A 55,208-nucleotide genomic window follows, 5' to 3' on the forward strand; every position below is an offset into this window, starting at 1 on the left:
CCGTCGCCCACGGCGTAGTGCCCGGCCGGGGTCAGGGCGACCAGGGCGCGTACGGCCGCCGGATGACGGGATCGCATGACGGCTGTGCGCCCGTCGAAGCTGCTGACGGTGTCGTGCTGGGCGTAGAGCAGAAGTCCGGACCCGTCGGGCCGGGACGTACCGCGCACCATGGCCGCTGCTCGTTCGAGCCGGGGCAGCGGTATGTCGATCTGCTGGAAGGCCGCGGTGTTGAACGCGGCGAGGTAGCCGTCGCTCCACGCGGCGAGCAGCACCTGGCCCCGGTCCCGCGGCCGGTAGAGCGTGAGCGAACTGACCCAGGTGCCGGGACGCCGGAGCACCGGCCCGATGGTGCGGCCGCGCAGCGCGTCCAGGACCGAGACGGTGCCGTCGGTGGCGCCGGTGGCGAGGAGGCCCTCGTGCAGCGTGACCAGGTGCTCGATGGCGCCGTCGTGTACGGCGATCGGTGGCGCGGCGGCGGAACCGTCGGGCCGCAGGATGCGGACGACACCGTGGTCGTCCCCCGTGACCAGCAGGGGCTGGGCCCGCGCGCGCCGCCCCGCCTGCACCGTGGCCAGGGAGGTGACGGCGGCCTCGGTCACGGCCCACACGTTGTCCGGACTCGCGCAGTCGCTCCAGAGCGGGGTCACCGGCGACCCGGCGAGCACCGCGTCCCCGGGGGCCGGAGTGGACAGCGGCTGGTGGCGTGCCGTGGCCGCGTGGTGGGCCAGGTGCAGGCTGGTCAGCCGGGACAGCGGAGTGAGCCCCCGGGAGAAGGGCTCCAGCTTGGCCCAGGCCCGCAGCCACTGCTGACGGTCCGACGGGTCGTTCCCGCCCGCCAGCAGCCGGCCGAGACCGGAGCTGGTTTCCCACGGCAGCAGGGACGGAGGCACGTGCGCGTCGTCCAGCACCCGCCCCTGGGCGGCATGTTGCGCCAGATGACGGCGTAGATAGGGGTGCGGCGGGATGCCGGGGTCGTCAGGCACCAGCTCGGCCAGGGCCGCTGCCAGTCGGCGGTGGATCTCGGTATGCCGGTCGCTGCCCGGTCGCGGGGTCATTCGGACTCCTCCGGGGCGAGGGTGTCCGCGCCCGGATCGGGGGTGTCCGCGTCGAGGTCGAGCAGGTCGGCGTCGAGGTCGCAGAGCACCTCGGCCACCGCTTCGTGGGCCGGCCGGTAGACCCGCCGTTCATCCTCGTGATCGTGCGCGAGATAGCCGTTCAGGCGGCTCTTCAGCAGCTTTCCGATCATGTCGTCCCAGTCGGGTAACTGACGGCCCAGGAACACCCGGCCCATCCGTGGCCAGATGTTCGACCAGGGGATTCCCGCCCCCGCGGCGAAGGCCGAAGCCCGGAGGAGGGCCAGCGCCACGTCGGACGGAAGGCCGTCCCCCGCCACCAGCGCCAGATCACGTCGCAGAAGCCCCTCCACCCCCCGCCGAAGCATCGCGATCCACTCCGGCCGGTGCGCGACCGCCGCCGGGTCCTCGGCGGCACGCAACTGCTCCCCGGCGAGACGGGCCAGGATGAAGGACGGCCACACCTCGGGCGCCACCAGATCCGCCGCTTCCTCGGCCGTGTCGCGATGCCCGCCCTCGCAGATGAGCGCGTGCAGATACTGCGCGATGTCCTTCTCGCTCCCCTCGCCATCCGTCCGCAGCTGCGCGGCGGTGGGGAACGCAGCCTGCAGGGCCTCGCTGAGTCCCTGTTCCGCGTCGGGCAGCTCCACGGGGGAGTCGCTGAGCGGCCGGCTGGAGCGCACGCCGATGAGCAGGCGCAGACCCGCAGGCATGGCGGGGGGAAGCGGGCCGTCGTTCTGCCGGGGGGCGGGCACCTGCCCTATCTGCGGGGAGCAGAACTCACTGAGCGGGGCCAGCACATCGTCGATGACGCGGGGGAGTTCGGCCGCCTCGTCGAGACCGTCGATGACCAGGGTGACCGGCTCGCCACGACCGCGGAGGGTCTCGACGATCTGCTGTGTGCAGGTGACGACGGGATCCTCGGTCGAGGCCGGCCGGCCGGGTTCGACCCCGAGAGCCCGCAGGATGTCGCGGGCCAGATCCGCCGGGCCCCGGTGACGCGCCAGGATCGCCCCGGTGAGGGCGCCGGGAGCGGGCACCGTGCCGGCAGCGGCCAGATCGACCGCGGTCTTGAAGACGGGCTCCTCCTGGAACGACGGATCGCTCAGCACCACCGCCCGCGCCAGCACGGCCGACTTGCCACTGCCGGCGGTCCCGGTGATCAGCAGCACTCCCCGGGCGCGTGTGGGGCTCAGGAACTCGGTGACACTGCGGTTGATGTCATCACGGCCGCGGAAGTACCACCCCGGATCGCTGTCCTGCGTACGGCCGGTCGCCCGGTCGAGCCAGTAGTCGTCCACCGGAGTGCCGGCCTGCCGCAGCCCCGCCCCGGCCAGGTCATGGCCGTAGCGGTAACCCGGGTTGGGGATGCAGGGCGTCGGGGTGAGGATGCCGCTGCCGTCGACCACCCGGTGCAGTCGGTGCTGTCTGATCGCGGTCTCCGTGCCCAGCTCGCGCTCGAACTCGGCCATGAGTTCGGCGACCGTGAGGTAGGGAGTGGTGATGCCCGCGGTGGTCCGCAGCCGCTGCAGGGCACCGCGCAGCAGCGTGGGGAACCGCCGTACCTGCACCGGCTTGTCGTGCCCGCACGTCACCAGGACATCGAGACTGCACTGCGTACGCCGCTGCCCGCGGATGTCCTCCAGCACCTCGTCGAGCTCGCTGCGGATCTTTCCCGCGTAGCAGGTATTGACGATCACGAGGACGTTGCGGACGTGCGAGTCGAGGGCGGCGGTGATGAGTTCGGTGGTGCGCACCGAGGTGTTGAGGTGGCGTCCCTTGACGGAGGCGGGCAGCTTCAGGAAGTGGGTTCGCGCGCCGGAGACGCCGTGTCCGGTGATGAACATGACGAGGGCCTGGCCCTCCATCTCCCTCACCCTGTGCTCACGCAGGAAGTCCTCGACGTCCTCGCGTCGCCGCAGATCCGGGGGCGGAACCTGACGGAAGGGGGGCTCGGCGCCGTGTCCGGACCACCACTCCGTCACGACTTCCAGCTGCTCGTCGATCCCCTCGGTGAAGCTGTCGTCGCCGTCGCCGTAGTCACGCACCGCCAGGGTCAGCAGAGTCCGCTGAGATCCGGTATCCGCCTCGATGTCCTGCGTTTGTGTGAACGCCTCCGCCCTGTTCTGCATCTCCTTAGTGTTTCAGTCATGACTGAGCAGCCGCAGACGAATCCGCCGGGCCGCGTCCCCGGCGGCCGTCCCCGTACGACTCCGGGACTGACCCCCGCCGTCACGCACGACGCCGTCGTCCTCGTACCGGGAATCATGGGGAGCGAGCTGTACGACACGAGCACCGGCAAAGTCCTCTGGGGCCTGGCACATCCCACGTGGCTGGCCAAGGCCTGGCTGACCAAGGGCGGGCTCGCGCCCCTGCACCTCACAGCCGAGGAGCAGGCCGGGGAGTACGGCCGGATCAAGGCGCGCAGGCTTCTGCAGATTCCGGCGTGGAGCCCGGTCCTGCGAGGCATCGAGCCGTACCACAAGATGACCGGGGCCATCGAGAACGCCGTCGCCCATCCCGCTGCCGTCATGCCGTTCCCGTACGACTGGCGGCTGCCGGTCGAGGTCAACGCGCGACGGCTCGCGAGTGAAGCCCGTGAGCACCTGGAACGGTGGCGACAGCACCCGGCCCACGCGGCGGCACGCCTGCAGGCGGTGGACGAGCGCGAAGCCCGTCTCGTCTTCGTCGCCCACTCGATGGGCGGCCTCGTCACCTACGCGGCCCTCACCCTCGGCTTCGACGGTGATCTCGAAGCGGACACCCGCGGCGTCATGACCCTTGGCACGCCCTTCCACGGGTCGGTCGTCGCGGCGAACATCCTGAACACGGCCCAGGGCGCCCCACTGCCGCTGCCGCACAGCCGGCTCGCCTCCCTCGCCTCCGCGATGCCCGGCGTCCACGACCTCCTGCCCGGCTTCCTCTGCGTCGAGGAGGGCCTCGACGTCCGCCGCCTCACGCCCTCCGACGTCGGCGCGCTGGGCGGTGACAAGGACCTGGCCAGAAGCTCGCAGGAGTTCTTCGACGCGCTCCGGTCGAAGCCGTTCCCGCACCACCGCCCGGTCGTCGGCATCCGTCAGGAGACCGTGCAGTCGATGCGGCTGGAGAACGGCACGGTCATCGCCTCCGAGTACTGCTTCCGGACCCACACGGACGGCGAGCTGATGCGCGACCCGGACGGGGCCCCGCGCCGCTTCCAGGTCGGTGGCGACGGAACGGTCCACCGCGAATCGGCGTCCCTGACACGTCGTACGGTGCCCCTGGCCCTGCAACACGGTGCGCTGGCCAGCGGCAGAGCGGCGCGGCAGGCCGTGGTCGACTTCCTCCTGGAGGACGACCACTTGGGCCCCGACCAGGCAGATGACGGCCTCGGCCTGACGGTCCCGGACTACGTGGTGCCGAACGCCGAATGGACGGTGCGCATCACCGGCACGGACGACCCGTCGGGGGTCGACTGCACCGTGACCGCGGTCGACGGCGGCTTCCAGCGGGAGGCCCCCCTCTACGCCGGTGACGACGATGCCCTCGGAGCGGATCTGGAGGTCCCCGACGCGGGGCTCTACCGGGTCACGGTGGAGGCGGACTACCTCCCGTCGCCGCTCACCCAGCTCGTGTTCGCGGGCCCGGGAGGCACTACGCCGTTGGACGACTGATTCGGTCCGCGTGGGGCTCCCGCGGGCCGCGCAGTGGCATCGTCCGGCTGAAGACGAGATTGGTGGTCGTGCTCCCGAACTCGGCCAGCTCGTCGACTATTTCCTCCAGGTGGGCCATCGAGGTGGCCGCCACCTTGAGGACGTAGCAGTCGTCACCGGTGGTACGCAGACACTCCAGGATCTCCGGCCGTGCCCGGAGCATCCGGTGCAACGGCTCGTGCCGGCTCCCCGGGTACTTCAGCCGGACGACCGCCAGAGCCACATATCCGGCCCGCTCCAGATCCACCTCGGCCCGGTACCCCGTGACGACCCCGACCGCCTCCAGCCGCCGCACCCGCTCCGTCGTCGCCGACGCGCTCAGGTTCACCCGCCGGGCCAGCTCCGTGAACGCGATCCTGCCGTCGCGCTGGAGCTCGTCGAGGATCGCCCAGTCCGTCGCGTCAAGATTCTCGGCCATCCGGTCAGATTACCGGGAGTTCCACGGGTGAACTGCGCCTGGACCGGCAGGAATCCCTTCTGCCGACCGGTCCGGTCTGGCTAGGCTCGGCCCTGTGAAGATCGGCGTGAACGTCCTCAATTTCGGACCCGGAACCGACCCCGGAGTCCTGCACGACTGGGCCCGGACCGTGGAAGGTCTCGGCTTCGACCTGCTGATGGTCTCCGACCACATCGCCGTCACGCCCGACGTCGCCGAGCAGTATCCGGCGCCCTTCTACGAGCCCTTCACCACCCTGTCCTGGCTTGCCGGTCTCACCACCCGCATCCGGCTCGGTACGACGGTCCTCATCGCCCCCTACCGGCACCCGCTGCTCACCGCCCGGATGGCGGCCAACCTGAACGCACTCAGCGGCGGGCGGCTGGTCCTCGGCGTGGGCGTGGGCTGGGCACGGCAGGAGTTCGCCGCCCTGGGCATCCCCTTCGAGCAGCGGGGACGACTGACCGACGCCGCCCTGAAGGACATGCGGGACGCCTGGGCCGACACGGCCGCGTACGGGAACGGGAAGATCCCGGTGTGGGTCGGCGGCAACAGCGATGCGGGCCTACGCCGGGCCGTGCGGCTCGGTGACGCCTGGCACCCGCTGCGGTGCACGATGCCCTGGCTGCGGGAAGCCGCGGACCGGCTGAAGTCGGCCGCGTACGAACAGAACCTTCCGGTGCCCGCCTTCGCTCCCCGGATCGTGCTCCGGCCCACCGCGACCCAGGTCGACGGCCCGCAACGCCTCGCCGGTGAGGGGACGATCGACCAGATCATGGACGACCTCGACCAACTACGGCTGCTGGGCACCGACACGGTCGTCCTCGACCCGTACAACGGCGACCCCCAAGAGACCAGCCACCCACAGCCGGCCCGGCAGGCACTCGCCACGGTGGCCGCGCACTTCTACCCACCCCGCACCACGACGGAGCAGCCATGACCACGCCCGACGACGACACCCTCCTCAGGCGCGCCATCACCCTCGCGGCCGAGGCGCGCGAAAGCGGCAACCCGCCGTTCGGCTCGCTGCTGGCGGCCACGGACGGGACGGTCCTCGCGGAGGACCGGAACACGACGCTCACCGACCGGGACATCACCGCGCACCCGGAACTGAAGCTCGCCCGGTGGGCCGCGAGGGAGCTGGACGCGGCCACGGCGGCGGCCACCACGATGTACACCAGCTGCGAGCCGTGTTCCATGTGCGAGGCGGTCATCCAGCAGGCGGGGCTGCGCCGCGTGGTGTACGCCCTCTCCGGCGAACAGCTCCTGGACATCAGGCCGGGCAGCAGCCGCCCGCCCGTGCCGCAGGAGGGACCGGCGCTGCTGGAGGAGGTGCGGGCGGTGATGGAGCCGTACTACGCCTGACCCCCGCTCGTCGGGTGGGTCAGTGCGCCTTGACGGCCTCGACGAACGGTGTCCAGGCGGCCGCGTTCACGACGAGCACGGGGCCGTGGGGGCGCTTGGAGTCGCGGACGGGGACGAGGCCGGGGTGGCCGTCGGCGACTTCGAGGCAGTCGCCGCCATTGGCATTGCTGTAACTACTCCTCCGCCAGTTTGCGCCGTGCAAGATGCTTGGGGAGCGCACCATTTCGATAGTCCTCTGTCGCTGCTTCGAGCACTGCCAGGGATGAGTCCGGCGACTCGGCGGCGGCCCTGAGCAGATCGTAGGACCTCCGATACTGCTTGACGATCCCCGGATCGTCGATCGTGTTTCCGTGGTACTGCCCTTCGGTGTAGAAGAGCGGAGGCGCATCCGCGTAGTCCAGCAGCATGGCGTTGTTGTACATGAGGGCGTGAGCCCCAGTGTTCCACGGAACGATCTGTAGAATGATCCGTCCGCTTCTGGTGAGAGCGGCCACATGTTCAAGCTGTTCAGCCATCTGCGGCGGCGGCAGGACCGGCTGCCAGAGCAGGGTCTCGGGGATGACGATCCAGTACTCCGGATTGCCCTGGTCCAGGAGACGTTGGGCCCGTTGCAGCCTGGATCGGACCATTACGTCCGTCTCTTCGGTAAGGCCCGGCACGCGTTCGGCCCGGAACAGCTCGCGAATGTATGCCTCCGTTTGCACCAGGCCGGGGATGACGGTGGGCGACCACTGTCCGATCGTCACTGCCTGATTCTCCGTCTCCAGTACGCGCTCGAAGTACTGGGCATGGCCCTTGCGGCGCGCTTCTCGTACGTCTTCACAACGCCGTTGGAAGAACCCGTCCGTCCCCAGCACCAGGTCCACATGCCGCGCCAACTCCACCGGCATGCGCCGATGCCCGTGCTCGATCTCGCTCAGGTACGTGATGCCGAAGAAGCTGCCCTCGACCAGCTTCTCCAGGGTCAGGCCCGCTTCCTCTCTCTTGAAGCGCAGCTCCTTCCCGTAGAACTGCGGGACTCCCGCCGATCCGTCGATCTCCTTGCGTGTGGCCACTCTGCCGACCGCCTTTCGCGCTGTGCTCTGTGGAGCGGGAATCCCTTTCACGGTAGGGCTCCGTACGGCAGCGTGTGAGGCGTTCGTCACAGTCAGCAACGAAAGGTGTACGGGCCCCTCATGGACGACTCGCAGCACGTCACGTACGACATCGGCGCGGAGATCGACGCCCTGCGCGCCGCGCTCACCGCGCACGGCATCACCCTCCCCTCGCTCGGCGTCGACCCCCTGACCCTCGCCGCGCGCACGACCAGGCCACCGCTGATCGCGCTCGGCAACTGCAACGCGGCCACCGCGCGGCAGCTGGCCGAGGCGCTGCGGCCGGCGGTCGACGGATGACCGTGCTGCCACTCGCGGTCGACCTGCTTGCCGTGCCGAAGGCCGTACCGGAGGTGAGGCGGATACTGCGGGCGCGGTTCGCGGGCGTGGATGTGAGCGATCTGACGCTCTGCGTAAGCGAGTTGCTGACCAACGCGATCACGCATCTCGGGGAGGGTGTGCCGGTCACGCTCCGGGTCAGTGGCACGCACGCCGGCAGGGTCCGTATCGAGCTGAGTGATCCGGCGTCCGGTGTCTGGCCGATGCTCCGGTCCGCCGGTATCGGCGACGAGTCCGGGCGGGGGCTGCTGCTCGTGGATGCGCTGGCGCTGCGGTGGGGCGTGGAGCAGGGGCTGTACGCAAAGACCGTGTGGTGCGAGTTGCGATCGCCGGTGTGCGGGTCGGTGTAGATGGCAGGGATATTGCCGACGGCCGTCGCAGAGGCTCGGATGGTCGCGGCCTCCGTGCTCGACGCCGAGGGACTGTGGGCAGAGCCGCTGGGCGACGTGCAACTCCACTTCATGATCCGCGACATGGCGTTCGCTGCCGAGCGACAGAGATGACTGCAAGGATCACCAGGCTGCTGGTGTCAGCCCCTGTGAGGCGCCCGGTATGGCGCCATCTGGTGGAAAGCAACCGCCGAAAGCCGAAGTCAGGAGCACCGATGCGTCGTCACCATCACTCTGCCCAGCCCGATCCCGCCCGACCTGAGTCGGCTGCTACCCTCCGGGCGGATTGAGCCGCACCATCCAGAGTGCGCGCGTCAGGGGGGAACATGTTCGGCGTCATGGCGGGGCTGATCGTTGCGCTGGTCTTCGCGATAGGTGGCACTCGGGTCGCCCTCAATATTCGAGGTGCCGCCACCTCGATGGCACGGCGCCGCGAAGAGAACGTTGACTTGCAACGGCAAGCCCAGGGAATGCTCGGCGCCGCACCTGTCATCTGGCCTGTGGCGCTCTTTCGTAGCGTAGGTGCGGCCGTCGGGCTGGTCGGCCTGGCGGGGGTGCTGTTGGCGGTGATGTTCCTCGTCCCGGCCATCGCCTGAGCTCGCACGAACGCACGCCACCGGGTCAACAACTCGCGAACGCCCGCCTCTACCGGCCTCATGGGTGAGCCGGTTCTTCATGGCGCCACAGTTCAGGAGCCGAACGCGATCCCCCTGAGGGCCATCGGACAGGCCCTGGCGGCCCTGGTGTGGAGCCCCGGCAGCCACTGTTGAGAGGGATGGTCAGCGCAGCTTGAGTTGTTCGCGGAGTCGCTTCACGTGTGCCTGGATGTCGCGCTGAATGCTGGGGGCCTCGGCGGATGTCGGATGGGTTTCGAGGCGCTGGACGGGCTGGCGGCAGGGTGCGCACAGGCCATCGCGGAAGGCTTCGGCCTTGCCGGGGGCACCGCAGTCGGTGCACTCGACCATCAGGCGGGGTGCGGGAGTGCCCGGCGGTGCGGGAGTTGCGGCGGCGTGCCGGCGGGGCGGGAGCTTGGTGATGAGGCGCTTCCTGACGAAGCCGAGCGGTGAGTCGACGGCTGCGGGCAGTCCGGCGGTGAGGGTGTGGACGAGGTAGTCGGCGTCCACACCGCGTGCGAACCATTCGGCGGCCAGCTCCTCCAGCGCCCGGCAGTCGTCCTCGGAGAGCCCCAGCCGCTGGTCGGCTGGGCCCAGTCGGGTCAGGGCGAGGTAGGCGAGTGACGAGTCTCCCGAGGCGGCGCCCTGCGACTGCCCGGTGCGCTGGGGCGGCAACACCGGGGCTGGGGAGCGTTGTTCGGGTGCGTGGTCTTCGGGTGCGGCGGGGGCTGCGGGTGCGGCCGGGACCCATGGAGGGGGCGGCGTGGCCGATGCGACCACCGGTTGCGGCAGACGGCGGCTCGCCTCGGTGGTGAGGAAGGTGTTCCACCATTCGTTGTCCCGGGCCGTACGCGACCAGAATGTGCGGGTGACCCAGCGGAGGGTGTCGCCGTCCCCGACCGCGCACCGCGCCTGGCGCAGGTGACCGGCCACGCCCAGGGCCCGCAGCGCGCTGCCGACGGCCATCTGCCCGTACAGGGGCTGGCATTTGGAGAGCGACTTGATGTTCATGGCCGCGCCCTCGGGGAGCGTGTCGACGTATCCGGCGATGCACCGCTCCCGCTCCGGCAGAAGCGCGAAGTCGTCGGTGCGGGGCGGGCGCTGGTCCGGGACGGAACGCTTGCCGTAGCCGGGGCTGGCCTTCGGGCACGGAGCCGGGGCTGCGGGCGTCGGCAGGGCAGGACTAAAGTTCTGGGTAGCCACGAGATCGACTTTCTGGGTTGCGATCTTGGGTGAGACCCCGGCCGGTGCTATCAACACCGCGTCGGGGTCGTTACGTTGGGGCACCGTAAGCAGCCGCGACGCCGTGCCGCAAGTCGGTCACAAATGGTCAAACTTGCTCGCCGTTACGGGTCAGGGAGGTGGGGAGGTGTTCCCCAACCTCCTTCTTTTACCTACCGGTTGTCAGACATCGCTCGAATCTCGGAACTCGGACCTCGACGCTCGAATCCCGAGGCTCAAGACTCGGGCCGAGCCCTCATCACGTACCCACGAAAGAGTGAACAGGGCCTTCCGAGCCCCGAGCCCCGAGCCCCGAGCCTCGAGAGTCCGGTCGTCGGTGGCACCGTCGACGACCTGTGGTCGAAGGTGCCCCGCACAGGTCGTACGCCGCCCCCGAGGCGTACTGCGAATTGAATTCGACCTTGGAAGGTGTGGCATGGGTGAGAGTAGTAGTGGATTTAGTTCGGAATTTGCAATGGTTTCGTTGAGTTTTGATGAATCCGAGGAAGGAGAGCCCGAGTCGTACTCCCTTGAAGTCCCGAAGGGGCCCATTGGGGGTCTCTATAGGTGCCTCGATCTTCTGGAGAGTGTGACCATTGGGACGTGCGGAAAGTTTATTAAGTTCGGCGCGACTGGGCTTTTTGGGAGTGTCTTTTTGGATCCGATAACTGGCCAGGTAGTGGAATCTGTACGCGGGATGGAGGGCGTGAGGGTGGTCAATACCACCCTTGAGTGTTTCAGTCTGTGCGTTCGCGGTGTGATGCAGATGTATCCATTTACTGTCAGTGGATGTCATGGTTGGGAGGCTGCGGCGAGCGAGGTGGAAGTTCTCGTACGTCGAATTGATCCTGAGGCTTACGAAGTTCCTGATAATCTTTGGTACGAACTTAATGGTCCGTCATGTCGGAAGAGTGGTCGTGAGGAGATTCCGTTGTAATTTCAAGAGGCAGCACACTGTCACCGAACTCTGGTGGAGGTGAAACCGTGCGCAACTCGCTCCGTGGGCACGTAACAGTGCTTATGGGATGCGAGGCAGGCCAAACGGATTCCACTGCCACAAGGAGGCGTGGGGCTGGAATTCTTTTGCCAATGCGTGGGATATCGATGATTCGATGTGGCGAGTCCTCTTGGGAGTGAAGTCATGAGAGTGGAAGTTATTCAAGTTCTGGCGCCGTCACATGAATTCGTGCGTTTCGAGTGCGATTCGGGCACTGCTTCCGGACGCTGGATGGGGTTGGGTCCGGCCGAGCTGGGGCAATTTGATGTCGAGATCGAAGTTCCAGAAGAAGTTGCGGAGTGGACGGCTGTCCCCTCGGGTGATACCTCCATCTCGGGGGGTGTCGGGAGGGGGCATGCGGCCAACATGGTGTGTCGAGTTCTCGGATTTGATGAGGGTGATGACTCAGTTGTAGGAGTCAGGGTGGGATTGGATATTATCCTGATCGAAATTTTGAATCGAAGGTCGGAAATCCCTTTGGGGGGTCTCATTTCCTTCCGGACCCCTGAAATTCAAATTTACCCGTATGATCTCTAGGGATAATTTCGGAATGGGGTCTGGAGTTGCCTCAAGCGGAAGATGCTGCAGGCCCTGCCGAACGTTGCGGGATGAAGCAGCCCCGGATTCCCCGAACCGAAGGGGGCGCCGCCGCAGCTCCTCATCCCGCTCCTGCCACGCCTGACACGCGCTCTCGACGCCGACCTGGCAACCGAGTTCACGGCCCACCGTCGCAAGGCCTCAGCGGCTCCCCGCAGCCCGCAGTCGGCAGCCCTGGAATCCGCTCTCTACCGCGGCGGCAACGGCGGCCGCCTCAGATCCGGGGCCGTGTCGTAAGTAGGCGCCGTCGCCGGCGGGTGCGCCGCCAGCAGGTCCAGGGCAACGCGCACCGCGTCGTCCAGGACCGCGTGCCGTCCCTCCGCCCAGTCCAGGGGGGTGCGTAGCGCCTCCAGGTCTGGTTCGACGCCGTGGTTCTCGACCGACCAGCCGTATGTGTCGAACCACGCGGCGTTCATCGGGACCGTGATCACCGTGCCGTCGCCCAGGCGGTGGCGGCCTGTCATGCCGACGACCCCGCCCCATGTCCGCTGGCCCACTACCGGGCCCAGCTTCAGCAGGCGGAACGCGGCGGTGATCATGTCGCCGTCGGAGGACGTCGCCTCGTCGGCCAGGGCGACGACCGGGCCCCGGGGGGCGTTGGAGGCGTACGAGACGGGCTGGGCGTCCCGGGTGAGGTCCCAGCCGAGGATCGTGCGGGTGAGCTTTTCGACGACCAGTTCGCTGATGTGGCCGCCCGCGTTGCCGCGTACGTCGACGATCAGGGCCGGGCGGGAGACCTCCAGGCGCAGGTCGCGGTTGAACTGGGCCCAGCCCGAGCCGCCCATGTCGGGGATGTGCAGGTAGCCGCAGCGGCCGCCGCTCAGGTCCCGTACGACCTGGCGGCGTTTGGCCACCCAGTCCTGGTAGCGCAGCGGCCGTTCGTCGACCAGCGGGACGATCGCGACTCGGCGGGAGCGGCCCTCGCCCTCGGCGGGGCGGAAGGTCAGCTCGACCGTGGTGCCGCCCGCTGCGGAGAGCAGGGGGTAGGGGCCGGCGACCGGGTCGACCGGGCGGCCGTCGACGTGGGTGAGGACCGCGCCCTCGCGGATGCCCGTACCGGCCAGCGGGGAGCGGGCCTTGGAGTCCGAGGAGTCGCCGGGCAGGATGCGCAGCAGGGTCCAGTCGCCGTCCCGGCACACGAAGTTGACGCCGAGCAGGCCGATCGCCCGCTGGTAGTGCGGCGGGCCCTCGTTGCGGCGGGCGGGGGAGACGTAGGCGTGGGACGTGCCCAGTTCGCCCAGGACCTCGCGGAGGAGGTCGGCGAACTCGTCGGGTGTGGCGACCCGTTCGACCAGGGGGCGGTACTGGTCGAGGATGGCCGGCCAGTCGATGCCGCACATGTCCGGTTCCCAGAAGTAGGAGCGGATGAGGCGGCCCGCCTCGGCATACGCCCCTCGCCACTCCGCCGGGGGGTCCGCCTCGTGCAGGATGCGGCGCAGGTCGATGTAGACCGTGGAGTCGTTGTCGCCCGGCTCGGTGGCGGGGACGGCGCGCAGTTCGCCGTCGTCCATGACGACGAGGCGGGAGGCGTCGCCGCTGACGGCGAACCAGTCGAGGTGGTCGACGAGTTCGGTCTTCTTCGCCTTGGCGATGTTGAAGTACTCCAGGGTCGGGCGGCCCGACATGTCCGCCGGGTTGGCGAACGTCTCGCCCAGCGCGCCGGAGATCGGCCAGCGCAGCCAGACCAGTCCGCCGCCGCTGACCGGGTACAGCGCCGAGTACTTGGAGGCGGAGACCGGGAACGGCGTGACCCGGCTCTCCAGGCCCTCGAACTCGACGGTGACCGTGGAGCCCTCGGCCGCCTCCGCCTCGTCGGAGTCCCCCGGGTCGAGGCCGCCGGCGGCCGGCCGGCCGTCGGGGGAGAGGGCGAAGGGGGAGGGCGTCGCCGAGGAGAGCGGGACGAGGTACGGGCGGCAGCCGAGGGGGAAGGAGAGGTCGCCGGTGTGCACGTCGTAGACGGGGTCGAAGCCGCGCCAGGAGAGGAAGGCGAGATAGCGGCCGTCGCCCGTGAAGACCGGGTTCTCGTCCTCGAAGCGGCCGTTGGTGACGTCGACGATCGTGGGGGCGCCGGGGCCCTGGATGCGGGCCAGCTTGATCTTGCGCAGCGAGCGGCCGATGCCGGGGTGCGACCAGGTCAGCCAGGCGCCGTCCGGGGAGAACGCCAGATCGCGGACCGGGCCGTTGACGGAGCGGATCAGTTCGACGGGCTCGCCGGTGGACGTCTCCTCGCCGGTGTCCGGAGCGTCGGTGTCCAGGGCGCCGGTGTCCAGGAGGAGCAGCCGGCCGTCGTGGGAGGCGATGGCGAGCCGTTCGCCGTCCGGGTCGGCGATCAGCTCCTGGACCCGGCCGACCCGGCCTGAGGCCAGCCGGCGCGGGGCGCGGTCGCCGCTGGCGCGCGGCAGGGAGGCGATCTCGATGGCGTCCTCGCCCTCCGCGTCGGTGACGTACGCGACCTGGCCGCCGCTGCCGAGCATCTCCGGCAGCCGGACGCGGACGCCTGGGGTGTCGGCGATGGTGCGGGCGGGGCCGTCGCGGTGGGTGAGCCAGTACAGGCTGCCGCGTACCGCGACGGCGCTGGCCCGGCCGGTCTCGTCCACGGAGAGGGAGTCGATGTTGCTGGCGGCCGACACCTGGTAGGTCCGGCGTCCGGCGCGCGGGCCGCCGAGCCGTACCTCCAGCTTGCGGGGCACGGCGTCGGGTGACTCCAGGTCGTCGACCAGCCACACCTCGCCCGCGCACTGGTAGACGACCCGCCGTCCGTCGCTGGAGGCGTGCCGGGCGTAGAACGCGTCGTGGTCCGTGTGCCGGCGCAGGTCGGTGCCGTCGGGGCGGCAGGAGTAGAGGTTGCCGACGCCCTCGTGGTCGGAGAGGAACGCGATGCGGCCGCCGACGAACATCGGTGAGTCGAGGTGCCCGCCGATGTCCGGGAGCAGCCGCTCGCCGTGCAGCCACAGCCGCCCGGTCGCGCCGCCCCGGTACCGCTTCCAGGCCGCCGGTTCGTGCGGCGGCTTTCCGGTGAGCAGCAGGGTGCGGCGCTCGCCGTCGATGTCGGCGACGGCGATGTCGGAGACCGGGCCCCAGGGCAGCCGGCCGCCGGGGCTGCCGTCCGTGGGCACGCTGTAGGCCCAGGAGAAGTACGAGAACGGCTGCCGGTGCGAGGACACGGCGAGGATCTGCGGGCAGTCCCCGTCCCCGGGGCCGGGGGTCCAGCCGCAGACCCGGGCGTCGGTCGACCCCCAGTAGGTGAGCCGGCGGGCCGGGCCGCCGGTGACGGGCGCCAGATGGATCTCCGGGTCGAGGGTGCGCCACGTCGTGTAGGCGATCCGGGTCCCGTCGGGGGAGAAGCGTGGATGGCTGACTCTGGTGCGGTCGACGGTCACGCGCCAGGCGCGTCCGGGCACCTCGCCCTCGGGGACGAGGGGGGCCACCCAGAGATCGTCCTCCGCCGCGAAGCAGAGCAGATCGTCGTGGAGGTGCGGGAACCGGAGATACGAGACGTCGTCACTCACCCCCCAATGCTTTCCGCGTGAGGGGGGCGCGGCAACTTGTGGTGCGGAACACAAGCGAAACGATTTCGTTTCGCTGGGTGCGCGGGGTACCGTCGATGTGTACGAAACAGTTTCGTTCGATTGACTGACGTACGAATGCGCATCACCCGAGCTCAGGGAACAGGAGGTCGACCATGGCACGCACACGGCTCACGCCCGAGCGTGAGAGCGAGCTGTACGCCGCCGTGCTCGACCTGCTCCGCGAGGTCGGCTACGACGCCCTCACGATGGACGCCGTCGCCGCGCGCACCCGTTCCAGCAAGGCCACCCTCTACCGCCAGTGGGGGAGCAAGCCCGAGCTCGTCGTCAGGGCCATGCGGCACAACAAGCCCGTTTCCCTCAGCGATGTCGACACCGGCTCGCTGCGCGGTGACTTCCACGCCGTCCTGGGCCGTAGTGACGACTGTCAGATGGAGAAGGACTCCGCGCTGATGCGGGGCCTGAGCCATGCCGTTCACGAGAACCCCGATCTCCTGCAGGCCCTGCGCGAGCTGCTGATCGAACCGGAGATGACCGGTCTCGACCTGCTGCTGCGCCGAGCCGTGGACCGGGGGGAAGTACGTCCGGACAATCCGGCGCTGAAGTACCTGCCCCACATGCTGATCGGCGCGTTCGCCGCTCGGCAGCTGGTCGAGGACCGCCCGGTGGATCAGGCGTTCCTTCTCGACTACGTCGACTCCGTGATCCTCCCCGCTCTCGGAGTCTGACCGCCGTCCCCACGGCACACCCGCACGGCCCCCTCCCCAAGCCCCACCTGACACGCCGCTCTCGTCGTCGGGGTGGTTCCTCACGCCCATTTCCACTCAACGACCTGACCGGGAGTACGCCTCCGTGGCCACATTCCTCTACAAGCTCGGACGGCTCGCCTTCCGGCGCCGCCGCTATGTCGCCCTGATCTGGGTGGCACTGCTGGCACTCGCCGGATTCGGCGCGGCCACCGCGTCCACCGCCACCTCCAGCTCCTTCTCGATCCCGGGTACGGAGGCCCAGAAGGCCTTCGACCTGCTGGAACAGAGGTTCCCCGCCGCCAGCGCCGACGGCGCGACCGCGCGCATCGTCTTCAAGGCCCCCGAGGGCGAGAAGATGACGGACCCGGCCAACAAGGCCGAGGTCAACAAGATCACCGCCGGGCTGAAGTCCGGCTCGGACCAGATCGCCTCGGTCGTCGACCCGTACGCCGGAAAGGCCGTCTCCAAGGACGGCTCGACCGCGTACATCTCGGTGACGTACGAGGTCAACTCGATGGAGCTGACCGACGCCACCCGGGAGGCCCTGGAGGACTCGGGTGAGGCGGCGCAGAAGAGCGGGATGACCGTGGAGATCGGCGGTGACGCGCTCCAGGTGATGCCGGAGACCGGTGCCACCGAGGTCGTCGGCATCGCGCTGGCCGCGGTGGTGCTCGTCATCACCTTCGGCTCGCTCATCGCGGCGGGGCTGCCGCTGCTCACCGCCCTGATCGGGGTCGGCATCGGCGTCTCGTCGATCACCGCGCTGGCCAATGTGCTGGACCTGGGTTCCACCACCTCCACCCTCGCGATGATGATCGGCCTCGCGGTCGGCATCGACTACGCGCTCTTCATCGTCTCCCGCTACCGTGCCGAACTGGCCGAGGGCCGGGAGCGCGAGGAAGCGGCAGGCCGTGCGGTCGGCACCGCGGGTTCCGCGGTCGTCTTCGCCGGGCTCACCGTGGTCATCGCCCTGGTCGGCCTCGCCGTCGTCAACATCCCGATGCTGTCGAAGATGGGCTTCGCCGCTGCCGGTACCGTCGCGATCGCCGTCCTCATCGCCCTCACCCTCGTCCCGGCCATGCTGGGCTTCGTGGGCAAGCGGGTCATGGGACGCAAGGCGCGCAAGGCCGCCGAGGCGGAGAACAAGCCCGACGCCAAGCCGAACATGGGCACCCGCTGGGCGCGGTTCGTGCTGCGCAAGCCGGTGTGGGTGCTGCTGGTCGGTGTGATCGGCCTGGGCACGATCGCCGTACCGGCCGCGTCGCTGGAGATGGGCCTGCCGGACGACGGCTCCCAGCCCACCAGCACCACTCAGCGCCGCGCCTACGACCTGCTCTCCGAGGGCTTCGGCCCCGGCTTCAACGGCTCGCTGCTGGTCGTCGTCGACACGGCGGACAGCTCCGACGGCAAGACCGCCGCCAAGCAGGTCGGTGACGAGATCTCCGGCATGAAGGGTGTCGTCGCCGTCACCCCGGCCACCTTCAACAAGGCCGGCGACGCGGCGATGATCACCGTCGTCCCGAAGGACCGGCCGAGCTCCGTCGAGACGGAGAACGTGGTCCACGCGATCCGTGACGCGGGCAAGGACATCAAGTCCGACACCGGCGCCGAGGTGCTGGTCACCGGCGCCACCGCGATGAACATCGACTTCTCGCAGAAGATGAACGACGCGCTGCTGCCTTACCTGGCGCTCGTCGTCGGCCTCGCCTTCCTGCTGCTGATGGTGGTCTTCCGGTCGATCCTGGTGCCGCTGAAGGCGGCGCTCGGCTTCCTGCTCTCGGTCGTCGCGGCCCTGGGCGCGGTCGTCGCGGTCTTCCAGTGGGGCTGGCTCGGCGGACTGTTCGGGGTCGAGCAGACCGGTCCGATCATGTCGATGATGCCGATCTTCATGGTGGGTGTCGTCTTCGGTCTCGCGATGGACTACGAGGTCTTCCTCGTGACCCGGATGCGCGAGGCGTACGTCCACGGTGAGAAGCCCGGCCAGGCCATCGTCACCGGCTTCAAGCACGGAGCCCGGGTCGTCACGGCCGCGGCCGTGATCATGATGGCGGTCTTCTCCGGATTCATCGGCTCCAGCGAGTCGATGATCAAGATGATCGGCTTCTCACTCGCCATCGCCGTCTTCTTCGACGCGTTCGTCGTCCGCATGGCCATCGTGCCCGCGGTCCTCGCCCTGCTCGGGAAGCGGGCCTGGTGGCTGCCCCGCTGGCTGGACCGGGCGCTGCCCAACGTCGACGTCGAGGGTGAGGGCCTGCGCAAGGAGCTCGCCACCACCTCCGGCGACGGCGATGCGGGCGACGCCGGTCCGGACGCGGGCGGCGAGCGTGAGCTGACCCGCGTCTGACCGGCGTCTGAGCCGGTCACCGAGCCGCTGACCTCCGGGGCCGCGTCTGAGCGGAACGTGGCCCCGGAAGCACCGGTTACCTGTGGGGACGGGGGACCGGGGCGACGAGAGCCCCCGTGCAGCATGTGCTGCACGGGGGCTCTCGCCATGAGGTGGCGGGTGGATCAGGCGCGCGCGGTCTCGGTCCTGGAGACCTCGCTGTGCGTGCGCCTCAGGAAGCGGATCAGCGGCGCGCTGTCGAACTGCACCACCTCGACGCCGTCCGCCGTATGGCGTTCGACCACCAGCTGGGCGCGGCCGCACGGCCAGATCCGGAAGCTGTCGCTTTCGACGGGGGAGCGCAGCCCGCGCTCCAGCAGATCGCGGGCGACGGCCCACTCCGCGCCGCCGGGGAAAGCGACAAGGATGGTGCCGGGGGCGTCGGCGGTGTCGTGACGCAGCTCGACGGGGACCACGGGCAGGTCGCGGGCGTCGGTGACGAGCCGGGCTCGGGCATGTTCTTTGATCACGGGGGACATGGGCCGGCTCCTCCTGTTTACCTATTCATCTTCGTCATCCAATGTCCCATATTTCCGTAAAAGAGCACTGTGAGAACGCTGGGCAGTTGTGACAGAGGTGCTCTTGCGAACGATTCGCAACAAGGCCCTATCATTGAGAGGTTCATGACCCCGCGCAGCAATGCAGGAACGCAGGAAGCGGAGCCGCCCCCATGCATGTACCCGACGGATTCATCAACGCACCCGTCTCCGCCGTCGCCGGAGTCGTGGCCGCCGGAGCCGTGGCCGTCAGTCTGAAGGGGGCCCGGCGCGAGCTGGACGAGCGCACCGCGCCGCTGGCCGGGTTGGTCGCCGCCTTCATCTTCGCCGTGCAGATGCTGAACTTCCCCGTCGCGGCCGGCACCAGCGGACACCTGCTCGGCGGGGCGCTGGCCGCGATCCTGGTCGGTCCGTACACCGGGATCCTCTGCATATCCGTCGTCCTGCTGATGCAGGGCATCCTCTTCGCCGACGGCGGGCTCACCGCGCTCGGCGTGAACATCCTCGACATGGGCGTCGTGACCACCGTCGTCGCGTACGCCCTGTTCCGCGGCCTGGTGAGCGTGCTGCCGCGCACCCGCCGCTCCATGACCGCCGCGTCCTTCGTCGCCGCACTGGTCTCCGTACCGGCCGCCGCCGCCGCCTTCACGCTGCTGTACTGGATCGGCGGCACCACCGACATCCCGATCGGCAAGGTCTTCACCGCAATGGTCGGGGTGCACGTCCTGATCGGCATCGGTGAGGCCGCGATCACCGCGCTGACCGTCGGCGCCGTCATCGCCGTCCGCCCCGACCTGGTCCACGGCGCCCGCGGCCTCACCGCCCCGCTCAAGCTCCGCATCGACGGCGAACTCGTCGACGCCCCCGCCCCCGCTCCCGCCCGGGAGCCCGCCGCCCACCGCTCCACCAAGGGCCTGTGGGCCACCGGCCTGGTCACCGCCCTCGTCCTGGCCGGCTTCGTCTCCTTCTACGCCTCCGCGAATCCGGACGGCCTGGAGAAGGTCGCCACCGACCAGGGCATCGACAAGGAGGCCAGGGACCACGCAGCCAAGGACTCCCCGCTCGCCGACTACGGCGTCAAGGACATCTCCGACGCCCGGATGTCGGGCGGACTGGCCGGAGTGATCGGCGTCGGCGCCACCCTCGTCGTCGGCAGCGGCGCGTTCTACGTCGTCAGCCGCCGCCGTAGGGACGACGAGCCCGCGGACAGCGACTCCCGTACCGACGAGAAGGTCTGAAATGGGCGCGGGACACGCCCACAAGCTCTACCGGCACGGGCACTCGCCGGTCCACGACCTGCCGCCGCACTGCAAGCTCGCCGCGGTGTTCGCCTTCGTCGTGGTCGTCGTCACCACCCCGCGCGAGGCGGTATGGGCCTTCGGGCTCTACGCGCTGCTGATCGCGGGCGCCACCGCCGCGGCCCGCATCCCTGCCGCCTTCCTCCTCAAGCGGCTGCTGATCGAGGTGCCGTTCGTCGCGTTCGCCCTGCTCATGCCGTTCGTCGTACCCGGCGAGCAGACGCAGGTCCTCGGGCTCTCCGTCAGCGTCCCCGGACTCTGGGGCGCCTGGAACGTCCTCGCCAAGGGCACCCTCGGCGTCGCCGCCTCCGTGCTCCTGGCCTCCACCACCGAACTGCGCTCCCTGCTGCTCGGCCTCCAGCGTCTGAAGCTGCCCCCGCTGCTCGTCCAGATCGCCTCCTTCATGATCCGGTACGGCGATGTGATCACCGACGAGATGCGCCGTATGTCCATCGCCCGCCGCTCGCGCGGATTCGAGGCGCGCGGCATCCGGCAGTGGGGTGTCCTGGGCAAGTCGGCGGGCGCCCTGTTCATCCGGTCGTACGAGCGCGGAGAACGCGTCCATCTCGCGATGGTCAGCCGCGGCTACACCGGCTCCATGCCGGTCATCGACGAGGTGACGGCCTCGCGCACCCAGTGGGCGTACGCCTCGGTACTCCCCGTGCTCGCCCTCGTCGTGTGTCTGCTGGGATGGACCCTATGAGCCAGACCTCCGCCACCCCCGAGCCGACCCCGCCGCCGTCCCTGGAGGTCAGCGGCCTCGCCTACGCCTACCCCGACGGCCACCAGGCGCTCTTCGGCGTCGACCTGACCGTCGCCCGCGGCGAGCGCGTCGCCCTGCTCGGCCCGAACGGGGCCGGCAAGACCACCCTCGTCCTCCACCTCAACGGCATCCTCGACGCCGGCGCCGGCAGCGTCCGGGTCGCCGGGCTCCCGGTCGACAAGCGCAACCTCGCCGAGATCCGCCGCCGCGTCGGCATCGTCTTCCAGGACCCCGACGACCAGCTCTTCATGCCCACCGTCCGCGAGGACGTCGCCTTCGGCCCAGCCGCCGGCGGGTTGCGCGGCGCCGAACTGGAGGAGCGCGTCACCGAAGCGCTCAAGCAGGTCGGCATGGAGGAGTACGCGAACCGGCCGCCGCACCACCTCTCCTTCGGCCAGCGCCGCCGCGTCGCCGTCGCCACGGTCCTCGCCATGCGGCCGGAGATCCTCGTCCTGGACGAGCCCTCCTCCAACCTCGATCCGGCCTCCCGCCGCGAACTCGCCGACATCCTGCGGTCGTTGGACGTCACCGTGCTGATGGTGACGCACGACCTGCCGTACGCCCTAGAGCTCTGCGGCCGCGCGGTCATCCTCAGCGAAGGCGTCATCGCCGCCGACGACCGCACCCAGGACCTCCTGTGCGACGACGTACTGATGCGCGCCCACCGCCTGGAGCTCCCCTTCGGGTTCGACCCGCGCTCGGTGACCGTTCGTGTCCCGTGACGGTTCGTGTTCCGTGACGGTGAACATCGGGTGACCCGCCCCTCGTCCGACCTGCGGCGCAATGCACCATGGGGGGATGAGCGGGAGCGCAGGAGCAGGCGTGGACGTACGGGGCACGGCAGCGCCCGGATTCGAACCGGTCCGGGATGCTTTCATCCGTAACTTCGAGCAGCGCGGTGACCGCGGGGCAGCGGTCACCGTCTACCGGCACGGTCAGAAGGTCGTCGACCTGTGGGCCGGCACCAGAGACGTCGACGGCGTCGAACCGTGGGCCGTCGACACCGTGCAGATCGTCCGCTCGGCGGGAAAGGGCATCGCCGCCGCCGTCCCGCTGCTGCTGCACCAGCGCGGCCAGATCGACCTGCACGCCCCGGTCGGCACGTACTGGCCGGAGTTCAAGGCGAACGGCAAGGAACGCGTCCTCGTCCGCCATCTCCTCGCCCACCGGGCCGGGATCCCGGCCCTGGACCGGCCGTTGACGCCCGACGAGGCGGCCGACGGGGTGAGCGGACCGCAGGCGGTCGCCGCCCAGCGCCCCCAGTGGGAGCCCGGCACCGACCACGGCTACCACGCGCAGACCTACAGCTGGCTCGTCGGTGAGCTGGTGCGGCGCGTCACCGGCCGGACCATCGGCCGCTGGGTCGCCGAGGAGATCGCCCGCCCGCTCGGCCTGGACTTCTGGTTCGGCATCCCGGCGGACGAGGCGCACCGGGTGGGCCGGATCGGGCAGGTCGAGCCACCCGCCGGGGACGGCACGGGTGCGCTGCGGATACGCCCCAAGCGCTCGGTCGTCGACGCCTACCGCGACCCGGACTCGCTGACCCGCCGGGCGTTCGGTGCGATCGACCCGTTCCCCGACGAGAACGACCCCGGCTACCGGGCCGCCGAGCTCCCCGCGTCCAACGGCATCGCCACCGCCCGCGGCCTGGCCCGGTGCTACGCCGCGATGATCGGCCCGGTCGACGGCCACCGGCTGTTCGCCTCGGCCACCCTCACCCTGGCCCGCACCGAGGAGTCGGCGGGCCCGGACCGGGTCCTGGTCGTCGGCACCCGCTTCGGCCTCGGCTACATGCTGCACGGACCGGCGGCCCCGCTGCTCGCCCCGGGCTCCTTCGGCCACCCGGGCCGGGGCGGTTCGCTGGGCTTCGCCGACCCCGAATCCGGCATCGCCTTCGGCTATGTGACGAACGGTCTGCAGAAGGGAGTCACCGCCGACCCCCGTGCCCAGGCACTGGTGCGCGCAGTACGTTCGGCGCTATGACTTCTGCCGCTCTCATGCGATTCGACGGATACAGCGTTCTCCTCACCGGGGCCGGCCAGGGCATCGGCGCCGCCACCGCCCGGCGGCTGGCAACCGAGGGCGCCCGCGTCCTGGTCACCGACCTGGACGGCGAACGGGCAGCGCACGCGGCGGCGGAGATCCGGGAGAGCGGCGGCGAGGCCGAGGCGCTGGCCTGCGACGTGACGGACCGGGCGGCGGTCGAGACGGCGGTGGCCCACGCCGTCTCGGTGTTCGGCGGGCTCGACGTACTGGTGAACAACGCGTACGCGTGCACCCCCGACGCCGCGCTCTTCGAGGACGAGCCGGACGAGGCCTGGCAGCGCGACCTGGACGTCACCCTCAGCGGTGCCTACCGGTGCGCGCGCGCCGCGCTGCCGCATCTGGTGGATTCCGGCCGGGGCGCGATCGTCACCATCGGCTCGGTCAACGGCGAGCAGTCCTTCGGCAACCACGCCTACAGCGCCGCCAAGGCGGGCCTGACCAGCCTCACCCGTACGCTGGCCGGCCACGCCGGACCGCGCGGGGTGCGGGTCAACCTGGTCACGCCCGGCACGATCCGCACCGACGCCTGGGCGGGCCGCGACGCCGAACTGTCCCGGGTGAGCGGCCTCTACCCGCTCGGCCGGGTCGGCGAGCCGGAGGACATCGCGGGCGCCGTGGCCTTCCTCGCCTCCCGGGACGCTGCCTGGGTCACCGGGACGACGCTGAGGGTGGACGGCGGGCTGACCGCGGTGAACACGGGCTTCCTGCGGGCGCTCGCCGAGGACTGAGCTCACACAGAGCTGAGCTCGCACAGGACTGAGTTCGCACCGGCCCGTGGGCTACGGGCTCAGCGGTTCGTCGCGTCGTCGTACACGCCCACGGTGGACGCGAGCCGCTGGTGACACCCGCGCTGCCGCGCAAGCCCGCGTTCCCGAGGGCGAGGAGTACGAGGGGGTGGAGTACGCGGAGGCGGGAGCGGACGCCGTGGTGTGACGGCGGCCGCGGCGCCGGCCTCCCGGGGGCAGTCCCGGGAGGCCGGCCGCGGACGTACCCGTCCCCTCAGGCGGGTACGCCCAGGTGCTGCTCCTGCCGTGTCTCCGCGCTCTCCCGGGTGGCTCCGCGGAAGACCGGCAGCCGGTCCACGGCCAGCACGCCCGGACCGGAGAAGACGAGCAGCAGCAGCGTCCAGCGGAAGAAGACCGCCGCCTCGCCGCCGTTCTGCATGGGCAACAGTCCCGCCCGCTGGTGGACGTCGAAGTACGCGAACGCCATGGATCCGGAGCCCACGAGCGCGGCCGTTCTCGTACCGAGGCCGGACAGCACCAGGGCGCCGCCGACCAGTTGGATGACGGCCGCGTACCACCCCGGCCAGGCGCCCGCGGAGAGCATCGGCCTGCCGAGCACGCCGAAGAGGGACGCGACACCGTGAAGGGTGAAGAGCAGTCCGACGACGATCCGGAACAGGCTGAGCGCGTATGGCTGGGCCTGCCCGAGGCGAGTGACCATCATGAGTGACCGCCTCCCGTCAGCTGTAGACGCCGAACTCGTAGAGCGAGTAGCCGTAACCGGAGCCGCGGGCGGTGCCGTTGATCCGCACGTAGCGGCCGGTGCCGTTGACGTCGATGTCGTCGATGTCTCCGTTGCCGTCGGTCACCGACTTCACCGTCGTCCAGTTCTGTCCGTCCTCGGACGTCTGGATGTCGTACGCCTTGCCGAACGCCGGGTCCCAGGCGAGCTGGACGTGCTTGAACGTCGTCGAGGCGCCGAGGTCGACCTGGACCCACTGCGGGTCGCTCCAGTCACTGGCCCAGCGGGTGTCGAACTTCCCGTCCACCGCGTTGGCCGCACCGCACGGGCAGCCGCCCGTCGGGTCGGTCTGGAACGAGGACGCCGTGGCGGCCTTGCCCTGGGAGACGTTCGTCCCGTCCACCTTCGGCGGGATCACCTTGACCGACTTCGTCTCGATGCCCGCGTTCCCGTGGCCGTCCGTGGCCTTCACGTAGACCTTGTAGACGCCGGTTTTGCCCGGGGCCTTCGCGGTCAGGGTGCCGTCGCCGTTGTCCTTGGTCTCGGCCGGGACCAGTGCCTTGTTCTGGTCGATGTAGTTGCTGCTGAAGAGGACCTGGTAGGTGATCGCGTCGCCGTCGGGGTCACTGGTGTGGGTGCTGATCCTGACATCGCCCCCCGTCGGGACGCCGGTGGTGGCACCTTCCACCGCCATGTCCGTGATCACCGGCGGGGTGTTGTCGCCGGAGGTGTCCGCCCCGTAGGCCTTCTTCACGGCGTAGTACGAGAGCCGCTTCTCGCCGCCGGGCAGCAGGTTGAACCAGACGCCGCCGAAGTCGTCCTCGACGCCGTAGTGGAACATCGTGGCGCCGAGCGCGACCCCGGTGTGCCCGGTGATGCAGCCCCACGCCTTCTGGTACCCCTCGCCCTTGGCGACGTCGGCCGGCTCGGTCGGGACGCCGTTCGCGTCGTCGTCGACCTCCCACTCACCGGCCGGGCCCGTCTCGGTGACGATGTAGGGCTTGTCGTAACCGCCCTGCTCCCAGTCGGACTTGATGTTGCAGACCGCGTTGTACGCGTTGACGGCGTACAGGTCGAGGTCGGGGGCGTTCTTCTTGTAGTACGGCCACGCGCCCGTCCAGGCGTCCGTGGAGGTCACCGGGTGATTCGGGTCGACTGCGTGGATCTTCTTCGCGACCTCGTTCACGAAGGTGGTGTACGCGTTGCGCTGCGCCTCCAACTCGTCCCCGCCGTAACAGTTCTGCAGGCCGAGCGTGGACTCGTTGCCGACGTTCCACATCAGCACGCCGGGGTTGTCCTTGTAGGTGTCGACCCACTTGGGGAACTCGGCGAGCATGTTGTTCTTGTATTCGGTGTCCGTCAGGTAGTTCACACAGCCACCGCTGCAGGGGCCGCCGCCGGGCTGGAGCCAGAAGCCGGCGATCACCTTGATGCCGTTGGCCGCCGCCGTGTCGAATAGCGGCTTGCTGGTGGCGTCGGTGCCCCAGGTGCGGATGGTGTTGACGCCCATGGACTTCACGTCGGGCAGGTACTTTCCGGCGTCGGCGACCGAGGGGCCCCAGGTGAGGCCCTTGACCGTATACGGCGAACCGTCCACGGTCAGCTGCCAGTCGCCCTGCGAACCGGTGACCTTCACGACGTTGCCGGCCGCCTGGGCGGCGGGCGCCTGGACGGCGAGCAGACCGCCGCCGAGCAGGGCCGCCGCCGCGAGCGGTGCCACGAGACGTTTGGCCCTGCGAGTGGGGGGATGGTGCATGTCATGCTCCTTGCGGGTGGGGAGTGACGGACGCGATCTTGGAGAGCGCTCTCCAAGATGGCCCGAAAAAGGGCCCCGCGTCCGGTGGGGGGTGGGGCGTGCGGACTACGGCAGTTCGTAGTTCCCGTCGAGCACGGCGCCGGCTCCGGGGTGGTTCTCGTCGTAGCCGTGCGGGTCGCACTGCAGGCCGCCCTTGACGCAGTGGGTGACCATCGCGTCGAGCGTGGCGGCGTCCCAGCCGTTCATGAAGTCGTAGTGGAAGGAGAATCCTGCGCCGCTCGCCAGCTTCACCTGCGACATGTCACCGTTGACCGGCCAGGCCATCTTGAACTCGATCATCGGCAGTGCGACGGGGTGGTCGGCCGGGCAGGAGTTGTAGTTGGCGCCCCCCGCCACCGGGTACGCCATGTGGCTCTTGTGGTCCGGCGTGTCCAGGTGGATGCCGTCCCAGCAACTGGGCGCCTGGAGGCGCAGGTTGAGCTGGACGTCCTGACGGGCAGGGCAGGTCGCCGGGAAGTTGTAGTTCTTGAAGCTGTCGCCGCACTCCCAGCCCTCGACGGTGCCCTTGAGGTTCTTGAACTCGTCCTGCGTCTGCATCGGGCTGCCGACGACGTACCGCAGCCCGCGCGGGAAGGGCCGCACGCTGGTGTAGTCGGTGACGCCCGACTTGTAGTAGATGGTCTGCACGCCTTCGGGGAGGACCTTCTGGTCCCCGTTGAACAGGCTCGGCATCCAGTACCCGGACTTGTCGCCAGGGGCCAGGCAGGTGGTGTCACCCGCCTCCAGCGAGGCGGTGGTGGTGTTGGCGTTCGTGGTGGTGTTGCCCATGAACGTGTGGTCGTGGGACTTGCCGGGCTGCCCCGGATAGACGATCGGGTCGTCCGGAGCGGTGTGCGTCGGGGCGCACTTGGCCTGGAACTCGTGGAAGTACGCCGACGGCGGGACCTTCGTCGAGGGGGTGACCCCGGTGACCGGCGGGTCGGCCATGATGTAGCCGTCGCCGTCGGGGTCGTCGCCCGACGCCTGGGTGGACGCGGGCATGCCGGGCATCCCGGGCATGGAGTACGCGGCGGTGTGCGCGGTGTGCGTACCCGCCGCCGCGGCCGGCGTCTCGGGGGAAGCGTTCGCTGTCGCCGCGATTCCGGCGATCCCTGCCGTGGTCAGGGTCAGCGAGGTGAACAAGAGCAGTCCGGTGAGGGTTCTCGACCTCCGTGGCATGGAGACCTCCTGCTGCGTCGTGGGGCGTGCATGGAGTTGGGAGAGCGCTCTCCCAACTCGGAGTGTTCCGCTCCTGACAAGAGCGTGTCAATAGCTCGTGAACGACACCCGCTCCGGCCGGAGTTGACCGACCGGGGCGGGTTGTCGACGGTGAGGGCGGTTGACCTGCGCGGAGTTGACCGTAACGCTCACGCTCCACCACGCCGGTGTGACGGCCACGTAGCTGCCGTCGCCACCGGCCGGCGGAATGCATCAGGAGGGGGTGGCCTCGATGGCGGCGCTGCCCACCGCCGGGGCACCGGCCGCACTCAACTCGTGTGCAGCATCAGCCCGATGCCCACCACCATCAGCCCGGCCGCCGCGATCCGCGGGGCGCCGAAACGTTCCTTGAAGAACACCGTGCCGATCGCCGCGCCCACGATGATCGAGGACTCGCGCAGCGCCGCGACCGGGGCGAGCGGTGCCCGGGTCTGGGCCCACAGGACGAGGCCGTACGCCGTCACGGACAGGGCCGCGCCGAGCAGGCCGCGCAGCGCGTACGGGCGGAGCTGGGCCGGCAGGGCGGAGCGGCGGCGGTACAGGGCATAGAGGGGGATCGCGAGGCCCTCCAGGATCATCAGCCAGGCGATGTAGCCGAGCGAGCTGCCGGAGGCGCGTACGCCGACGCCGTCCACCGTCGTGTACCCGGCGATGGCGAGACCGGTCGCCAGAGCGGCCAGGATCGCGGGCCACTGGGGGCGCTTGCCGGAGCCGCGGATGCCCCAGACGGCGAGGCCGACCAGTCCCGCCGAGGCCACCGCGACGCCCGCCGTGGCCCAGCCGTCCGGGCGCTCGCCCACGAAGACGGCGGCGAGGACGGTGACCACGAGTGGGGCCGTGCCGCGGGCGATCGGATACATCTGGCCGAAGTCGCCCAGCGTGAACGACCGCATCAGCAGCAGCATGTACACCACGTGCAGGGCGGCGGAGACGGCCAGGTACGGCCAGGCGTCCGCCGCCGGGAACGGGACGAAGAGGGCGGCGGCCGCGCCGATCAGCAGACCGCCCCCGGAGATCAGGGTGAAGGACAGCAGCTGGTCCTTGATCGCGTGCGCGATGGCGTTCCAGCCGGCGTGCGTGAAGGCGGCCGTCAGGACGGCTATCGCGACGAGCGGTGTCACCTGGCCTGCTCGCGTACGTCCACCACGGTGCCGCCGGCGTGCCCGATCAGCGTCCGCGGATCGAGGGGGAAGACCGTGTACGGGGTGCCGGCCGCGGCCCACACCACCTCGTGGGCGAGCAGCCCGCGGTCGGCGAGCACCCGGGTCCTGGTGCGGTGCCCGAAGGGCGGGACGCCGCCGATCGCGTAACCGGTGGCCTCCCGGACCACGTCCGCTCCCGGCCGCCGTACCTTCGTCGCGCCCAGCTCCTGCCGTACCAGCTCCACATCTACGCGGGAGGAGCCGTCCATCAGGACCAGCACCGGGACCCCGTCGGCCTCGAAGATCAGCGACTTGACGATCTCGCCGAGCTCGCAGCCGAGGGCGGCCGCGGCTTCGGCGGCGGTCCGGGTGGCCTCCGGGAAGCGGCGGATCTCGACGTCGAGGCCGAGCTCGCGCAGCGCCTCGGCGAAGCGGGGGTGAGCGGCTGAGGTGTCGTTGCCCGTCGGGGCGTGGGCGTCTGAAGTGCTCATACCCCGCACGCTATCGGCCGTGGTCCGGGGTGTGCGAGCGGGTTCCCGGGGGCGGTCGAGCGGGTGTGCAACGCCGCCCCCGGGGCCGGGCTGTCATGGCCCCGCGAGCAGGACCTCTGCGACGACCGGACCGGCCGCGTCCCCGCCGTGGCCGCCGGACTGGACGAGGGCCGCCGCCGCCAGGTCGTTGCTGAATCCGGTGAACCAACTGTCGGACGTGGCGTGCCCGTCGATCTCCGCCGAGCCGGTCTTGCCGCCCTTGTCGCCGCCCACGCCCGCCATCGCGTGAGTGGCGGTGCCCTCCGGGTTCGTGGCGGTGTACTTCAGCATCTGCCTCAGCTGATCCGACACTCCGCCCGGCAGCGGACTCGCGGTGGCGAACTTCCGGTTGTCCAGCTCCTTCGGGACGATGTAGGGCTGCCGGAACCGGCCCTCGACGGCGGTGGCGGTGATGGACGCCATGTTCAGCGGGTTCATCCGGATCTTGCCCTGGCCGATGTACGAGGCTGCCGTCTCGGCGCCGGTCGAGGCGGGCACGTCGCCGTCGAACGTCTCGATGCCCGTCTGCCAGTTGCCGCCGATCCCGAAGTACTGCGAGGCCTCGTTCGACAGAGCGCTGTCCCGCTTGGCGCCCAGCGGCGCTATCGGTTTGATGAACGCCGTGTTGCAGGACTTGGCGAACGCCCGCTGCAGGGTGGGGTTCTGCATGGAGAAGTTGTCCAGGTTGTGGAACGGCACCCCTTCCCACGTCACGTCCGAGGGGCATTCGACCGGCGAGTTCGCGCTGCCGAGCCCGTTCTGGATGATCATCGCGGCCGTCACGATCTTCATCGTCGAGCCGGGTGCCACCGTAGCCAGCCGGGCCGCGTCGAAGCCGTCCGTCCGGTTGTTGGCGATGGCACGGATCGCACCGGTCGACGGCTCCACCGCCACCACGGACGACTTGTCGTACTTCTTCACGGCCTTCTCCGCCGCCGCCTGGATTCCCGCGTCCAGCGTGGTCGGAACCCGGCCCGGCTTGCCCTTGACCAGGGTCAGCAGGGTCTTGTCCGCACCGTCGGCGTTCGCGCTGTTGATCCACGTCTCGATGCCCGTGGTGCCGCCGGCCTTCTGCCCGTACTTCTTGCGCAGGTCGTCCAGGATGCCGCCCAGCGACGGGTACTTCTCCTTGCTGAGCACGTTGCCGTTGCGGTCGACCGCCTCGATCGACGCGGTGCTCGACTCGCCCGTCTCCAGCGATTCGCCCTTGCCCAGTTCCGGATGGATGACGGATGGGGCCCAGTCGACGAGCGGGCGGCCCGTGGTCAGGCCGCGCACCACCGTCAGCTCGGAGGCGTACGACCAGGGCTTCGTCGTCCCGTCGTAGGAGACGGTCGCTTTGACCGTGTACGGCACCTTCGAGCCGGCCGCCGGGCCTGCCGTGATCACGGCCTTGGTGACGTGGGCCGATTCGCTGTAGCCGATCAGCGCCGGCTCGGCGTCGCCCTCGTTGTTGGTGAGCTCGGCCGCGGTGGCCGCATCGCCCTTCGCCCACGCCGCGAGGAACTTCTTCGACGTCTCGGCGATCTCGTCCTTGGTGACCGGACCCGTCTTCACCTCGTTCGAGGTGGCCTTGGTGTCCGAGCCGCCCCCGACACCGCTGCTGCCGAGCCCGTCCAGGACGTTGTAGGCCCCGTAGCCCACCACGCCGACCACGCCCGCGAACACTCCGCCGACCACGGCGACCTTCACTCCACTGCGCATGCCTGCAGTCCCCCTCCCCAGGAGGCCCCCTTGAACGCGTTCAAGGGGGCTGTTCCCGGCACGTTACGGGACTGCCGTGACAGTGGAGCAGGTTGTTATCGGAATGCGATCCGGTCCGGCGTGAACAGACCGGTCAAATCCAGGTATCCAGCCACATACGGTCCCGCCAGGAATCCTCCGGAATGGAGGTTCCGGTATAGAGCGGCCAGAAGTAAATGAAATTCCAGACGATCAGAAGGACCAGTACACCGGCCGCCACGGCGCCCAGTGTCCGGTGTCGTTCACCCGAGGGATCGCTCTTTGTCAGACCCAGTTCGTGTTTCGCCCCGGTGCCCGCCGCCGGGCCCAGCATCGCGCCGATCATCATCGCCACCGCGAGGCAGAGGAAGGGCACGAACACGACCGCGTAGAAAAGGAAAATGGTGCGTTCCTGGTACAGGAACCACGGCACCCACCCCGCGGCCACCCCGCAGGCGATCGCGCCCGCCCGCCAGTCGCGGCGGAAGAACCAGCGCCACAGCACGTACACCAGGGCGAAGCAGGCGGCCCACCACAGCAGCGGTGTGCCGATCGCCAGGACCTCGCGGGCGCACTTGCCGGTCGACGATTCGGTGCAGCCGTTCTGCTCCTCGTAGAAGTACGAGACGGGCCGGCCCAGCACGATCCAGCTCCAGGGATTGGACTGGTAGGTGTGCCCGGACGTCAGGTTCACATGGAACTCGTAGACCTGGTTCTCGTAGTGCCACAGGCTGCGCAGCCAGTCCGGCAGCCAGGTCCAGCTGCCGCCCTTGCCGTCGGTCGCCGCCCAGTCCCGGTAGTAGCCGTGGCGGTCCGGGTCGTCGCGGATGATCCAGCCGGTCCACGAGGCGATGTACGTGAGGACCGCGACCGGCACCGTGGAGACGAACGCAGGCACCAGATCCCGCTTCAGCACCGCCTTGTACGGCTGCACCGCGCCCGCGGTCCTTCGCGCGCCCACGTCCCACAGGACCGTCATCAGGCCGAACGCGACCATGATGTACAGCCCGTTCCACTTGGTGGCGAAGGCCAGCCCCAACGAGACCCCGGCCGCGATCCGCCACGGACGCCAGCCGAGCCGCAGCCCCTCCGCGACCCCGGCGTCTGGCCGCAGCACACCCTCATCGTCCACCGGCAGCGCGGCCGCCAGCCGGCGCCTCGCCCAGTCACGGTCGATCAGCAGACAGCCGAACGAGGCCAGCACGAAGAACATCAGCACCAGGTCGAGCAGCGCGGTGCGGCTCATCACGAAGTGCAGCCCGTCCACCGCGAGCAGACCGCCCGCCAGGCAGCCCAGGAACGTCGAACGGAACAGCCTGCGGCCGATCCGGCACAGCATCAGCACCGACAGCGTGCCGAGCACGGCGACCATGAACCGCCAGCCGAACGGCGTGAACCCGAAGAGCTGCTCACCGATCCCGATGATCCACTTGCCGACCGGCGGGTGCACCACATAACCGGGATCGGTCGGGACCGGCACCTGCGACGGGTCGTTGAGGATCAGCTTGTCGACGTCCTTGGGCCACGACCCCTCGTAGCCCTGCTTGATGAGCGCCCAGGAGTCCTTGGCGTAATACGTCTCATCGAATATCACCGCGTGCGGGCTGCCCAGGTTCCAGAACCGGAGCACTCCGGCGACCGCCGCGACCAGCAGCGGACCGCCCCACGCCGACCAGCGCACCAGCCGGTCCGCGAGCAGCGGGGGGATTCCGAGCACCGCCCACAACTGGCCACCGGGGCGGGTGTACGGCGGAACCAGGCGTTCGCGCAGCCCGATACCGGGGCGCGGGAAATGGCCGAAGCGGCGCAGCCGCTGCTGCCAGGAAGTCGGCTCCGGGCCATGTTGCTCCCCGGCGTCTTGGCCCTGCCGGGCTTCGGGCGCAGTACTCGTCACCGCGCCATCGTAGGGAACGCATCTGTGCGAGTCCCGCCGCCCGTGCTGGGAGGATGGGCGTTGTGACTGGAACGACTGGAACGCTGGTACTCGCAGGGACCCCCATCGGCGACGTGGCGGACGCCCCGCCACGCCTCGCCGCCGAACTGGAGACGGCCGATGTCGTCGCCGCCGAGGACACCCGCCGGCTGCGCCGGCTGACCCAGGCGCTGGGCATCCACACCACGGGGCGTGTCGTCTCCTACTTCGAGGGCAACGAGACCGCCCGTACGCCCGAACTCGTCGAGGCGCTGATGGGCGGCGCCCGGGTGCTGCTGGTGACGGACGCGGGGATGCCGTCCGTCTCCGACCCCGGTTACCGGCTGGTCGCCGCGGCCGTGGAGAAGGACATCAAGGTCACCGCGGTGCCGGGCCCGTCGGCGGTGCTCACCGCGCTCGCCCTGTCCGGGCTGCCGGTGGACCGCTTCTGCTTCGAGGGCTTCCTGCCGCGCAAGGCCGGTGAGCGCCTCGGCAAGCTCCGCGAGGTCGCCGACGAGCGCCGCACCATGGTCTTCTTCGAGGCCCCGCACCGGCTCGACGACACCCTCGCCGCGATGGCCGAGGTCTTCGGCGCCGACCGGCGCGCCGCGGTGTGCCGCGAGCTGACCAAAACGTACGAGGAAGTGAAGCGCGGTCCGCTGGGCGAGCTCGCCGTCTGGGCGGCCGAGGGCGTACGAGGCGAGATCACCGTCGTCGTCGAGGGTGCGGCCGACTCCGGAGCCGAGGAACTGGACGCCGAGGAGCTGGTGCGCAGGGTGCAGGTGCGCGAGGAGGCGGGGGAGCGGCGCAAGGAGGCGATCGCCGCTGTCGCCGCTGCGGCGGGGCTGCCCAAACGCGAGGTGTTCGACGCGGTCGTCGCGGCAAAGAACGCGGCTCGGACCGGCCCAGCGGACGGCAAAGGACTATCGTGAAAGGCAAAGCGCGAGCCGCGTTCCGGCCCCTTTTGCCACGAGAAGGCCAAAACCGCTCCAACACTCGACAGGGCCCGGTGCGCTCCCGCCGGTAAAGGCGTCCACTGGATCCAGGACGCATTCTCCGGAGTGCTTGTCCGGCGGACAAGAGGAGCAGGCATGAGCGAGATCGCAGCAACCACCGTGCACGAGGCGTATGCCTTCGCCTGCATGAGGTGCGGATACGGCTGGGAACAGGCCTACGAAATAGAGCACCACGTCGACACCTCGAATCACGCATTCGTGGTCTACAAGGCGGACGGCGAACGCGTGCCGTCCCCGCTTTCCACACCGACCTGTACGAACTGCGGCGGGCACGTCGTACGGATCATGCGGGCCGGCCGCGTGTCCACGGTTCAGCAACTGCTCCAGAACCGCCGGCCGGCCGCCGAGGCCGACTCCGAGGTGCGGGACCCGGTTGCGGCCACCGCCGCCCCCGCGGGAGAACACCACTGGCACCTCTCCGACCTGCTCCACCCCTTCCACCGCAAGTGAGGCCCGCCCTTCCACCGCAAGTGAGGCACGCGCGGTGAGGCCCCCGGCCGCGGTCCTCGTACGATCGTGGCCATGAGCCGTACCGAAGCCCCGCCGCTGCCCGAGCCCCTCCGGGTGCCGGTCGCCGATTCGCACACTCACCTGGACATGCAGGACGGCACCGTCGAGGAGGGCCTGGCCAGGGCCGCCGCGGTGAACGTGACGACCGTGATCCAGGTGGGCTGCGACGTGAAGGGCTCGCGTTGGGCCGCCGAGACCGCGGCCGCGCACCCGAGCGTGTACGCGGCGGTGGCCCTGCACCCCAACGAGGCGCCGCGGATCGTGCACGGGGATCCGGACAACTGGTCGCGGCAGGGGGCCCGTGAGGGCGGCGGGACCGCCGCGCTCCACGAGGCGCTCGCCGAGATCGACGCCCTGGCCGCGCTCGACCACGTACGCGGTGTCGGCGAGACCGGACTCGACCGCTTCCGGACCGGCCCCGAAGGGATGGCGGCCCAGGAGGAGTCCTTCCGGGCCCACATCGAGATCGCCAAACGGCACGGCAAGGCGCTCGTCATCCACGATCGCGACGCGCACGCCGATGTGCTGCGCATCCTGGCCGACGCGGGCGCCCCGGAGCGGACCGTCTTCCACTGCTACTCCGGCGACGCCGACATGGCCCGAGTCTGCGCGGACGCCGGGTACTTCATGTCCTTCGCGGGCAACATGACGTTCAAGAACGCCCAGCCGCTGCGCGACGCGCTCGCCGTGGCGCCCATGGAACTGGTCCTGGTCGAGACGGACGCGCCCTTCCTCACCCCCGCTCCGTACCGCGGACGGCCTAACGCGCCGTATCTGATTCCGGTCACGCTGCGCGCCATGGCCGCGGTCAGGGGCGTCGACGAGGACACCCTGGCGTCGGCGATCGCCGACAACACGGCGCGCGCGTTCGACTACTGACCCCGAATTCGCGACGCTGGGTAGTCGCGCCGCTTTGGAGAGTGACGCCTCCTCCGCTATCGTCCCGGGCGCCAAGAGCGAGCCGGCCGGTACGGATCTTCTGGAGCGAGCGTCGTGAGCAATTCGCAGGGCAGCCACCGTGCAGCACGCGGCAGGGGGCGTACGGCGGCCGCCGGGACGCGCGGGCCGGCCACCGTCGTCGTGCCGGGACCGTCCCCCGTACCGCCGCACGAGGAGCTGACGCTCGCCGCGTGGTCCCGGCGCACGCCGACCGTCGTCGACGTGCCGACGGGGCGGACCGTCGCCGCGCTCGGCAGCCCGGTCCGTACCGCACAGGCCCCCACCGTCACCGCCCTCACCGTGCCGGCCCCCGGTGGCAGGTCCGGGGCGCGACGGGGTGCCCGGCGGCGCCGGGTGTCCGTCCGTCCCGAGCGGCTGCGCCGTCTGGTCCCGCGGGCCCTGGTGGTCGCCTTCCTGGCGGGCGGGACGACCGTGTTCGTCGCCGAGGACAAGGCGGTGACGCTGGACGTCGACGGGGAGCCCCGCACCCTGCACACCTTCGCGGACGACGTGGGCGAACTCCTCGCCGAACAGGGCATCGACGCGGACGACGACCGGACCGTGTCCCCGGCCCGCGGCACCCGCCTCGGCGACGGTGACGTGATCACCGTCGGCGGCCCGCGCCCGGTGACGCTCACGCTCGACGGGGTGCGGCGCAGGGTCTGGACCTCCGAGCCCACCGTCGGCGCCGCCCTGCGCCGACTGGGCGTGCGGGCCGACGGCGCCTACGTCTCCGTCTCCCGGTCCGCGCCGATCGGGCGCACCGGACTGACCCTGGACGTGCGCACCGAGCGCACCGTCACCGTGATGGCCGACGGCCGCGAACACACGGTCCGCACCACCGCCGGCACCGTCCGCGAGGCCGTCGCCCGGGCCGGTGTCGTCCTGCACGGCGAGGACGCCACGTCCGTGGCCCCGGACAGTTTCCCGCGCGAGGGCCAGACCGTCTCGGTGCTCCGGATCACCACCACCCGGGTGGTGCGCGAGGAGCTGCTGCCGTACGCCGTGGAACGGTCCGGGGACGGGGCGCTCCCCGCCGGCATGGAGCGGGTCGAGCGGGAGGGGCGGGACGGTTCGCGGCGCGTCATGTACGCCCTGCGGACCGTCAACGGCGTCCGGCAGAAGCCCCGGGTGCTGGCAGCCGAGGTCGTACGGGAACCCGTCAGCCGGGTCGTGAAGGCCGGCACCGGCCCCCGCACCGGCGGGACGGCCGGGAAGGCGACAGCCCGTAGGCTTAACGGGTGAGCACCACAGAGCCCGACGCCCTCCTGGGCCCCGCAGACATCCGCGAGCTGGCCGCGACGCTGGGCGTACGCCCGACGAAGCAGCGCGGTCAGAACTTCGTCATCGACGCCAACACGGTCCGCCGGATCGTGCGCACCGCGGAGGTCCGTCCCGACGACGTGGTGGTCGAGGTCGGGCCCGGTCTGGGCTCGCTGACCCTGGCGCTGCTGGAGGCGGCCGACCGCGTCGTCGCCGTCGAGATCGACGACGTGCTGGCGGGCGCCCTGCCGGCCACGGTCGCCGCCCGGATGCCGGGTCGTGCCGACCGTTTCACCCTCGTCCACTCGGACGCGATGCTCGTACGGGAGCTGCCGGGCCCGCCGCCGACCGCACTGGTCGCCAACCTCCCGTACAACGTCGCGGTGCCCGTGCTGCTCACCATGCTCGACCGTTTCCCGAGCATCGAGCGGACCCTGGTCATGGTGCAGGCCGAGGTCGCCGACCGGCTGGCCGCCAGGCCGGGCAACAAGGTCTACGGCGTGCCGTCGGTGAAGGCCAACTGGTACACCGACGTCAAGCGCGCCGGCTCCATCGGCCGCAAGGTCTTCTGGCCCGCGCCCAACGTCGACTCGGGTCTGGTCTCGCTGGTGCGCCGGACCGAACCCGTCGCGACCACGGCGAGCAAGGCCGAGGTCTTCGCGGTCGTCGACGCCGCCTTCGCCCAGCGCCGCAAGACGCTGCGGGCGGCCCTGTCCGGCTGGGCCGGCTCCGCGCCCGCCGCCGAAGCGGCCCTGGTCGCGGCCGGCATCTCGCCGCAGGCCCGCGGCGAGGCCCTCACAGTCGAGGAGTTCGCAGCCATCGCCGAGAACAAGCCGGAGTCGTCCGCATGAGCGAGAGCATCACTGTCCGGGTACCCGCCAAGGTCAACGTCCAGCTCGCCGTCGGCGCCGCGCGCCCCGACGGCTTCCACGGCCTGGCCAACGTCTTCCTCGCCGTCGGCCTGTACGACGACGTCACCGTCACCCCGGCCGACGGGCTGCGTGTCACCTGCTCGGGTCCGGACGCCGCCCAGGTACCGCTGGACGCCTCCAACCTCGCGGCCCGCGCCGCGGCCGTGCTGGCCGAGCGGCACGGCATCGCACCCGATGTGCACATCCACATCGCCAAGGACATCCCCGTCGCCGGCGGAATGGCGGGCGGCAGCGCGGACGCGGCCGGCGCCCTGCTGGCGTGCGACGCGCTCTGGGCCACCGGCGCCACCCGCGAGGAGCTCCTGGCCATCTGCGCCGAGCTGGGCAGCGACGTGCCGTTCAGCCTGGTCGGCGGGGCGGCCCTCGGGGTCGGCCGCGGGGAGCAGCTCACCCCCGTCGAGGTCGGCGGCACCTTCCACTGGGTCTTCGCGGTCGCCGACGGCGGCCTCTCCACCCCGGCCGTCTACCGCGAGTTCGACCGGCTCACGGCCGGCACGCAGGTGCCCGAGCCCACCGCGTCCGCCGCGCTCATGGAGGCGCTGCGGGCCGGCGACCCCGTCGCACTCGCCGCAGCCCTCAGCAACGACCTGCAGGCCCCCGCGCTGTCGCTGCGGCCCTCGCTGGCCGGCACCCTGGCGGCGGGCACCGCCGCGGGCGCACTGGCCGCGCTGGTCTCGGGCTCCGGGCCCACCACCGCGTTCCTGACCGAGGACGAGGCGTCGGCCCGCAAGGTGGCCGACGCGCTGACCGCCTCGGGGACCTGCCGCACCGCCCGGATCGCGGCGTCCCCGGCGCCGGGGGCCACACTCCGCTGACGGCGAGGCCCGGCCGGGTCTCGGCCGGGCCTCGTCCACGTCCGGTCCCGCTCAGCCGAGCCGCACGCTCTGCTTCGCCAGCTCGAACGCCGGCAGCATGCCCTTGTGCTCCTGCTCGTCCAGCCCGCCCAGGTGCACCACGACCGGTCCGTCCGGAGTGGCGACGGCGAAGGCACGGGCCGGGCGCGACTCCTCCATGATCTTGCTGTAGATGGTGTAGCCCACCTCGGTCACGGACAGCTTCCCGACCGTGGCCTGCGTGTACGTGATCTTCGAAGCGTTCTCGTCGGCCTTCACGAAGCCCTCCAGCGCCTGGCGCGCCGTGCTCCCCTTGCCGTCGCCCTGCCACACCCGCAGGAACCCGATGTGCCCCGCGGGCTTCGCGTCGATCTCGCAGACCATGCTGACGGGGCCCTGCGTGCCGAGCGCGGCGAAATCGGAGTCCGGCTCCACGGGAGCCACGGCCTTCGCCTTCCAGTGCTGCGCCAGGTCGAAGACGACCGGCAGCTCGCATCCCGAACCGGCGCCCCCGACCGAGCCGCCCTTGGCCGCCGTCTTGTCGCCCGCTCCGTGCGCGGCCGCCCCGCCGCCCGGCTTGGTGTCCGCCTTCGCACCCTCGCCGGACCCCGACGAGCAGCCGGTCAGCGCGACGGCTGCCAGCAGGACGGGCGCAAGCCCGCGAACCGTACGTCGTGTCATGAAGTTCCCCACCCCGGTGAGATCCGGGAACCGGCCCGGACCTTGATCAATTCGGGCAAGGTACCGCACAGAGGTGTACGGGAGAACGCCCTTTCCCGGCCCCGTCCCGCACGGGTGAGCGGGCGCTCGTACGGAGGCCTGCGCCATGGCGACTACGCTGAAGGTTCAGTGTTCTCCTTCGAGCTGGAGCGTTTGTGGCCGTCAACCTCGTCAATGTCGAGCAGGTCAGCAAGGTGTACGGCACCCGTGCGCTGCTCGACGGTGTGTCCCTCGGTGTGTCCGAGGGGGACCGGATCGGTGTCGTCGGCCGTAACGGAGACGGAAAGACGACCCTCATCCGGATGCTCGCCAAGCTGGAGGAGGCGGACACCGGCCGCGTCACCCACAACGGCGGACTGCGCCTGGGCGTCCTGACCCAGCACGATTCGCTGGATCCGAAGGCCACGATCCGCCACGAGGTCATCGGTGATCTCGCGGACCACGAGTGGGCGGGCAGCGCCAAGATCCGCGACGTGCTGACCGGACTCTTCGGCGGTCTCGACCTGGCCGGCTTCGAGCACGGCCTGGACACCGTCATCGCCCCGCTCTCCGGTGGTGAGCGCCGCCGGATCGCGCTGGCCAAGCTGCTCATCGCCGAGCAGGACCTGATCGTCCTCGACGAGCCGACCAACCACCTCGACGTCGAGGGCATCTCCTGGCTGGCCGGACATCTGCGCACCCGCCGCTCCGCACTGGTCTGCGTCACCCACGACCGGTGGTTCCTCGACCAGGTCTGCACCCGCATGTGGGACGTCCAGCGCGGCACGGTCCACGAGTACGAGGGCGGCTACAGCGACTACGTCTTCGCCCGGGCCGAACGGGAGCGGATCGCCGCCACCGAAGAGGGCAAACGGCAGAACCTGATGCGCAAGGAGCTGGCCTGGCTGCGGCGCGGCGCCCCCGCCCGCACCTCCAAGCCGCGCTACCGCATCGAGGCGGCCAACGAGCTGATCGCCGATGTGCCGCCGCCCCGCGACACCAGCGCGCTGATGAAGTTCGCCAACGCCAGGCTCGGCAAGACCGTCTTCGAGCTGGAGGACGTGACCGTCCAGGCCGGCCCCAAGACGCTGCTCACCCATCTCACCTGGCAGCTCGGCCCCGGCGACCGGATCGGCCTGGTCGGGGTCAACGGCGCGGGCAAGACCTCGCTGCTGCGGGCGCTGGAGCAGGCGGCCCGCACCCAGGGTGAGGCGCAGCCCGCCGACGGGAAGATCGTCGTCGGCAAGACCGTGAAGCTGGCCTACCTCTCTCAGGAGGTGGCGGAGCTCAACCCGAACCTCCGGGTGCTGGAGGCCGTGCAGCAGGTGCGCGACCGGGTCGACCTCGGCAAGGGCCGGGAGATGACCGCGGGCCAGCTCTGCGAGCAGTTCGGCTTCTCGAAGGAGAAGCAGTGGACCCCGGTCGGCGACCTGTCGGGCGGTGAGCGTCGCAGGCTGCAGATCCTGCGGCTGCTGATGGACGAACCGAACGTCCTCTTCCTCGACGAGCCCACCAACGACCTCGACATCGAGACCCTGACCCAGCTGGAGGACCTCCTCGACGGCTGGCCCGGGTCGATGATCGTGATCTCCCACGACCGGTTCTTCATCGAGCGGACCACGGACAAGGTGCTGGCGCTCCTCGGCGACAAGTCGCTGCGGATGCTGCCGCGCGGCATCGACGAGTACCTGGAGCGCAGGCTGCAGATGGCCGGGACCGCCGCGCCCGCCGCGGCCTCCCGGGCCGCCGCCCCGGCACCGGGTGTCTCGCCGCAGGAGGCACGCGCGGCCAAGAAGGAGCTCCAGAAGGTCGAGCGGCAGCTCGACAAGATGTCGACGCGTGAGACGACGCTGCACGCCCAGATCGCCGACAGCGCCACGGACTTCGAGAAGGTCGCGAAGCTCGACGCCGAACTGCGCGAACTGGTCGCGGAACGCGACGTACTGGAGATGCGCTGGCTGGAACTGGCCGAGGAGGCCTGACCGACCGCTGAGGTGTCTCGCTGCGTGGCCGGTGCAACTTCCTTGACCGGTGTGGCCGATGAGGCCTGTGGTGCGGGTGGTAGAAAGAAGTCCTGCCCGGCGCGGTAGCCGGAGCACGTCGCACCACAGGCACCGACGGAACAACAACGGAACAGGGGGACGGGCCGATGAGCCAGCCGCCCGGACAGCAGCCGCCGCAGGATGGGTTCGGAGCTCCTTACGACCCGCCGCCCGGGGCGTATCCGCCACCGGCCACCCCGCCTCAGCCCGCCGGCCCTTACGGGCAGCCCGGCCCCTACAACCAGCCCGGCCCGTACGGCAGTCAGCCCGGCCCGTACAACCAGCAGCCGCAGGGCTACGGGTACGGCTACCCGCCCCAGCAGCAGCCCCAGCAACAGCAGCAGCAACAGCAGGGTTACGGATACCCGACGCAGCCCCCGCAGTCCGGCGGACCGCGGGGCGGCGGCCGGTTCCGCGGCCGGACCGGGATGATCGTCGGCGGCCTGCTCGCGGTGGCGCTCCTGGCAGGTGGCGGCATCTGGCTCGCCACCGGTGACGACGGCGACGACGGGAAGCCCACGGCGAACGGCGGACACACCTCCGCGCCGCCGGCCCCCGCGCCGACCGTGGACCAGGGCGACGGCAAGGGCGACACCGACGACGACGGTACGGTCACCCCCCGCGAGGAGGCCGCCGACATCAACGCGGCGCTCAAGCCGGGGGAGGCGAAGGCCCTCTGGCTCCGGAAGAGCGGCGTCGATCTCCCGGAGGGCGGCGAGGACTTCTACGGCCCGTGGTTCGCCGGCGACACCGTCGTCACGGCCATGTACCACACCGTCACGGGCTATTCGGCAGCCGACGGCACCCTCAAGTGGAGCCTTCGGCTGCCCACCAACGCGTGCGCGGCGCCCACACAGCCCACCGCCGACGGCAAGATCGTCCTGGGTATCGAGGACAGCACCTCGGAGGACGCGTTCTGCGACAACCTCCAGATGGTCGACCTCACGACGGGCAAGGCCGGCTGGCGCAAGCAGTACGCCCGCGACGGAGCCTGGGACGGGCTCTCCGACCTTGCGATGGCGATCAACGGCGACACCGTGACCGTGGGGCGCACCAGCAGGACCGACGCCTTCCGGGTCAGCGACGGCAAGGTGCTGTTCGGCAAACTGCCCGGCAACTGCCAGCCGTTCGGCTTCGCCAGCGGCCCTGTGGCGATCGCCGCGGCGAGCTGCCAGACCGCCGCGGACGACCACAAGGAACACCAGGTGCAGCGGATCGATCCCGTCACCGGCAAGGTGCAGTGGACGTACAAGGTCAAGAAGGGCTGGCAGGTCGCGCAGATCTACTCCGCCGACCCCATAGTGATCTCGCTCACGCAGCCGGAGAAGTGGGCCATCCTCGTGCTCAACACCGACGGCACCTACCGCACGCAGCTTTCCGGCGGACCGGGCGAGTACGCCGTCGCGTGCGACAAGGACCGGCGCGTCCAGGGGGCCAACCTGGACAGCTGCGCCGGGGTGGCCGCCGGTGCGAACACCTTCTACATGGCGACCAAGGCCGTCGACATCAAGACCGGTGACGGCAACAAGGTCGCCGCCTTCGATCTGTCCACCGGCAAGCACAAGTGGACGGTCAGCTCCCCGAAGGACCAGGCCTTCACCCCGCTGCGGACGGAGGGCGGCAAGCTGCTGATGTACCTCGGGGCGGCGAAGAACAAGGGGGGCGGCATCGCCTCCCTCCCGGCCACCGGCGGTAAATGGGACATGGTGTTGCAGCACCCGGCAGCGGCCTCCAACCTGGAGCGCGGCTTCTACGAGCGGAACGTCTCCTACGTGGACGGACGCAGCTTCCTCACGAGTTCGCGGATCAGCGGTTCGAACGACGAGGAGATCGAGACGCGGTCCATCGCGGCCTTCGGTAACTGACGGCCGATCAGGGCCTGCCCAGGCATAACGGCGGCATCACGGGCCGGTTCTCCCTTGGGAACAGGGGCGGACCGAACCGGAGCCGGTGCGGGGCCGGGTGGTACAAAGAAGCCCCGCTCGACTGACGTAACACTGCGGGATCCATGCCCGATTCGCTCCATTTCGCCGGTAATTCAGGGGTCTTCGCCGACTCCCGGAGCTCCGGCGTGATCGCGGGGGAGTCCGGACCGGGCACCGGACCGCATGAAGGGGGACGCGCTGATGACCCAGCCGCCCAGCCAGCAACCGCCGCAGGGAGGCTTCGGCGCTCCGCAGGAGCCGTCGCAGGGGGTCCCACAGCCGCCCCAGGGCCCGCCGCCGCCCGCGCAGCCACCCCAGGCCCCGGCCGCCCAGCCGGGTTACGGCTACCCCCAGCAGCCGGGCCCCTACGGCCAGCCCCAGCAGCCGGGCCCGTACGGCCAGCCCCAGCAGCCGGGCCCGTACGGCCAGCCGCAGCAGCAGCCCGGCCCGTACGGCCAGCAGCAGCCGGGACCGTACGGCCAGCAGCCCGGCCCGTACGGCCAGCCGCAGCAGCCCGGTTACGGCTATCCGCAGCAGCAGTACCCCGGTGCGCCGGTCCCCGGCGGGCCGACGGGACCCGGCGGGGGCAGCCCCTTCAAGGGCAAGCCCGCCATGATCATCGGGGCCGCGGTCGCCGCGCTCCTGGTCATCGGCGGCGGCATCTACCTGGTCGCGAGCGGGGGTGACGACGACAAGAAGCCCATCGCGAAGAAGAGCGGCGAGGTCAAGGCGCCGTCCACCTCGCCCACCGTCGACGAGGGCGACGGCGACGGCACCGGCCGCGAGGGCAGCGATGACCTGAACGGCGGGCGCAAGCCCGGCGAGGCGAAGGTCCTCTGGCTCCAGAAGAACGATGTCGACCTGCCGCGCAACGGCTCGGACGTGTACGGCCCGTGGATCGTCGGCGACACCATCGTCAAGGGCATGTACCGCACGGTCTCCGGCTATTCGGTGGCTGACGGCAAGCAGAAGTGGACGCTGAAGCTGCCCGCGGACATCTGCGCCGCGCCGGCACAGACCACCACGGACGGCAAGATCGTCATCGGGGTCAAGAACGGCACGACCGACAAGGCCGACTGCGCGGACCTCCAGCTGATCGACCTCAACACCGGCAAGACCGGCTGGAAGAAGTCGGTCAAGAGCAGCGGTCTCTTCGACCTGATGTCGGACATCTCCCTCGCCATCAGCGGCAACACCGTGACGGTCGGCCGCACCGGCGCCTCCAACGCGTTCCGGGTGAGCGACGGCAAGGAGCTGTTCGGCAAGCGCGACGGCATCTGCCAGCCGTTCGCCTTCGCGGGCGGCGCCAAGCTGATCGCCGCCACCAGCTGCCGCACCGACGACCTCGACAACCCGCAGCACCAGATCGAGCAGATCGACCCGAACACCGGCAAGCCCAAGTGGACCTACAGGCCCGCGCGCGGCTGGGAGATCGACAAGGTCTACTCGGTGAGCCCCCTCATCGTGTCGCTGACCAAGGGAAGCAGCAGCGACAACAAGCAGTGGAGCATCCTCGCGCTCCGGGAGAACGGCACGCTCCGCTCGCAGATCGTCAGCGACAAGGGCGACAAGTTCGCACCGGACTGCGGTGGCGCGTTCGCCATCTTCGGCCAGCGCCTGGACGGCTGCACCGGTGTCGCGGCCGACGCCAACACCTTCTACATGGCGACGCAGGACGACACCAGCGGCTCCGGCCGCACCAACAAGGTCGTCGCCTTCAACCTGAACACCGGCAAGACGAAGTGGAAGGCGAAGGCCCCGGCCGAGCAGACCGTGAAGCCGCTGCGGATGGAGGGCGGCAACGTGCTCCTCTACGTGGACGCCGGCTACAGCAAGGGCGGCGGGATCGCCACTCTGGCGCCCTCCGGCGGCAGCCCGAAGATGGTGCTCCAGCACCCGGCGTCGACGGCTCAGATCGAGAGCTCGTTCTGGGACGAGGACGTCCTCTACGCGGACGGCCGTTCGTTCATCGTGAGCGGGCGGGTCAGCGCGACCAACGACGAGGAAGAGCTGGAGACGAAGACCATGATGGCCTTCGGCAAGTAACGCTCCCCACGGCACCCGCAGGAACATCACCGGTCGCGGACGGCGCCAGACCCGCCCGCGACCGGCTCCGGCCCACCGCCCGACTCCCCTTCTCCAGAGGTACGCAACGCCATGACGCAGCCGCCCCAGCCGCCGCCCAACGACCCGTCCCAGGGCGGGTTCGGCGCGCCGCAGGACCCCCCGCCCGGTGGTTTCGGTGCCCCGCAGGACCCGCCGCCGGGTGGCTTCGGTGCCCCGACGCCGCCGCCCGCAGACCCGTTCGGCAAGCAGCCGGCCACCCCGCCGCCCCCGGCCCCGGGCGGCTACGGCTCCCCGCCCCCCGCGGGCCCGCCCCAGCAGCAGCCCGGCTACGGCTACCCGCAGGGCCAGCCGCCGCAGCCCGGTTACGGATTCCCGCAGACACCCCCGCCGGGCCAGCCGGCGCAGCCGTCCGGTTACGGATTCCCGCCCGGCCAGGCGCCGCAGCAGGGGTACGGCTTCCCGCCCGGCCAGCCGACGCAGCAGGGCTACGGCTACCCGACCACCCCGATGCAGCAGCCGTACCAGTCGCCGCAGCCCGGCGGCAACGGGCCGAAGAAGTTCTCCACCCAGTCCCAGATCATCGTCGCCGCGGTGGTCGCCGTGGCACTGATCATCGGCGGCGGTGTCTGGTTCGCGTCGAGCGGCGGCGACAAGAAGAAGGACGAGGCGTCCACCTCCGCCGGCACCTCCGCCGGCACCACCGGCGAGAACAAGGGCGGTTCGGGCAGCAGCCTCGGCGGCGGCGGCAAGGAGAAGGCCCCGGCCAACATCAAGGCCCAGGTCGGCTTCCAGCTCCCGCAGCCCAAGGTCACCGATGTCACCACGGTCGCCGGCTCCTGGCTGACCGACAAGGCGTACGTGAAGACGGGCGTCAACGAGGTCGTCGGCTACGACCCCGCCAAGGGCACCAAGCTCTGGTCGATCCCGCTGGACGGCCAGCTGTGTGCCGCCTCCCGGCACATGAGCAAGGACTTCAAGACGGCCGTCGCCTTCGAGGAGGGCAAGCGGACCGCGGCGAACAAGTACCCCACCTGCAACCAGGTGGGCGCCCTCGACCTGAACACCGGCAAGCTCCTGTGGAGCAAGTCGGTGACCGCGTCCACCGGCGGTGACCGCCCGGTCAGGTTCGACGAGATCACCCTCAGCGGCACCACGGTCGCCGCCGGCGGCACCGAGGGCGGCGCCGCCTTCGACCTGAACACCGGCGCCGAGCGCTGGAAGCCGAAGGTCAGCACGGACGGCTGCTACGACAAGGGGTACGGCGGCGGCGAGGCACTGGCCGTGGTCCGCAAGTGCGGGACGTACGACGACCCGCAGCTCGTCATCCAGGCCCTGAACCCGACGACGGGCGCCCCGCTCTCCTCGTACAAGATGCCGCCCGGCGTCGACTACGCGAGCATCGTCTCCACCAAGCCGCTGGTCGTCGCGGCCGACGTCGGCGACACGGCCGGTGACGGCAGCGGCATCTCGGACTTCTTCTCGATCGACGCCGCCAGCGGCAAGCTGCTCACCAGGATCGCGGCGGACGGCGAGAAGTACGCGGCGAGCTGCCGCGCCACCAAGGTCGAGAGCTGCCAGCACCTCGCGGTCGGCAACAACCGCGTCTACGTGCCCACCGAGGAGCACGAGGGCACCGGGGAGTACGGCAACACCAACGAGATCGTCTCGTTCGACCTGACCACCGGCAAGCCGACCAGTGACCGCGCCGACGCCGGCGACCGCTACTCGATGTTCCCGGTGCGCATGGACGGCGGCAACATCATCGCGTACAAGGAGCCCCCCTACGACAAGGGCGGCCAGATCGTCTCCATCGACGGTGCCACCTTCAAGCAGACCGTGCTGATGGACAACCCGGGCGACGAGTCCGTCCGGGACGCGGAGACCAGCTTCTCCTCGGACTACGCCGAGTACATCTACGGCAACGGCAAGCTGTACATCTCGGAGACGATGGTCAGCAAGCCGCGGGAGAGCTCGCTGGACGACAAGGAGTACCTCGTCGTCTCGTTCAGCACGAGCTGACCGCCGGATGCGCGTGAGGGGGTGGAGCCGGCCGGCTCCACCCCCTCACGCATGTCCCGCCCGCAACGAGGTCAGGAGCTGCTGCTGTCGTCGTAGGCCGGGTACATGATGCCGGACGAGACGCACTTCAGGATGGTGCTGCCCTCCATCTGGCACAGCTCGATCCGTGCGGTGCTGATCCAGCCACCGGGGTTGGCGTAGCTCGTCGCACCCCATGCGGTGCCGGCACCGGTGGAGACCCGGTGGATCGGGAAGTAGTGGGTTCCGGCGTCGCCGGTGGTGATCAGACGCACGCCCACCGAGTGACCGTCGGCGTCCTTGTCCTTCACGTACAGGTAGAGCGGGTCGAGCTTGTACGGGTTGAGCCTCCAGGCGGCCTTCACCTCGGCGTATCCCCAGGTCGTCGAGACGTCTTCGCCGGTGACGTTGGAGGCGGCGGCAGCCGTGCCGGTGAACGCGGGTCCCGCCAGCACGGCACACGTGGCTGCGGAGACGAGCAGAGTTTTCTTGAGACGCACGATTCCCCCAGAAGGTGCTCTGTACTGGTCAGTAGGCAGGTTACAACAGTCTGAATTCGGCCATGATGAGTCATCAACTCGTTGCGAAAGCAGCCGAAGTCGGCTATCTCGATCCTTCTGGCCGCTAAGGTGCCCGCCACCTCGAACAAGCGTGTAACTTGCCGGGTCTGAAGAGGGCCGGGGGGCCTGCTGGTGCTATGGGGGGTTTCTCGATGGGCGTGCGGCTCATGGTGATCGACGACCACCGACTACTGGCCGAGGCACTCGCCTCGGCGCTGAAACTACGTGGACACCGGGTGCTCGCCGCTGCCGCGCCGACCTCCGGAGCGGCGGAACTGGTCGTCAGCAGGGCTCCGGAGATCTGCCTGTTCGGCACGGCGGCACCTGCCGAGCCGGGCACCTTCGACCCGGTCGTCAGGATCAGGCGCGAGCGCCCGCAGACCGCAGTGGTGGTCCTCGGCCCGGTGCCCAGTCCGCGAGGCATCGCGGCCGCCTTCGCGGCGGGCGCCGCGGGGTACGTCCGGCACGACGAGCGCATCGAGGGTGTCGAGCGGGCCATCGTCAAGGCATGCGCCGGTGAGGCGGCCATCGCGCCGCAGCTGCTCCAGGGCGCCTTCGCCGAACTGCTCAACCCGGCCGCGCAGCCGGACGACGAGGGCCGGAGGCTGTTGCAGATGCTCACCCCGCGCGAGGTGGAGGTCCTGGTCCGGGTCGCCGAGGGCGAGGACACCCGGCTGATCGCGGTCGGTATGCGGATCGCGCCGAGCACCGCCCGTACCCATGTGCAGCGCGTGCTCATGAAGCTGGGCGTCGGCTCCCGGCTGGAGGCTGCGGCGCTCGCCGCCCGTACGGGTCTGCTGGACCGGGCGGCCCTGGGGACACGGCAGGGGCCGGACCCCGTCGGCTGACGGTGTCCGGCCCCTGCCGGTGGTGGTGGCGATGCGTCAGTTGCCGGGCGCGTCGCCGGCGTCGGGCGCGGTGGCCGGCGGCTGGGCCGGGCGCAGCTTCAGCCAGACCAGGAAGAACAGCCCCAGGGCCAGCATGGCGAGCCCCGTCCACAGATTGATGTGGACGCCCTGGGCCTTCTTCAGGTCGGCCTCGGACGGGCTGATCCCGGCGATGGTGACGATGACTCCGTAGACCACGAAGAGACCGCCGATGATCGTCCGGATGTCGAACAGCCGGGCCGCCGTGGCGGACTTCCGCTCCAGGTCGGAGACTTCCTTGTGCAGGTCGGACATGGTGAGTTACTCCGATCAGAACGAGTAGGGGATGTAGCACAGGGCGGCGAGCACGATCGCACCCCAGCCCAGCAGCGCGGGCCTGCGGTACCAGGCGCTGTCGCCCTCCTCGGGCACCTCGTCGGCGTCCGGTGACTCGGTTCCGTACACCAGACCGGCCAGTTCGGCCTCGGGCTTCGGGGCCGTGAACAGCGTGACGACGACCATGACGACCGCACCGGCGACGAAGCCGACGATCGCGGAGACGAAGTTGGCGCCCTGGTCGGTAGGGATGTCGATGACACCCTGCTTGTAGATCACGAAGTAGTTGATCATCGCGGCGGTCGTACCCGCGACCAGACCCCAGACGCCCGACTTCATCGAGGCGCGCTTCCAGAACATTCCGATGATGAAGACGACGAACATCGGGACGTTGAAGAAGGAGAACAGCGTCTGGAGGTAGCTCATGATGTTGGAGAAGCTGGCGGCGATGAACGCCGTGCCTATGGAGGCCAGCACACCGACCACCGTGATCCGCCGGCCGAAGCTCAGGTAGTACGCGTCCGGCTGGTCCTTCTTCACGTACCGCGCCCAGATGTCCGTGGTGAACACCGTGTTGAACGAGGAGACGTTGGCGGCCATGCCGGCCATGAACGCGGCCAGCAGACCCGTCACCGCGATGCCGAGCACACCGTTGGGCAGCAGCTCCTGCATCAGCAGCGGGATCGCGTCGTTGTAGGTCAGGTCCGAGCCCGGGGTGCCGATCTTCGGTACGAGGACGGCGGCGACCAGGCCCGGGATCATCACCAGGAAGACGATGAAGATCTTCGGGAACGCGGCGATCAGCGGGGTGCGCTGCGCGGCCGAGAGGTTCTTCGCGGACAGGGCTCGCTGCACCTCGGCGAAGTTGGTGGTCCAGTAGCCGAACGAGAGCACGAAGCCCAGGCCGAGGATGATCGTCAGCCAGTTGGCGCCGAGGGGGTTGGCGTCACCGATGCCCGTGCCGCCCCAGGCGGACAGGAAGTCCTGGCCGTGGCTCTTCTCCAGCGAACCGGTCAGCCCGTCCCAGCCGCCGACGCGCTTGAGGCCCAGCAGCGTCAGCGGGATCAGCGCGGCGAGGATGACGAAGAACTGCAGCACCTCGTTGTAGATCGCGGAGGAGAGCCCGCCGATGGTGATGTAGATCAGCACGAAGAGGCCCGCGACCACGATCGCGACCCACTGCGGCCAGCCGAGGAGCGCCTCCACGACGATCGACAGGGCGTACAGGTTGACGCCCGCGATCAGGATCGCCGCGAAGGCGAAGAGTATGGAGCTCAGCAGGTGCGCTGACCTGTCGAACCGCTGGAGGAGGAACTCCGGTACGGAGCGCACCTTCGACCGGTAGTAGAAGGGCATCATCACGAGGCCCAGGAAGACCATCGCCGGGATGGCGCCGATCCAGTACCAGTGGACGACCGCGACGCCGTACTGCGCGCCGGTCGCCGCCATGCCGAGGATCTCGGTGGCACCGAGATTCGCCGCGACGAAGGCCAGACCGGTCACCCAGGCGGGCAGTGACCGTCCGGAGAGGAAGAAGTCGAGGCTCGTCTTCACGCTCGCCCGGGCGGCGAAGCCGATGCCGAGAACGACGGCGAAGTAGATCGCCAGGATCGTGTAGTCGAGCCCGTTCGTGGGGAGCCGGAGCCCTGCAGCCAGATATTGCATGTGGGGGGTACTCGCTTCGTTGCGCGAACTGAACCCGAAGGAAACTACGCTCTTGTGTTCAGAAAATGAACAGTTCCCATGAGGTTCTTTGTTGGATTGTGATCGTATTGCCCGAAACTCCGGCCTCAACCCCGCGAGATCCCCGTCACTCCATAGGTGCCGACTCATTGACGAGCCTGTTGATTTGTGGTTCATTGTGTTCGGTTCTGTTTGGGAGGAGTCTGGTGAAGAAGACGGTTACGACGCTCGCCGACGGCCGGGAGCTGATCTACTACGACAGCCGTGACGACGTCGTGCGCGACGCGGTCGACCGGCGTCCGCTCGACCCCGTCTCCACCTCGTCCGAGGTCCGCCGCGACCCGCTCCTCGGCGACAGCGTCGCCATCGCCTCGCACCGCCAGGGCCGCATCTACCACCCGCCGGCCGACGAGTGCCCGCTCTGCCCCTCGCAGGAGGGCCGGCAGAGTGAGATCCCGGAGCCGGACTACGACGTCGCCGTCTTCGAGAACCGCTTCCCCTCGCTTGCCGGCGACTCCGGCCGCTGCGAGGTCGTCTGCTTCACCTCCGACCACGACGCGTCGTTCGCCGACCTCACCGAGGAGCAGGCCGCACTCGTCCTGGAGGCGTGGACCGACCGCACCACCGAGCTCGCCGAGCTCCCCCAGGTCACGCAGGTGTTCTGCTTCGAGAACCGGGGCGCCGAGATCGGTGTCACGCTCGGCCACCCGCACGGCCAGATCTACGGCTACCCCTTCGTCACCCCGCGCACCGAGCTGATGCTCCGATCCGCCGCGGACCACCGCGCCGAGACCGGCGGCAACCTCTTCGACGACGTGCTGGCCCGTGAGGAGGCCGACGGCTCGCGGATCGTGCTCGCCGGCGAGCACTGGGTGGCCTTCGTCCCGTACGCGGCGCACTGGCCGTACGAGGTTCATCTCTACCCGCGCCGCCGCGTCCCGGACCTGCGGGAGCTCGACGAGGCCGCACGCACGGAGTTCCCACAGGTCTATCTGGAACTGTTGAGGCGATTCGACCGGATCTTCGGCCCCGGCGAGCCGCCGACCCCGTACATCTCCGCCTGGCACCAGGCGCCGTTCGGAGTCGGGGGACGGGATGACTTCGCGCTCCATCTGGAGCTTTTCACCATTCGACGTACCTCCGGCAAGCTGAAGTTCCTCGCGGGTTCCGAATCCGGCATGAACGTGTTCATCAACGACGTGCCGCCGGAGACCGCGGCCCAGCGACTGCGAGAGGTAGCGAGCGAGTGAGCAAGTCCCCGAAGAAGTACCTGGTGACCGGCGGCGCGGGATATGTGGGCAGCGTGGTCGCCCAGCACCTGCTGGAGGCCGGGCACACCGTCACCGTCCTCGACGACCTCTCCACCGGCTTCCGCGAGGGTGTCCCGGCCGGCGCCGAGTTCATCGAGGGCCGCATCCAGGACGCCGCCAAGTGGCTGGACTCCTCCTACGACGGGGTGCTGCACTTCGCCGCGTACTCCCAGGTCGGCGAGTCCGTCGCCGACCCGGAGAAGTACTGGGTCAACAACGTCGGCGGCTCCACCGCCCTGCTCGCCGCGATGCGCGACGCCGGGGTGCGCACCCTCGTCTTCTCCTCCACCGCAGCCACCTACGGCGAGCCGGTCTCCAGCCCCATCACCGAGGCCGACCCCACCGCCCCGACCAGCCCGTACGGCGCCACCAAGCTCGCCGTCGACCACATGATCACCGGTGAGGCGGCCGCCCACGGACTGGCCGCGGTCTCACTGCGGTACTTCAACGTGGCGGGGGCCTACGGCAGCTGCGGCGAGCGGCACAGCCCCGAGTCCCACCTCATCCCGCTGGTCCTCCAGGTCGCGCTCGGGCAGCGCGAGTCGATCTCCGTCTACGGCGACGACTACCCCACCCCCGACGGCACCTGCGTCCGTGACTACATCCACGTCGCCGACCTCGCCGAGGCCCACCTGCTGGCCCTCGACGCCGCCACCGCGGGCGAGCACCTGATCTGCAACCTCGGCAACGGCAACGGCTTCTCGGTCCGCGAGGTCATCGAGACGGTCCGCGAGGTCACCGGCCACCCGGTCCCCGAGACCGCGGCCCCCCGCCGCGCCGGCGACCCGGCCGTCCTCGTCGCCTCCGCCGCCACCGCCAGGGAGCGCCTCGGCTGGCAGCCGTCCCGCGCCGACCTGGCCGGAATCGTCTCCGACGCCTGGACGTTCGCCCGCCGAGAGGAGCCCACCGCACCATGACCGACAACGCTGAGCTGACCGCCTCCTTCACCGAGCTCTACGGGACCGGGCCCGAGGGGGTCTGGGCCGCCCCCGGCCGGGTCAACCTGATCGGCGAGTACACCGACTTCAACGACGGCTTCGTGATGCCGCTCGCGCTGCCGCACACCGCACGGGCCGCCGTCCGCCGCCGTACCGATGGCGAACTGCGGCTCCACTCCACCGATGTGCCCGGCGGTGTCGTCCAGCTCCGCGTCGACGAGCTGGTCCCGCACGAAGGACATGGCTGGGCCGCCTACCCGGCCGGTGTCGTCTGGGCGCTGCGCGAGGCCGGCCACGAGATCACCGGTGCCGACATCCAGCTGTCCTCCACCGTCCCCACCGGCGCCGGGCTCTCCTCGTCCGCCGCCCTCGAAGTGGTGACCGGGCTGGCCCTGAACGACCTCTTCGGGCTCGGGCTCACCCCCGCCGAGCTCGCGGTCCTCGCCCAGCGCGCCGAGAACGCGTTCGTCGGCGTCCCCTGCGGCGTCATGGACCAGATGGCATCGGCCTGCTGTACCGAGGGCCACGCCCTGCACCTGGACACCCGCGACCTCACCCAGCGCCAGGTCCCCTTCGACCTGGCCGCCCAGGGCCTGCGGCTCCTGGTCGTCGACACCCGCGTCAAGCACGCGCTGGGCGACGGCGCCTACGCGGAGCGGCGCGCGGGCTGCGAGGAGGGCGCCCGCCTCCTCGGCCTCCGTACCCTGCGCGAGCTTCCGTACGAGGAACTGGGCACCGCGCTCGGCACCCTGGCCGCGTCCGGCGCGGACGAGTCCGTCGTGCGCTACGTACGCCATGTGGTCGGCGACAACCAGCGCGTCGAGCAGGTCATCGCGCTGCTCGACTCCGGCGAGGTGCGCGCGGCCGGCCCGGTCCTCACCGCCGGCCATGTCTCGCTCCGCGACGATCTGCGGGTCTCCTGCGTGGAGTTGGACCTGGTCGTCGAGACGGCGAACGCCGCCGGTGCACTCGGCGCGCGGATGACCGGCGGCGGCTTCGGCGGCTCGGCGATCGTGCTCGTGGAGGAGTCGCAGGCGGACACGGTCACCAAGTCCGTGCAGGAGGCGTTCGCCGCGGCGGGCTACGCGGCGCCGGGCGTCTTCCCCGCGACGCCGTCGGCGGGGGCCCGCCGGCTCGTCTGAGCCGGGCGCGAGCCGTTCAGCCGAGCTCCTTGGTGAGCGTGAACTCGGTGACGCCGGGAGGGTAGTTCTCGACCCGACCGCTCACCTCGTAACCCCGCTTCCGGTAGAAGTCCGGGGCCTGGAAGTCCCAGGTCTCCACCCGGGAGCGGGTGCAGGACCGGTCCGTCCTGGCCACCCGTTCCGCCTCGGCGAGCATCCGCGAGCCGAGGCCGGAACCGCGGTGGCGGGCGTCGACCCAGAGCAGATCCACATGGAGCCAGTACGCCCAGGTGCGGCCGGTCAGCCCCGCGGCGAGCCGGCCCTCCGCGTCCAGCGCCCATACCTCCAAGGGGACTTCGAGCGCGGCCGGTGTGTCGCGCAGGGCGCGGATCCGCGGTGAGCGTGCGGTGTTGTCGTCACGCAGCAACCTGTTCAGCAGCTGACGTCGTTCTTTGTCCACTTCTGTCTCAAGACGGAACATGAACAACACCCTAGGACCCGACCTCCCGTCAGTTCTGTGAATCTCCTTCCGCTCCGGGCTGCCGCCCGTACGCTGATGCACAGCACCGGCGGGGGCCGGTGCTGATTCAGGGGTACGAGACAGCCGGGTGCGACGCCCGGGCGGGATGGCAGTCGGACCACGGCGGCGGCCGTGGACTGCGGTTCAACTCCCCGCTCGGGCGTCGCACCCGCGCCGGTCCGTCCCTGCCGGGGGTCGCACGCTTCGGGCGCCCCCAGAACACACAGCATGGGGGTGACTGTGGCCCGTATCCGGGTTCTCGTCGTCGACGACCACCGCATTTTCGCCGAGTCACTCGCCGCGGCGCTCGCCGCCGAGCCGGATGTCGACGTGGCCGCGGCGGGCAGCGGCCCGGCCGCACTGCGCTGTCTGGAACGCGCGGCGGCCGAGGGGCGCGGCTACGACGTCATACTGGTCGACGCCGAGCTGGGCATCGTGCGCCCGCCGGGCCGCCCGGCCGTGGGCCCGGTTCCGGTGCCCGCTCCGAACACCGGGGAGGACGGTCTGGTCGACGGCATCTCCCTGGTGGCCGGCATCCGTTCGCTGCGGCCGTCGGTGCGCACGGTGGTGCTCGCCGAGAAGGACGACCCGCGCAGGGCCGCGCGCGCACTCCAGGCGGGCGCCTTCGGCTGGGTGGCCAAGGACAGCTCGCTGCAACGGCTGCTCGCGGTGATCCGGGGGGTGCTGCGCGACGAGACGCATCTGCCGCCCGCGCTGCTCACCGGCGTGCTGCGGGAGCTGATGG

General features: G+C 70.2%; 51 protein-coding genes (2 of these 51 cut by a window edge). 31 read left to right on the forward strand and 20 right to left on the reverse strand.

Features of this window, described 5'->3' with window-relative positions; all coding sequences use genetic code 11:
- Together ACIOEW_RS23065 and ACIOEW_RS23070 are read right to left on the reverse strand one after the other, a co-directional pair.
- Nucleotides 1-1,055: the 5' end (the start) of a WD40 repeat domain-containing protein gene (locus tag ACIOEW_RS23065; protein WP_401965527.1), read on the reverse strand. The gene continues 1,276 nt to the left of window position 1, outside the view; 1,055 of the gene's 2,331 nt are visible here — the first part of the coding sequence; it begins with the start codon at nt 1,053-1,055; its stop codon lies beyond the left edge, outside the window.
- Entirely contained in the window at nt 1,052-3,205 is a 2,154-nt protein-coding gene (locus ACIOEW_RS23070) for an ATP-binding protein (RefSeq protein ID WP_401965530.1), read from the reverse strand. Before ACIOEW_RS23070 ends, ACIOEW_RS23065 begins: the two co-directional genes overlap by 4 nt.
- An 18-nt stretch (nt 3,206-3,223) precedes the next feature.
- Here ACIOEW_RS23070 and ACIOEW_RS23075 point away from each other — a divergent pair, with 18 nt between their 5' ends.
- Entirely contained in the window at nt 3,224-4,726 is a 1,503-nt protein-coding gene (locus ACIOEW_RS23075; protein ID WP_401965533.1) for a hypothetical protein, read from the forward strand.
- Here the strand turns inward: ACIOEW_RS23075 and ACIOEW_RS23080 are convergent.
- A complete protein-coding gene (locus tag ACIOEW_RS23080) occupies nt 4,707-5,183 on the reverse strand; it encodes an Lrp/AsnC family transcriptional regulator (protein ID WP_362542507.1) in 477 nt (158 codons plus the stop codon). The genes ACIOEW_RS23075 and ACIOEW_RS23080 overlap by 20 nt on opposite strands.
- A gap of 94 nt (nt 5,184-5,277) precedes the next feature.
- Between ACIOEW_RS23080 and ACIOEW_RS23085 the strand changes: the two genes are divergently transcribed.
- Both ACIOEW_RS23085 and ACIOEW_RS23090 read left to right on the forward strand, forming a co-directional pair.
- Entirely contained in the window at nt 5,278-6,141 is an 864-nt protein-coding gene (locus ACIOEW_RS23085; protein WP_401965535.1) for an LLM class flavin-dependent oxidoreductase, read from the forward strand.
- Complete coding sequence (locus tag ACIOEW_RS23090) at nt 6,138-6,566, forward strand: nucleoside deaminase (protein WP_401965538.1); 429 nt, start codon at nt 6,138-6,140, stop codon at nt 6,564-6,566. The genes ACIOEW_RS23085 and ACIOEW_RS23090 overlap by 4 nt, the downstream gene beginning before the upstream one ends.
- 19 nt (nt 6,567-6,585) lie before the next feature.
- Here ACIOEW_RS23090 and ACIOEW_RS23095 read toward each other — a convergent pair whose 3' ends face one another.
- Entirely contained in the window at nt 6,586-6,789 is a 204-nt protein-coding gene (locus ACIOEW_RS23095; protein WP_401965541.1) for a DUF397 domain-containing protein, read from the reverse strand.
- The gene (locus tag ACIOEW_RS23100; RefSeq protein WP_401965544.1) at nt 6,740-7,621 is read right to left on the reverse strand and encodes a helix-turn-helix domain-containing protein; all 882 of its coding nucleotides are present in this window, start codon (nt 7,619-7,621) and stop codon (nt 6,740-6,742) included. The genes ACIOEW_RS23095 and ACIOEW_RS23100 overlap by 50 nt, the downstream gene beginning before the upstream one ends.
- Before the next feature lie 120 nt (nt 7,622-7,741).
- Here ACIOEW_RS23100 and ACIOEW_RS23105 point away from each other — a divergent pair, with 120 nt between their 5' ends.
- The 4 genes from ACIOEW_RS23105 to ACIOEW_RS23120 all read left to right on the forward strand — a co-directional run bounded on the left by ACIOEW_RS23105 (nt 7,742) and on the right by ACIOEW_RS23120 (nt 8,984).
- Nucleotides 7,742-7,960: a hypothetical protein gene (locus tag ACIOEW_RS23105; RefSeq protein ID WP_362542519.1), complete on the forward strand. Its 219-nt coding sequence runs from the start codon at nt 7,742-7,744 to the stop codon at nt 7,958-7,960.
- Nucleotides 7,957-8,349: an ATP-binding protein gene (locus ACIOEW_RS23110; RefSeq protein WP_362542522.1), complete on the forward strand. Its 393-nt coding sequence runs from the start codon at nt 7,957-7,959 to the stop codon at nt 8,347-8,349. The genes ACIOEW_RS23105 and ACIOEW_RS23110 overlap by 4 nt, the downstream gene beginning before the upstream one ends.
- A complete protein-coding gene (locus ACIOEW_RS23115) occupies nt 8,350-8,502 on the forward strand; it encodes a hypothetical protein (protein ID WP_401965547.1) in 153 nt (50 codons plus the stop codon).
- 212 nt (nt 8,503-8,714) lie between these two features.
- Complete coding sequence (locus ACIOEW_RS23120) at nt 8,715-8,984, forward strand: hypothetical protein (protein WP_401965550.1); 270 nt, start codon at nt 8,715-8,717, stop codon at nt 8,982-8,984.
- 183 nt (nt 8,985-9,167) lie between these two features.
- Here the strand turns inward: ACIOEW_RS23120 and ACIOEW_RS23125 are convergent, their stop codons facing one another.
- Complete coding sequence (locus ACIOEW_RS23125) at nt 9,168-10,205, reverse strand: MarR family transcriptional regulator (protein ID WP_401965553.1); 1,038 nt, start codon at nt 10,203-10,205, stop codon at nt 9,168-9,170.
- A 493-nt stretch (nt 10,206-10,698) separates the two neighbouring features.
- On the opposite strand from ACIOEW_RS23125, the gene ACIOEW_RS23130 reads away from it, so the two are divergent.
- Nucleotides 10,699-11,160, forward strand: coding sequence for an SUKH-4 family immunity protein (locus ACIOEW_RS23130; RefSeq protein ID WP_401965771.1), 462 nt, complete (start codon nt 10,699-10,701; stop codon nt 11,158-11,160).
- A 204-nt stretch (nt 11,161-11,364) separates the two neighbouring features.
- Entirely contained in the window at nt 11,365-11,757 is a 393-nt protein-coding gene (locus ACIOEW_RS23135) for a hypothetical protein (protein ID WP_401965555.1), read from the forward strand.
- A gap of 248 nt (nt 11,758-12,005) precedes the next feature.
- Here ACIOEW_RS23135 and ACIOEW_RS23140 read toward each other — a convergent pair whose 3' ends face one another.
- Nucleotides 12,006-15,326: a S41 family peptidase gene (locus ACIOEW_RS23140; RefSeq protein WP_401965558.1), complete on the reverse strand. Its 3,321-nt coding sequence runs from the start codon at nt 15,324-15,326 to the stop codon at nt 12,006-12,008.
- A gap of 173 nt (nt 15,327-15,499) precedes the next feature.
- Between ACIOEW_RS23140 and ACIOEW_RS23145 the strand changes: the two genes are divergently transcribed.
- Together ACIOEW_RS23145 and ACIOEW_RS23150 are read left to right on the forward strand one after the other, a co-directional pair.
- Nucleotides 15,500-16,072 (forward strand): TetR/AcrR family transcriptional regulator, encoded by a 573-nt coding sequence (locus ACIOEW_RS23145; RefSeq protein ID WP_362542543.1) that lies wholly within the window; start codon nt 15,500-15,502, stop codon nt 16,070-16,072.
- A gap of 124 nt (nt 16,073-16,196) precedes the next feature.
- On the forward strand, nt 16,197-18,437 hold the full coding sequence (locus tag ACIOEW_RS23150; RefSeq protein WP_362542546.1) for an MMPL family transporter: 2,241 nt from the start codon (nt 16,197-16,199) through the stop codon (nt 18,435-18,437).
- A 164-nt stretch (nt 18,438-18,601) separates the two neighbouring features.
- Here the strand turns inward: ACIOEW_RS23150 and ACIOEW_RS23155 are convergent, their stop codons facing one another.
- A complete protein-coding gene (locus ACIOEW_RS23155; RefSeq protein ID WP_401965562.1) occupies nt 18,602-18,955 on the reverse strand; it encodes an SsgA family sporulation/cell division regulator in 354 nt (117 codons plus the stop codon).
- A 191-nt stretch (nt 18,956-19,146) separates the two neighbouring features.
- Here ACIOEW_RS23155 and ACIOEW_RS23160 point away from each other — a divergent pair, with 191 nt between their 5' ends.
- From ACIOEW_RS23160 to ACIOEW_RS23180, 5 genes are all read left to right on the forward strand, one after another.
- Nucleotides 19,147-20,211: an energy-coupling factor ABC transporter permease gene (locus tag ACIOEW_RS23160; RefSeq protein ID WP_401965565.1), complete on the forward strand. Its 1,065-nt coding sequence runs from the start codon at nt 19,147-19,149 to the stop codon at nt 20,209-20,211.
- A gap of 1 nt (nt 20,212) precedes the next feature.
- Entirely contained in the window at nt 20,213-20,974 is a 762-nt protein-coding gene (gene cbiQ / locus ACIOEW_RS23165; protein ID WP_401965567.1) for a cobalt ECF transporter T component CbiQ, read from the forward strand.
- A complete protein-coding gene (locus ACIOEW_RS23170) occupies nt 20,971-21,756 on the forward strand; it encodes an energy-coupling factor ABC transporter ATP-binding protein (protein ID WP_401965569.1) in 786 nt (261 codons plus the stop codon). The genes cbiQ and ACIOEW_RS23170 overlap by 4 nt, the downstream gene beginning before the upstream one ends.
- Before the next feature lie 100 nt (nt 21,757-21,856).
- Nucleotides 21,857-23,017: a serine hydrolase domain-containing protein gene (locus ACIOEW_RS23175; RefSeq protein ID WP_401965773.1), complete on the forward strand. Its 1,161-nt coding sequence runs from the start codon at nt 21,857-21,859 to the stop codon at nt 23,015-23,017.
- Nucleotides 23,014-23,808: an SDR family NAD(P)-dependent oxidoreductase gene (locus ACIOEW_RS23180; RefSeq protein ID WP_401965572.1), complete on the forward strand. Its 795-nt coding sequence runs from the start codon at nt 23,014-23,016 to the stop codon at nt 23,806-23,808. The genes ACIOEW_RS23175 and ACIOEW_RS23180 overlap by 4 nt, the downstream gene beginning before the upstream one ends.
- A gap of 271 nt (nt 23,809-24,079) precedes the next feature.
- On the opposite strand, the gene ACIOEW_RS23185 is transcribed toward ACIOEW_RS23180, so the two are convergent.
- The 7 genes from ACIOEW_RS23185 to ACIOEW_RS23215 all read right to left on the reverse strand — a co-directional run bounded on the left by ACIOEW_RS23185 (nt 24,080) and on the right by ACIOEW_RS23215 (nt 32,848).
- A complete protein-coding gene (locus ACIOEW_RS23185; protein WP_401965776.1) occupies nt 24,080-24,526 on the reverse strand; it encodes a DoxX family protein in 447 nt (148 codons plus the stop codon).
- 19 nt (nt 24,527-24,545) lie between these two features.
- Nucleotides 24,546-26,303: a discoidin domain-containing protein gene (locus ACIOEW_RS23190; protein ID WP_401965574.1), complete on the reverse strand. Its 1,758-nt coding sequence runs from the start codon at nt 26,301-26,303 to the stop codon at nt 24,546-24,548.
- A gap of 105 nt (nt 26,304-26,408) precedes the next feature.
- Entirely contained in the window at nt 26,409-27,521 is a 1,113-nt protein-coding gene (locus ACIOEW_RS23195) for a DUF1996 domain-containing protein (protein WP_401965577.1), read from the reverse strand.
- 308 nt (nt 27,522-27,829) lie between these two features.
- The gene (locus tag ACIOEW_RS23200) at nt 27,830-28,681 is read right to left on the reverse strand and encodes an EamA family transporter (RefSeq protein WP_401965580.1); all 852 of its coding nucleotides are present in this window, start codon (nt 28,679-28,681) and stop codon (nt 27,830-27,832) included.
- Entirely contained in the window at nt 28,678-29,193 is a 516-nt protein-coding gene (locus ACIOEW_RS23205) for a YbaK/EbsC family protein (protein WP_401965582.1), read from the reverse strand. The genes ACIOEW_RS23200 and ACIOEW_RS23205 overlap by 4 nt, the downstream gene beginning before the upstream one ends.
- A gap of 93 nt (nt 29,194-29,286) precedes the next feature.
- Nucleotides 29,287-30,936, reverse strand: a complete 1,650-nt coding sequence (locus tag ACIOEW_RS23210; protein ID WP_401965585.1) for a penicillin-binding transpeptidase domain-containing protein — start codon at nt 30,934-30,936, stop codon at nt 29,287-29,289.
- A 133-nt stretch (nt 30,937-31,069) separates the two neighbouring features.
- The gene (locus tag ACIOEW_RS23215; protein WP_401965588.1) at nt 31,070-32,848 is read right to left on the reverse strand and encodes a dolichyl-phosphate-mannose--protein mannosyltransferase; all 1,779 of its coding nucleotides are present in this window, start codon (nt 32,846-32,848) and stop codon (nt 31,070-31,072) included.
- A gap of 53 nt (nt 32,849-32,901) precedes the next feature.
- Between ACIOEW_RS23215 and rsmI the strand changes: the two genes are divergently transcribed.
- The 6 genes from rsmI to ACIOEW_RS23245 all read left to right on the forward strand — a co-directional run bounded on the left by rsmI (nt 32,902) and on the right by ACIOEW_RS23245 (nt 38,341).
- Nucleotides 32,902-33,798: a 16S rRNA (cytidine(1402)-2'-O)-methyltransferase gene (gene rsmI, locus ACIOEW_RS23220; RefSeq protein ID WP_401965590.1), complete on the forward strand. Its 897-nt coding sequence runs from the start codon at nt 32,902-32,904 to the stop codon at nt 33,796-33,798.
- Between the two features lie 159 nt (nt 33,799-33,957).
- The gene (locus ACIOEW_RS23225; RefSeq protein ID WP_362542585.1) at nt 33,958-34,332 is read left to right on the forward strand and encodes a hypothetical protein; all 375 of its coding nucleotides are present in this window, start codon (nt 33,958-33,960) and stop codon (nt 34,330-34,332) included.
- 72 nt (nt 34,333-34,404) lie between these two features.
- Nucleotides 34,405-35,271 (forward strand): TatD family hydrolase, encoded by an 867-nt coding sequence (locus ACIOEW_RS23230; RefSeq protein WP_401965593.1) that lies wholly within the window; start codon nt 34,405-34,407, stop codon nt 35,269-35,271.
- 114 nt (nt 35,272-35,385) lie between these two features.
- Complete coding sequence (locus ACIOEW_RS23235) at nt 35,386-36,576, forward strand: ubiquitin-like domain-containing protein (RefSeq protein ID WP_401965596.1); 1,191 nt, start codon at nt 35,386-35,388, stop codon at nt 36,574-36,576.
- Complete coding sequence (gene rsmA, locus ACIOEW_RS23240) at nt 36,573-37,445, forward strand: 16S rRNA (adenine(1518)-N(6)/adenine(1519)-N(6))-dimethyltransferase RsmA (RefSeq protein WP_362542594.1); 873 nt, start codon at nt 36,573-36,575, stop codon at nt 37,443-37,445. The genes ACIOEW_RS23235 and rsmA overlap by 4 nt, the downstream gene beginning before the upstream one ends.
- A complete protein-coding gene (locus ACIOEW_RS23245; protein ID WP_401965599.1) occupies nt 37,442-38,341 on the forward strand; it encodes a 4-(cytidine 5'-diphospho)-2-C-methyl-D-erythritol kinase in 900 nt (299 codons plus the stop codon). Before rsmA ends, ACIOEW_RS23245 begins: the two co-directional genes overlap by 4 nt.
- A gap of 51 nt (nt 38,342-38,392) precedes the next feature.
- Here ACIOEW_RS23245 and ACIOEW_RS23250 read toward each other — a convergent pair whose 3' ends face one another.
- Entirely contained in the window at nt 38,393-39,040 is a 648-nt protein-coding gene (locus ACIOEW_RS23250) for a lipoprotein (protein ID WP_401965601.1), read from the reverse strand.
- A gap of 194 nt (nt 39,041-39,234) precedes the next feature.
- Here ACIOEW_RS23250 and ACIOEW_RS23255 point away from each other — a divergent pair, with 194 nt between their 5' ends.
- The 4 genes from ACIOEW_RS23255 (at nt 39,235) to ACIOEW_RS23270 (ending at nt 47,111) form a co-directional block, all read left to right on the forward strand.
- Complete coding sequence (locus tag ACIOEW_RS23255) at nt 39,235-41,040, forward strand: ABC-F family ATP-binding cassette domain-containing protein (protein ID WP_401965603.1); 1,806 nt, start codon at nt 39,235-39,237, stop codon at nt 41,038-41,040.
- Between the two features lie 167 nt (nt 41,041-41,207).
- Nucleotides 41,208-42,965, forward strand: coding sequence for a PQQ-binding-like beta-propeller repeat protein (locus tag ACIOEW_RS23260; RefSeq protein WP_401965606.1), 1,758 nt, complete (start codon nt 41,208-41,210; stop codon nt 42,963-42,965).
- A gap of 261 nt (nt 42,966-43,226) precedes the next feature.
- On the forward strand, nt 43,227-45,071 hold the full coding sequence (locus tag ACIOEW_RS23265; protein ID WP_401965608.1) for a PQQ-binding-like beta-propeller repeat protein: 1,845 nt from the start codon (nt 43,227-43,229) through the stop codon (nt 45,069-45,071).
- Between the two features lie 111 nt (nt 45,072-45,182).
- Nucleotides 45,183-47,111: a PQQ-binding-like beta-propeller repeat protein gene (locus ACIOEW_RS23270; RefSeq protein ID WP_362542614.1), complete on the forward strand. Its 1,929-nt coding sequence runs from the start codon at nt 45,183-45,185 to the stop codon at nt 47,109-47,111.
- 71 nt (nt 47,112-47,182) lie between these two features.
- Here ACIOEW_RS23270 and ACIOEW_RS23275 read toward each other — a convergent pair whose 3' ends face one another.
- Entirely contained in the window at nt 47,183-47,629 is a 447-nt protein-coding gene (locus ACIOEW_RS23275) for a hypothetical protein (protein WP_401965611.1), read from the reverse strand.
- A 212-nt stretch (nt 47,630-47,841) separates the two neighbouring features.
- Between ACIOEW_RS23275 and ACIOEW_RS23280 the strand changes: the two genes are divergently transcribed.
- Entirely contained in the window at nt 47,842-48,537 is a 696-nt protein-coding gene (locus tag ACIOEW_RS23280) for a LuxR C-terminal-related transcriptional regulator (RefSeq protein WP_362542966.1), read from the forward strand.
- A gap of 36 nt (nt 48,538-48,573) precedes the next feature.
- Here the strand turns inward: ACIOEW_RS23280 and ACIOEW_RS23285 are convergent, their stop codons facing one another.
- Both ACIOEW_RS23285 and ACIOEW_RS23290 read right to left on the reverse strand, forming a co-directional pair.
- Nucleotides 48,574-48,870, reverse strand: a complete 297-nt coding sequence (locus ACIOEW_RS23285) for a hypothetical protein (RefSeq protein ID WP_401965613.1) — start codon at nt 48,868-48,870, stop codon at nt 48,574-48,576.
- A 15-nt stretch (nt 48,871-48,885) separates the two neighbouring features.
- Nucleotides 48,886-50,556, reverse strand: coding sequence for a sodium:solute symporter family protein (locus ACIOEW_RS23290; RefSeq protein ID WP_401965615.1), 1,671 nt, complete (start codon nt 50,554-50,556; stop codon nt 48,886-48,888).
- Between the two features lie 224 nt (nt 50,557-50,780).
- Between ACIOEW_RS23290 and galT the strand changes: the two genes are divergently transcribed.
- The 3 genes from galT to galK are packed head-to-tail and all read left to right on the forward strand — an operon-like array spanning nt 50,781 to nt 53,964.
- Entirely contained in the window at nt 50,781-51,824 is a 1,044-nt protein-coding gene (galT, locus tag ACIOEW_RS23295; protein WP_362542625.1) for a galactose-1-phosphate uridylyltransferase, read from the forward strand.
- A complete protein-coding gene (gene galE, locus ACIOEW_RS23300; RefSeq protein WP_362542628.1) occupies nt 51,821-52,801 on the forward strand; it encodes a UDP-glucose 4-epimerase GalE in 981 nt (326 codons plus the stop codon). Before galT ends, galE begins: the two co-directional genes overlap by 4 nt.
- A complete protein-coding gene (gene galK, locus ACIOEW_RS23305; RefSeq protein ID WP_401965617.1) occupies nt 52,798-53,964 on the forward strand; it encodes a galactokinase in 1,167 nt (388 codons plus the stop codon). Before galE ends, galK begins: the two co-directional genes overlap by 4 nt.
- 16 nt (nt 53,965-53,980) lie before the next feature.
- Here galK and ACIOEW_RS23310 read toward each other — a convergent pair whose 3' ends face one another.
- The gene (locus tag ACIOEW_RS23310; RefSeq protein ID WP_362542634.1) at nt 53,981-54,424 is read right to left on the reverse strand and encodes a GNAT family N-acetyltransferase; all 444 of its coding nucleotides are present in this window, start codon (nt 54,422-54,424) and stop codon (nt 53,981-53,983) included.
- 267 nt (nt 54,425-54,691) lie between these two features.
- On the opposite strand from ACIOEW_RS23310, the gene ACIOEW_RS23315 reads away from it, so the two are divergent.
- Nucleotides 54,692-55,208, forward strand: partial view of a LuxR C-terminal-related transcriptional regulator gene (locus tag ACIOEW_RS23315; RefSeq protein WP_401965620.1) — the 5' portion only. It continues 305 nt past the right edge of the window; 517 of the gene's 822 nt are visible here — the first part of the coding sequence; the start codon lies at nt 54,692-54,694; its stop codon lies beyond the right edge, outside the window.

This window comes from Streptomyces sp. NPDC087901 (assembly GCF_044742205.1).
In the GTDB taxonomy this organism is placed as follows: Bacteria; Actinomycetota; Actinomycetes; order Streptomycetales; family Streptomycetaceae; genus Streptomyces.

What these genes read in the sequence shown, in the direction of transcription:
- ACIOEW_RS23310 (WP_362542634.1), bottom strand. Translation starts at nt 54,424, where the DNA reads ATGTTCCGTCTTGAGACAGAAGTGGACAAAGAACGACGTCAGCTGCTG.
- ACIOEW_RS23250 (WP_401965601.1), bottom strand. Translation starts at nt 39,040, where the DNA reads ATGACACGACGTACGGTTCGCGGGCTTGCGCCCGTCCTGCTGGCAGCC.
- ACIOEW_RS23270 (WP_362542614.1), top strand. Translation starts at nt 45,183, where the DNA reads ATGACGCAGCCGCCCCAGCCGCCGCCCAACGACCCGTCCCAGGGCGGG.
- ACIOEW_RS23190 (WP_401965574.1), bottom strand. Translation starts at nt 26,303, where the DNA reads ATGCACCATCCCCCCACTCGCAGGGCCAAACGTCTCGTGGCACCGCTC.
- cbiQ (WP_401965567.1), top strand. Translation starts at nt 20,213, where the DNA reads ATGGGCGCGGGACACGCCCACAAGCTCTACCGGCACGGGCACTCGCCG.
- galK (WP_401965617.1), top strand. Translation starts at nt 52,798, where the DNA reads ATGACCGACAACGCTGAGCTGACCGCCTCCTTCACCGAGCTCTACGGG.
- ACIOEW_RS23155 (WP_401965562.1), bottom strand. Translation starts at nt 18,955, where the DNA reads ATGTCCCCCGTGATCAAAGAACATGCCCGAGCCCGGCTCGTCACCGAC.
- ACIOEW_RS23230 (WP_401965593.1), top strand. Translation starts at nt 34,405, where the DNA reads ATGAGCCGTACCGAAGCCCCGCCGCTGCCCGAGCCCCTCCGGGTGCCG.
- ACIOEW_RS23080 (WP_362542507.1), bottom strand. Translation starts at nt 5,183, where the DNA reads ATGGCCGAGAATCTTGACGCGACGGACTGGGCGATCCTCGACGAGCTC.
- ACIOEW_RS23180 (WP_401965572.1), top strand. Translation starts at nt 23,014, where the DNA reads ATGACTTCTGCCGCTCTCATGCGATTCGACGGATACAGCGTTCTCCTC.
- ACIOEW_RS23170 (WP_401965569.1), top strand. Translation starts at nt 20,971, where the DNA reads ATGAGCCAGACCTCCGCCACCCCCGAGCCGACCCCGCCGCCGTCCCTG.
- ACIOEW_RS23160 (WP_401965565.1), top strand. Translation starts at nt 19,147, where the DNA reads ATGCATGTACCCGACGGATTCATCAACGCACCCGTCTCCGCCGTCGCC.
- ACIOEW_RS23245 (WP_401965599.1), top strand. Translation starts at nt 37,442, where the DNA reads ATGAGCGAGAGCATCACTGTCCGGGTACCCGCCAAGGTCAACGTCCAG.
- ACIOEW_RS23185 (WP_401965776.1), bottom strand. Translation starts at nt 24,526, where the DNA reads ATGGTCACTCGCCTCGGGCAGGCCCAGCCATACGCGCTCAGCCTGTTC.
- ACIOEW_RS23285 (WP_401965613.1), bottom strand. Translation starts at nt 48,870, where the DNA reads ATGTCCGACCTGCACAAGGAAGTCTCCGACCTGGAGCGGAAGTCCGCC.
- ACIOEW_RS23110 (WP_362542522.1), top strand. Translation starts at nt 7,957, where the DNA reads ATGACCGTGCTGCCACTCGCGGTCGACCTGCTTGCCGTGCCGAAGGCC.
- ACIOEW_RS23130 (WP_401965771.1), top strand. Translation starts at nt 10,699, where the DNA reads ATGGTTTCGTTGAGTTTTGATGAATCCGAGGAAGGAGAGCCCGAGTCG.
- ACIOEW_RS23095 (WP_401965541.1), bottom strand. Translation starts at nt 6,789, where the DNA reads ATGGTGCGCTCCCCAAGCATCTTGCACGGCGCAAACTGGCGGAGGAGT.
- ACIOEW_RS23210 (WP_401965585.1), bottom strand. Translation starts at nt 30,936, where the DNA reads ATGCGCAGTGGAGTGAAGGTCGCCGTGGTCGGCGGAGTGTTCGCGGGC.
- ACIOEW_RS23195 (WP_401965577.1), bottom strand. Translation starts at nt 27,521, where the DNA reads ATGCCACGGAGGTCGAGAACCCTCACCGGACTGCTCTTGTTCACCTCG.
- ACIOEW_RS23135 (WP_401965555.1), top strand. Translation starts at nt 11,365, where the DNA reads ATGAGAGTGGAAGTTATTCAAGTTCTGGCGCCGTCACATGAATTCGTG.
- ACIOEW_RS23115 (WP_401965547.1), top strand. Translation starts at nt 8,350, where the DNA reads ATGGCAGGGATATTGCCGACGGCCGTCGCAGAGGCTCGGATGGTCGCG.
- ACIOEW_RS23145 (WP_362542543.1), top strand. Translation starts at nt 15,500, where the DNA reads ATGGCACGCACACGGCTCACGCCCGAGCGTGAGAGCGAGCTGTACGCC.
- ACIOEW_RS23120 (WP_401965550.1), top strand. Translation starts at nt 8,715, where the DNA reads ATGTTCGGCGTCATGGCGGGGCTGATCGTTGCGCTGGTCTTCGCGATA.
- ACIOEW_RS23225 (WP_362542585.1), top strand. Translation starts at nt 33,958, where the DNA reads ATGAGCGAGATCGCAGCAACCACCGTGCACGAGGCGTATGCCTTCGCC.
- ACIOEW_RS23265 (WP_401965608.1), top strand. Translation starts at nt 43,227, where the DNA reads ATGACCCAGCCGCCCAGCCAGCAACCGCCGCAGGGAGGCTTCGGCGCT.
- ACIOEW_RS23105 (WP_362542519.1), top strand. Translation starts at nt 7,742, where the DNA reads ATGGACGACTCGCAGCACGTCACGTACGACATCGGCGCGGAGATCGAC.
- ACIOEW_RS23205 (WP_401965582.1), bottom strand. Translation starts at nt 29,193, where the DNA reads ATGAGCACTTCAGACGCCCACGCCCCGACGGGCAACGACACCTCAGCC.
- ACIOEW_RS23280 (WP_362542966.1), top strand. Translation starts at nt 47,842, where the DNA reads ATGGGCGTGCGGCTCATGGTGATCGACGACCACCGACTACTGGCCGAG.
- ACIOEW_RS23260 (WP_401965606.1), top strand. Translation starts at nt 41,208, where the DNA reads ATGAGCCAGCCGCCCGGACAGCAGCCGCCGCAGGATGGGTTCGGAGCT.
- ACIOEW_RS23090 (WP_401965538.1), top strand. Translation starts at nt 6,138, where the DNA reads ATGACCACGCCCGACGACGACACCCTCCTCAGGCGCGCCATCACCCTC.
- ACIOEW_RS23290 (WP_401965615.1), bottom strand. Translation starts at nt 50,556, where the DNA reads ATGCAATATCTGGCTGCAGGGCTCCGGCTCCCCACGAACGGGCTCGAC.
- ACIOEW_RS23075 (WP_401965533.1), top strand. Translation starts at nt 3,224, where the DNA reads ATGACTGAGCAGCCGCAGACGAATCCGCCGGGCCGCGTCCCCGGCGGC.
- rsmI (WP_401965590.1), top strand. Translation starts at nt 32,902, where the DNA reads ATGGGCGTTGTGACTGGAACGACTGGAACGCTGGTACTCGCAGGGACC.
- ACIOEW_RS23070 (WP_401965530.1), bottom strand. Translation starts at nt 3,205, where the DNA reads ATGCAGAACAGGGCGGAGGCGTTCACACAAACGCAGGACATCGAGGCG.